This window comes from Oerskovia sp. NPDC060338, assembly GCF_042726295.1.
Taxonomy (GTDB): Bacteria; Actinomycetota; Actinomycetes; order Actinomycetales; family Cellulomonadaceae; genus Oerskovia; species Oerskovia merdavium.
In genome coordinates, this window is record NZ_JBHXCQ010000013.1 from 54,774 (window position 1) to 112,444 (window position 57,671).

Here is a 57,671-nt window from a genome sequence, read left to right on the forward strand (position 1 = left end):
TCGTCGTGGGCGGGGGCGCGTCCGCGACGCAGTTCCTGCTCCAGATCGCGCCGCACGCGGCCTCGACCACGTGGGTCACACGGCGCGAGCCCGTGTGGGTCGGCGGACCGTTCGACGAGAACCGGGGGCGCGACGCTGTCGCGCTCGTCGACGAGCGCACGCGCGCGGGCCTCGCCCCGGAGAGCGTCGTGTCCGTCACGGGCCTGCCGCTCACGCCGGTCTACGAGGCGGGGATCGCCTCGGGCGTCCTGCGTCGCCTGCCCATGTTCTCGCGCGTCGTGCCCGACGGCGTCGCGTGGGACGAGGGGGTCCGTCCCGACGGCGTGACGCACCAGGGCGCCGACGTGATCCTGTGGGCCACGGGCTTCCGGGCCGCGCTCGACCACCTCGGGCCGCTGGGGTTGCGCGGGCCGGGCGGCGGGATCGTCATGGACGGGCCGACCGTGGTCGCCGACCCGCGCGTCCAGCTCGTCGGGTACGGGCCGAGCGCGTCGACGATCGGGGCGAACCGCGCCGGCCGCGAGGCGGTGCGGGCCGTCCTACGGGTGCTCGAGGGTGCCTCGCCTCGCGACGGGGCGGTGCCGCACGACCGTGCCCGGCCGGTGGTGCCGGGACGGGCCTGAGCCCTGCGCCGATACGCTGCCCGGGTGACTCCTGATCCTCTTCCCGGACCTGACGGCCTCCCCGTCGACCGCATCCAGCGGCGGACCGTCTCGGTCCTGGCCGCGAGCCAGGTCTTCGGCGGGATCGGGGTCGCGACCGGGATCTCGGTGAGCTCTCTGATCGCGTCCGAGCTGTCCGGCTCCGACGCGATCGCCGGGCTGGCGCAGACGACGGCCGTGGTCGGCGCCGCGCTCGTCGCCCTGCCGCTCTCGCGCCTGGCCGAGCGCCACGGCCGACGCCGGTCGCTCACGACGGGCTACGTCGTCGCCCTCCTGGGGGCCGCCCTCGCGGCGACCGCGACCCTGCTCCAGACCTGGCCGCTGCTGCTCGCCGGGATGCTGCTGTTCGGGGCGGGCTCGGCGACGGGTCTCGCCTCGCGCTTCACCGCGACCGACCTGGCCCGGCCCGAGCGGCGGGCCACCGACCTGTCCGTGGTGATCTGGGCGACGACGATCGGTTCGGTGCTCGGCCCCAACCTCGCCGGGGCGACCGAGAAGCTCGGTCTCCTGCCCGGCCCGGCCGGGGAGCACGGCGCGCACGGCACGTCGGCCGCACCCCTCCTCGTCGCAGCCCTGGCGTTCGCCGCGGCCGCCGCGTCCGTCTGGGTCCTGCTCCGTCCCGACCCGCTGCACGTGGCGGCCGCGCGAGCAGCGGCCGGATCCGCCGAGACCGCCGAGTCGCGGCCCGGGACGAGCGGGACCGGTGCGGGCGCTGCCGAGGAGGCTGCGCCGTCGGGCGGCGAGGACGCACCTCCCGAGGCGGACGTGGTCGCCGCTCCGACCCCCGCGCGCCCCGGCTTCCGCGCGGGCCTCGCGGCCGGGTGGGCCGTGATCCGCGCGTCGGCGACCGCGCAGCTCGCGCTCGCGGCGATCGTCGTGAGCCACCTCGTGATGGTCGGGCTCATGTCCATGACCCCGGTGCACATGGGGCACGGCGGTGCGAGCCTCCAGGTCATCGGGATCGTCATCAGCGCGCACATCGCGGGCATGTACGTGCTCAGCCCCGTGATCGGGTGGGCTGCCGACCGGGTGGGGCACGCGCGCGTCCTCGCGGTGGGCGGGGTGGTCCTGCTGGCGTCGGCCGTGGTCGTCGCGGGCGCGCCCAGCGACGACTCGGGACGGCTCACGGTCGGGCTCGTGCTGCTGGGCGTGGGCTGGTCGTGCGGGCTCGTCGCGGGCTCGGCGCTGCTCATCGACGCGACGCCGGCCGGGGACCGCACCCAGGTGCAGGGGCTCTCGGACTTCGCGATGAACCTCGGCGGCGCGCTCGGCGGGGTGCTCGCGGGGATCGTCATCGCGGTCTCGTCGTACGGCGCGCTCGCGTGGGGTGCCGCGGCGCTGCTCGTCGCGTACCTCGTGCTGGTCGCGGGACGGCTGCTGCGCGCGCCGCGCATCGCGGTCTGAGGCGCTGCGCAGCTTCCGCGCCCGGCGCGTCCGTGCCCGTGGGGGCTCGGCAGGCGTCTGGGCGTGGCAGGGAGGTGCTCGGGGCGCCCTTGCCCCTGGCAGGAGCCGTCAGCGCGCGCCGAGCTGCTTGTAGAAGATCGTCGTCGACACCAGTGCGCCGCCCGCGACCTTGGCGAACCCCGGGACGGCGCCGACCTCGGACCAGCCCCACCGGCGGTACAGCGACTCGGCGAGGCTGCCCGTCTCGGTGTCGAGCGTCAGGAGCGAGAGCCGCTCGGCCTTCGCGAAGCGCTCGATCGTGGCCATGAGTCCCGGGGCGAACTTGTTGCCGCGCGCCTGACGGTGGACCAGGAGCTTGACGACCTCGGCGCGGTGCGTGCCGTTGGCCTTGGACGTCAGGGCGAGCGACGCGGTCGCGACGATCCGACCCGAGTCGTCGCGCCCGACCCACGTGCGGTGGTCCGGGTCTGCGAGGAACGCCGACCACCACGCGGTCGCCTGCTCCTTGGTCGGCGCCTTGACCCAGCCGACGCTCGCGCCGCCCTGGACGCAGTCGATCAGCACGTCGGCGAGGCACGACAGGTCGGCCGTCCGGGCGGCGAGGCTGTCGAGGAGCGAGAGGCCGGCCGCGGGGGCTGCCGCGGGGCCCGGCCTGCCGGACGCGCCCGGGCGGCCCGACCGGACGGCGGTCCCGCCGCGGGCGTTCGAGGAGACGAGTGCGCCACCACCGGGCGCGGGGAAGGTGAGAGGTTCGATCCGCATGGCCGTCACGGTAGCCACGGAGCGTTTCGGCCCCGTGAACGGCAGGGACTGTCCCTGTGTCCGGACGACCGTGAGTCCGAGGTCACTCCGGACCTGACGGCTCGTCGCCGCGCGCGGCGCGCACCGCGCGGGAAGACTGGGGCTCAACCTTCAGGAGGTCCCGTGTTCCTCAGCCTGCTCGCCGCCATCACCGCCGCGATCGGTTACGGCGTCAGCACCGTCATGCAGGCCGTCGCGGCCCGCCGCGCCCAGGGGCTCGCGGTGGTGCGGCAACCCCTCGTGATCCTCGCGTTCACGGTCGACCTCGTCGCGTGGCTCTTCTCGCTCGTCGCGCTCGACCACCTGCCGCTCTTCGTGGTCCAGGCCGTGCTCGCGAGCTCGCTCGTCGTGACGGTCCTGCTCGCCAAGGTGTTCCTCTCGGTGCCCATGCGGCGGATCGACGTCGCCGCGATGGCGGCCATCGTGGCCGCGCTCGTGGTGCTCGGGATCGCGGGCGGGGAGCAGCCCGCGCCCGTGCCGCCCGACTGGTTCACGCCCGTGCTCATCGGGGTGGCCGCGGGGCTCGCGGTGATCGCGCTGATCTTCTACAAGGCCGGGACACCCGTGCTGCTCGCCGTGATCGGGGCCCTCGGGTACTCCGGGGCGGCCGTCGCGGCTCGAGGCGCGCACGCCTCGGGGGACATCTGGGACACGATCTTCCAGCCGCTCGCGATCGCGATCGTGCTGTTCGGGGTCGTCGGGGCGCTCGCGTACCTGCGCTCGCTCGAGCGCGGCAAGGTCGGGACGAACGCCGCGATCCTCTCGGTGATCGAGGTCGTCGTCCCCGGGGCCGTGGGCATCGCGGTGCTCGGCGACACGATCCGCTCGGGCTGGGACCCCGCGGTCGCCGTCGCGGCGCTCGTCGCGCTCGCGGGCTGCGTGGTCCTCGCGACGAGCCCCGCGAACGAGGCGGCCGAGTCCGGGGAGGCGAGCGACGGCGTCGGGCCGTCGAAGGACGCGGCGGCAGAGCCCGCGTAGGTCGCTCTCGTCGAGGCCGGCGGGGCGCCGCGGCCCGACGGCGGTGCGCGCCACGTGCGGTGGCGTCACCCGGGGTGCGGCGGGGCCCCGGTCCCGGTGTGCCCGGCGCGCCGACCAGCTCGGCGCGCCGGGCCGGGCTCAGTCCTCCGAGCCTGCCGGCTTCGCGAGCCCCGACGCGATGAGCGTCATGACGGACGAGTCCGCGAGCGTCGTCGCGTCCCCGACCGTGCGGTTCTCCGCGACGTCGCGCAGCAGGCGGCGCATGATCTTGCCCGAGCGCGTCTTGGGCAGCTCGGGGACCACGAGGATCTTGCGGGGCTTGGCGATGGGCCCGATCTCCTTGGCCACGTGGTTGCGCAGCTCGAGCTCGACGGCCGCGGCGCCCTCCGGGTCCGCCGCACGGGCGGCGTGCTCGCCGCGCAGGATGACGAACGCGACGACCGCCTGGCCCGTGAGCTCGTCCGTGGCGCCCACGACCGCGGCCTCGGCGACGAGCGGGTTCGAGACGAGCGCGGACTCGATCTCCGTGGTCGACAAACGGTGGCCCGAGACGTTCATGACGTCGTCGACGCGGCCGAGCAGCCAGATGTCGCCGTCCTCGTCTTTCTTGGCGCCGTCGCCCGCGAAGTAGATGCCCGGGAAGCGGGACCAGTAGGTGTCCTTGAAGCGCTCGAGGTCTCCCCAGATACCCCGCAGCATGGACGGCCACGGCTCGGACAGGACCAGGTAGCCGCCGCCCCCGTTCGGGACCGGCTGAGCGTTGTCGTCCACCACGTCGGCGACGATGCCCGGCAGCGGGACCTGGGCCGAGCCCGGCTTGGTCGCGGTGACGCCCGGCAGCGGCGAGATCATGATGGCGCCCGTCTCCGTCTGCCACCAGGTGTCGACGATCGGCGCCTGGTCGCCACCGATGACGCGGCGGTACCACATCCACGCCTCGGGGTTGATGGACTCGCCGACCGAGCCCAGGACGCGCAGGCTCGTGAGGTCGAACTTGTTCGGGATCTCCTCGCCCCACTTCATGCAGGCGCGGATCGCGGTGGGTGCGGTGTAGAAGATCGAGACCTTGTACTTCTCGATGATCTCCCACCAGCGGCCCTGGTGCGGGGAGTCGGGCGTGCCCTCGTAGATGACCTGGGTCGCGCCGTTGAGCAGCGGGCCGTAGGTCACGTAGGAGTGGCCCGTGACCCAGCCGATGTCCGCGGTGCACCAGTAGACGTCGGACTCGGCCTTGAGGTCGAACACGTTCTTGTGCGTGTACGCGGCCTGCGTCAGGTAGCCGCCGGTCGTGTGCAGGATCCCCTTGGGCTTCCCGGTGGTGCCGGACGTGTAGAGGATGAACAGCGGGTGCTCGGCCTCGACCCACACGGGCGTGTGCTGGACGTCGGCCGCCTCGAGGGCGTCGTGCCACCAGACGTCGCGTCCCTGCGTCCATTCGACGTCCTGCTCGGTGCGGCGCACCACCAGGACGTGCTCGACCGTGGTGGGCTCGGCGCCGTCCTTGGCTGCGAGGGCCTCGTCGACCGCGGGCTTGAGGGCCGACGCGGACCCGCGGCGGTAGCCGCCGTCCGCGGTGATGACGACCTTGGCCTCGGCGTCGGCGATGCGGCTGCGCAGCGCGTCGGCCGAGAACCCGCCGAACACCACGGAGTGCGGGGCCCCGATGCGGGCGCAGGCCAGCATGGCGACGACGGCCTCGACGATCATGGGCAGGTAGATGACGACGCGGTCGCCCGTGGTCACGCCGAGCGCGTTCAACGCGTTGGCCGCGCGCGAGACCTCGCGCTGCAGGTCCGCGTACGTGACGGTGCGCGTGTCGCCGGGCTCGCCCTCGAAGTGGATCGCGACGCGGTCGCCGTTGCCGGCCTCGACGTGGCGGTCCACCGCGTTGTAGGCGGCGTTGAGCGTGCCGTCGCCGAACCAGCGCGCGACGGGCGCGTTCGACCAGTCGAGGGTCTCGGTGAAGGGCGTCCTCCACGACACGAGCTCGGTGGCCTGACGTGCCCAGAACGCGAGACGGTCGGCCTTGGCCTCCTCGTACAGCGCCGGCCGGGCGTTGGCCTGGGCGGCGAACTCGGGGCTCGGCGGGAAGCTGCGCTCCTCGTGGAGGAGGTTCTCCAGTCCCGTGGACTCGGGCTGCCCGTCGACCTGGTTCTCGGTGGCGGTCACATTCTCAGGCACTCTTACCTCCGGTGCGCATCGACTCTGGTGCGGGGGCTCATGACGTGAGATCCCCTCGGCCTGCGAGCGGCGCGGAGGGGTGCGAGACACGTCGAGCGACGGGGCCTGTCCTGCCCCGACTGGGCGAGTCTAGACCCGATCGGGTGACCGGCGTCACTGCTTCTCGAAATGGGCGAGGGTGCTGACAAAAGGGTGAGCGGCGTCGTCCGGCCCGGGTTCCTCATGCGACAACGTCGCAGGAGTGCCACGATGGCCGGAACCCGAACTACTGACCAGGTGAGCACCCTGTGCTCGCTGCGAAAGGAACGTCGTGGCGCGATCTCGAGCAGTACGTCCTGTTCTCCCGGTGATCGCCCTGACCGGCGTCCTGGTCCTCACGGCCTGCACCACACCGGGCGGGAGCGTCGACGGCGCGAGCGCCGCGGGGGCCGACGGCACCGACGGCATAGTGCTCGCCGACGGCTACGAGCTGGGCGGGTACAACCCCGTCGCAGGCTTCGGGGCCGCAGGCGAGGCCAAGATGTACGACGGCCTGGTCCGCCTCACGGGAGGCGAGGGGATGCCCGGGTTCGAGCCCGCGCTGGCCGCGGAGCTCCCCACGGCCAACGAGGACGCGACCGTCTGGACCGTGAAGATCCGCCCCGACGTGACGTTCTCCGACGGCAGCACGTTCGGCGCCGAGGACGTGGTCGCGACGTACGAGGCGATCCTCGACCCGGCGTCCGCGTCCGAGGCCCGGTCGTCGTTCGACATGATCGAGGAGGTCGTCCAGACCGGCGACGACACGGTCGAGTTCCACCTCGCGTACCCCTACGCGCCGCTCCTGACGAAGATGCTCATCGGCGTCGTGCCCTCGGAGTCCGTCGCGACGCCGGGCCTCGCGGCCGAGTCCACGCTCAACACCGCACCGATCGGGACCGGGCCGTACACGCTCGTCGACCTGTCCCCGGACCGCGCGGTCCTCGAGGCCAACGAGGACTACTGGGACGGAGCACCCGAGGTCAAGAAGCTCACGCTCCTGTACGTGCCCGACGACAACACGCGCGCGCAGCGCATGGCCTCGGGCGAGATCGACGGCACCAACCTGCCGCCGCTGCTCGCCAACACGTTCGAGGGCAAGGACGGTGTGACCGTCACGGCGCACACCTCGGCCGACTGGCGCGGCCTCTCGCTCCCCACCGACAACCCCGTCGCCGGCGACCCCGCGGTCCGCATGGCCCTCAACCTGGCCGCGAACCGGCAGTCGATGATCGACAACGTCCTGGGCGGGCACGGACGCGTCGCGGCGACCCCTATCCCCGAGGTCTACGGCGACGCCTACGAGCCCGGCGCGATCTTCACCTACGACCCCGCCGGGGCCGAGCAGATCCTCACGGACGCGGGCTGGATCGAGGGAGCGGACGGGATCCGGGTCAAGGACGGGCAGCGCGCGCAGATCGCGCTCATGTACAACTCGGTCGACACGGTCCGCCGGGACCTCGCGCAGGCCTTCGCGTCCGACGCGCTCGCGGTGGGCGTCGAGGTGAACCTCGAGGCGCTGTCCTGGGACCGGATCGACCCGCGCATCAACACCGACTCGACGCTCCTGGGCGGCGGCGACGAGCCGTTCGACCCGGACACGCAGGCGTACGGCGCCCTGAGCTCGGTGTTCGTCCAGCCCGACGTCGGCAGCATCTACGACAACCCGAGCGACTACCAGGACGCGACGGTCGACGCGGCGCTCGAGGTCGGGCGACGCAGCCTCGACCAGGCCGAGCGCGACGCGGCCTACCGCAAGGTCCAGGACGCGTACATCGACGACCCGGGCTACGTGTACCTCGTGTTCCTCGACCACACGTACGTCTCCAAGGACGCGGGCTGGACCATGTCGGGCCCCGTGCTCGAGCCGCACGCGCACGGCGTGACGTGGGGACCGTGGTGGTCGCTGCAGTCCTGGACGCGGGACTGATGACCACGGTCCAGGCGGGGCGCGAGGAGCACCCGGCCGGTACCGGTCAGGACGCGGGGCAGGCAGGCGCGGTGCCCGACGACGCCCCCCGCCCCTCGGAGGGCGAGGTGCCCTCGGTGCAGGACCTGCGCCGGGGGCGCCACCGCGACATCTGGGCCATGGTGGGGCGCCGCCTGTTCTTCATCGTGCCGGTCACGGCGGCCGTCTCGGCGGGACTGTTCGCGGCGGCCAAGTACTCGCCGTTCGACCCCTTGGTCGGGTACCTCGGCACCCGGTACATGACCACGAGCGACGCCGACAAGGCGATCATCTCGGAGCAGCTCGGGTTCGACCGGCCCTGGTACTCGACGTACTGGGGATGGGTGCAGGACCTGTTCGGCGGGGACCTGGGGCTGTCTCGGTCGTTCAACCAGCCCGTGGCCCAGGTCATCGGCGAGCGGCTGCCGTGGACGCTGCTCCTCGCGGGCACCGCGCTCGCGCTCGCGGTCGTGGTCGCGCTCGCGCTGGGGATCGCGGCGGGCGTGCGCAGCGGCGGGATCCTGGACCGGGGAGTCACGGCGCTGTGCGTCGTGGTGCAGGGGCTGCCGCCGTTCGTCATGTCGCTCGCGGCGATCGCGGTGTTCGCGCTCGCGCTGGGGTGGTTGCCCGCGGCCGGGCTCACGGACGGGGGAGCGGACCCCACGGTCGGGGGCGTGCTGCGGCACCTGGTCCTCCCGGTCGTGGTCCTCGCGATCTCTCAGGTGCCGTGGCTGCTGCTCGCGGTGCGCGAGTCGGTCGTGACGTCGAAGGGCGAGGACTTCGTGGCCGGCGCGGTCTCGCGCGGCATCCCGACGCCGACCATCACGCGCCGCCACATCGTGCCGACCTCTCTCGCGCCGTTCGTCAACATCGTCGGGGTGCGCCTGCCCGAGCTGGTCGTGGGAGCCGTCCTGGTCGAAGAGGTCTTCAGCTGGCCCGGCGTCGCGGGAGCGATCGTCACGTCGGCCCGCGACCTCGACATGGCGCTCCTGGCGTTCCTGACGATCGGGACGACGGTCGTGGTCATGGTCGGCTCGCTCCTCGCGGACGTCGTCGTGGCCCTGATGGACCCCCGGGTGAGCCCCGATGGCTAGGCGCAACCTGGTGATCGCAGGCTCGGTCCTCGCGGTCGTGGTGCTCTACGCGGTCCTGGTCCCGTGGCTCGCGGGCGTCGACGACCGCGTCACGGACTTCGCGCAGGCCCGCCAGGCGCCGTCGGCGGACCACCTGTTCGGCACCGACTCCGCGGGACGCGACCTGTTCGTGCGCATCGCGTCGGGCATCCGGACCTCGCTCGTCGTGGCGCTCCTGTGCGCGCTGCTCGCGACCGTGATCGGGGTCGTGGTCGGTACCGCCGCGGGGTTCTGGGGCGGGTGGCCGGACCGGATCATCATGCGCAGCACCGACGCGGTCAACGCGCTGCCGCACCTGCTGCTCGGGATCGTGATCGTCGCGATGTTCCGCGGCAGCCTCCTCGCGATCGTCCTGTCGATCGCCCTGACGCACTGGACGCAGGTCGCGCGCATCATCCGCTCGGAGATCCTCAGCCTGCGCCAGCGCCCGTACATCGACGCGGCCGTCCTCGCGGGCGCGAGCCGCTGGCAGGTCGCGGTGCGCCACCTGGTCCCCGCGACCGCGCCGCAGGCCATGATCGCCGTGGTCCTGCTCCTGCCGCACGCGGTGTGGCACGAGTCGACGCTGTCCTTCCTGGGCTTCGGGCTGCCTCCGCACGAGCCGAGCCTCGGCACGCTCCTCGAGGAGGCGCGCAGCTCGCTGCTCCTGGGCGGCTGGTGGACGCTCGTCTTCCCCGCGGCCGTGCTCGTGATCGTCACGCTCGCCGTGGCGTTCGCGGGACAGGCCCTGCGCAAGGTCATCACCCCACCCCAACCCTCGGAGCTGAGACTGTGAGCCTGCGCGTCGAGCACCTGACCGTGCGCCTGCCCCTGCCGAACGGGTCGGTCGTGCACGCCGCGAGCGACGTGAGCCTCGACGTCCCGCGGGGCACGATCACGGCCCTCGTGGGCGAGTCGGGCTGCGGCAAGTCGATCCTCGCCTCGGCCGTCATGGACCAGCTCCCGGCAGGGGCGCGCCGGAGCGGTTCGATCACGGTCACGACCCCGCAGGGCGCTCTCGACGTGTTCGCCGGAGAGCCCTTCCGGGGTCTGCACGCCGCGCTCGTCCCGCAGTCCGCGGCCACGCACCTCACGCCCGTGCGCACCGCGCGCTCCCAGCTCGACGAGACGATCACGACGCTCGGCTCCCCGCGCACGAGCGACGAGCTGGCCGTGCGCGTGGGCCTCGACCCGTCGGCACTGGACTGCTACCCGCACGAGCTCTCGGGCGGGATGGCCCAGCGGGTGGCCGTCGCGGGGGCGCTCGCGGGCGACCCCTCGGTGATCGTCGCGGACGAGCCCACGGCGAGCCTCGACCGGGCCCTGACGGACAGGGTCCTGGGGCTGCTGCGCGAGTGCGCCGACGACGGTGCGGCGGTCCTGCTCATCACGCACGACCTCGCGTCCCTGGTCCGCACGGGCGTGGCCGACCGGCTCGCCGTCATGTACGCCTCACGCCTCATGGAGACCGGCCCGGCGGCCGAGGTGTTCGACGACCCCTGGCACGACTACACGCGCGACCTCCTGGGCGCGCTGCCCTCGCGCGGGCTGCACCCGCTGCCGGGCTCGCCGCCGCAGCTCACCGACCTGCCCGACGACTGCGTGTACTTCCTGCGCCGCCCCGAGACGCGGCAGTCGGGAGGCCCGACAGCCCTGGTCCGGGTCGGCGACCGTTCCTACCGCACGTTGCGCGAGGTGGCCTGATGAGCCTCGAGGCGCGTGGTGTCGTGGCGGGATACCGCCGCAAGCCCCCGGTCCTGACCGACGTCTCGATCAGCGTCCCGGCGGGCACGATCGTGGGACTCTCCGGGCCCTCGGGCACGGGCAAGACCACGCTCGCCCGTGTCCTGGCGCTGCTCGACGCACCACGCGCCGGGGCCGTGACCATCGACGACCAGGTCGCGACGGGCACGCGGTTCGCGGTCCAGGGGGACCTGCGCGGATCGGTCGCGATGCTCTTCCAGTCGCCGCGAGCCTCGACCGACCCTCGCCTGACGCTGCGCTCGATCATCGCCCAGCCCGCCGAGGTCGCCCGTCGCCCGGTCGACGTCGAGGGGGTCGCGGCGCGCGTCGGCCTGACCCCCGACCTGCTCACGCGCAGGCCTTACCAGGTCTCCGACGGGCAGCTCCAGCGGGCCTGCCTGGCTCGGGCGCTCGCGCAGGAGCCGCGGTACCTGATCTGCGACGAGGCGACCGCGATGCTCGACGCCGCGACGACCGCCACGCTCGTGCGCCTCGTCGAGGCCGAGGCCGCCGCGCAGGGCGTGGGGGTCCTGCTCATCAGCCACGACGAGGAGCTGCTCGCCGCGTGCTGCTCGCAGGTCAGCGCGCTCGCGGACCTGCGGCGGGCGCCGGCCCAGCACTGAGCGGTCCCCGCCCGGGCGGGGCGACCGGGGGAGAGGCACCCTGCCCGACGACGGTGCGCGGCGCCGTCGGGCACGTCGCCCCGACGAGAGGTCCAGCCGGGCCAGGCGTCGGTCAGACGAGCGACGCGGCGGCCTCCTCCGCGTGTGCCGCGGCCTCGACCGCCGCCGCGACGACCGTCGTGACCTCGGGGTTGAACACGCTCGGCACGATGTAGGTCGGGTTGAGCTGGTCCTCGTGGATCGTCGAGGCGAGCGCCCGGGCCGCCGCGAGCAGCATGGTGTCGGTGATCTTGTGCGACTGCGCGTCGAGCAGACCGCGGAACACCCCCGGGAACGCGAGCACGTTGTTGATCTGGTTCGCGAAGTCGCTGCGGCCCGTGCCGACGATCGCGGCGTGCTGCGCGGCGTCGACCGGGTCCACCTCGGGCTCGGGGTTGGCCATGGCGAACACGATCGAGTCGGGTGCCATGGTCGCGATGTCGTCGCCCGTGAGGATGCCCGGCGCGGAGACGCCGATGAAGACGTCGGCCCCCGCGAGGGCCTCGACGAGCGTCCCGCTCACGCGCCGCGGGTTGGTGCTGATCGCCGTCCAGGCGAGCGCGGGCGACAGTCCGGGCCGGTCGGGGTGGATCACGCCGTCGACGTCGGCGACCACGACGTCGTGCGCGCCCGCGGCCAGGAGCAGCTTGAGGACCGCCGTCCCCGCGGCCCCCGCCCCCGACAGCACGATCCGCACCTCGGCCAGGTCCTTGCCCACGACCTTGAGCGCGTTCGTCAGGGCCGCGAGCGCGACGATCGCGGTGCCGTGCTGGTCGTCGTGGAACACCGGGATGCTCAGCTCGGCGCGCAGGCGGCGCTCGATCTCGAAGCAGCGCGGCGCCGAGATGTCCTCGAGGTTGATGCCCGCGAACACCGGCGCGATGGCCTTGACCGTGCGCACGATCTCGTCGACGTCCTGCGTGTCCAGGGCGATGGGGAACGCGTCGATGTCCGCGAACCGCTTGAAGAGGGCGGCCTTGCCCTCCATGACGGGCAGCGACGCGAGCGGGCCGATGTCGCCCAGCCCCAGGACCGCCGACCCGTCCGTGACGACCGCGATCGTGTTGCGCTTGATCGTCAGGCGCCGTGCGTCCTCGGGGTGCGCGGCGATGGCCTCGCAGACCCGCGCGACGCCCGGCGTGTAGATCATCGACAGGTCGTCACGGTTGCGGATGGGGACCTTGGACTCGATCTGGAGCTTGCCGCCCAGGTGCAGCAGGAACGTGCGGTCCGAGACCCGGTCCACCGTCACGCCGTGCAGGGTGCGCAGCGCCGCGACGATCTCCGCGGCGTGCGACTCGCCGCGCGTCGCGACCGTGACGTCCACGGTGATGCGCTCGTGCCCCGAGGCCGTGACGTCGAGGGCCGAGACGATCCCGCCCGACTGCTCGATCGCCGTCGTGAGCTCGCTGACCGCGGTGGGCCTGGCCTCGACCTGGAGGCGGACGGTGATGGACGAGGAAACGCTCGGCGCTGAGGTCATGTGGTCAGCGTATTCGCCTGTCGTGCGCAGCTGGTGCACCGAGCAGGTGAGCGGCGGACCCGGCGTGGCGGTGGCGCCGGAAGAGGCCCCGGGCACGGGAACGGCGCCCCCGGAGGGGCGCCGTGCTCGCCAGCGGGACGGGGGTTAACAAGCGTGCTGCGAGGGTAGGTGCTGCAACGGGGCGAGCCCGGTCAGCCAGTCCTATGCGTGGACTTCTCGCGCGTGGGTTCCGCCCGTCCCTGATGCTGTTGTTCCTCAGTGATACGCCGCTCCGGGACGCCGCGCAAGGGGTGGCGGGGAGAACGGGAGAACCTCCACCGGGTGTTCGATCCCGAGCCGGGAGGAGCCGGACAACGGGGACCCCGCGGGTTCGAACAGTCCACGTTCCGGCCCGCTCGTGCGGACCGCCGGGAGAGCCCGGGGCATCGCTACCCGGCACGCCCCGAGCGCTTGCGCACCGCGCGCCACACGAGCCAGCCGACGACCGCGACTGCCACGGCCCCGCCGACCACGACCGCGCCCCGAGGCGGCGCGAGCTGGGTGCGCAGCGTGACGGGGCGTACGAAGGTGAGCGTGCCCCAGCCGCTCTCGCCCGCGAGGCGGCGCAGCGTCCGGTCGGGGTTGACCGCGAACCCGTGGCCGACCTCCGCGAGCATGGGAGCGTCGGTGATCGAGTCCGAGTAGGCGTAGGACGCGTCGAGGTCGTAGCCGTGGGTCTCTGCCAGCTCGCGGATCGCGAGGGCCTTGTTCTCGCCGTACGCGTAGAAGTCGATCTCGCCCGTGTAGCGGCCGTCGACGATCTCCATGCGCGTCGCGACGTAGTGGTCCGCGCCGAGCACCGCGGCGATGGGCTCGACGACCTCGGAGCCCGAGGCCGAGACGATCACGACGTCGTGCCCCCGGTCGTGGTGGCTCACGATGAGCTCGACGGCCTCGGCGTAGACGACCGGGTCGATGTACTCGTGCAGCGTCTCCTCGACGATCTGCGAGACCACGCGCACGTCCCAGCCCGTCACGAGCGAGCTGAGGTGTGCGCGCATGCGCTCGGTCTGGTCCGCGTCCGCGCCGCCGACCATGTAGAGGAAGTGCGCGTACGCGCTGCGCAGCACGTCGCCGCGGCTGATGAGCCCGCCCGCGTAGAACGGCTTGGAGAACGCGGCGGTCGACGAGGTCGCGATGATCGTCTTGTCCAGGTCGAAGAACGCGGCGACCTTGCGCGGGCGCGTCTCGCGGGCGCCTGGACGGGGAGGCGCGAGGGGCGCGCTGCGCGGACCGGTCTGCGGTGAGTCCTGGGGCTGGGTCACCCGGTGAGCCTAACCGGCGAGCGCACGAGATGTCCCGGTTCGGCAGCGTCGTCGTGCCGCGGGTGCCGTGCGGTCCCGGGGAGGTCGTCGCACGACGGGATGTCGTCCTGCCGCCCGCGCGGTACGTTCGGCCGGACGGACCGTGGCCCAGCCCCGTGGGAGGCACGCATGATCACGCTCGACGAGCTCCGCGCCATCACGATCTTCGAGCCCCTTCCCCCCGAGCCGCTCGAGTTCCTCGTCGGGGCGGTCGAGGACATCCGGCTCCTGCCGGGCGAGTACTTCGCGCACGAGGGCGACGAGCGCGCGTTCTTCGTCGTGATCGAGGGGCGTGCGGAGATCACCAAGATGATCAACGGCGACGAACGCGTGATCGGGGTCCGCACCCCGGGCATGTTCTTCGGCGAGGTGCCCATGACGCTCAGCACGAGCTTCCCGGCGAGCGGGCGCGCGACCGAGGCCACGCGCATCATGAAGCTCGACGCGACGGTCTTCTACGGTCTCGCGGCCATGGCGCCGGCGGTCCCGGCCCACGTCGCGACCCTGGCGCGCAGCTACCTCGACGCGCTCCAGGCGCACGCCTCGGAGAAGCCCGTGGCCGAGGCGCACGTGATCGGGCCCCGGCTCGACGCGGGCGTCCGGGACCTGGCGACGTTCCTCACGCGCAACCACGTGCCGTTCGACCGGGTCGTGGTCGAGGCGCCGGCCGAGGTCGCGGCGAGGGTCGCGCCCGCGCACCCGGTCCTCGAGCTGCGAGACGGGTCGCGGCTCGTCGCGCCGACCATGCGTGAGGTCGCGCACGCGGTCGGCCTGGCAGTGGAGCCCACCGCAACGGACTACGACGTCGTGATCCTCGGCGGGGGGCCCGCGGGGCTGACCGCGGCGGTCAACGCTGCGGCCGAGGGCCTGCGCACGCTCGTCGTCGAGAGCCTCGCGCCGGGCGGCCAGGCAGGGACCTCGACGCGGATCGAGAACTACACGGGGTTCCCCTACGGCATCTCGGGGGACGACCTCGCGAGCCGCGCGCTGACCCAGGCGCAGCGGTTGGGCGCCGAGATCGTCGTGACGCGCACGGTCGAGTCGATCGACCCGGGATCGCACCGGGTCGTGCTCGACGGCGAGGACGCGCTCGGGGCGCAGGTCGTGATCGTCGCGACCGGGGTCGAGTGGCGAACGCTCGCGCTGGAGGCCGTGGACCGCTACCTCGGCAACGGCCTGTACTACGGGGCCGCGCGCAGCGACGCGGCCCTCGCCCAGGGGCAGGACGTCTGCATCGTCGGCGCGGGGAACTCGGCAGGGCAGGCGGCGATCTTCTTCTCGCGCCACGCCCGGTCCGTCACGATGCTCGTGCGCGGCGAGTCGCTCGCTGCCAGCATGTCGCGCTACCTGATCGACCAGATCGCCGCCAACCCCGGGATCCAGGTCGAGACCCGGGCCCAGATCGTCGACCTGCACGGTGACGAGGGACTCGAGCACGTCGACGTGCTCGACGCGCGGACGGGGGAGACCGCTCGCCGTGCGCTCCCGGTCGTGTTCGTGATGATCGGCGCGGACGCCGTGACGGGCTGGCTGCCCGCGGAGGTCGCGCGCGACTCGCACGGGTTCGTGCTCACGGGGGCCGAGGCCGCGGCCGCGCCGCAGTGGACCGCCGAGCGCCGGCCGTTCGCCCTGGAGACGAGCGCCCCGGGGGTCTTCGCGATCGGCGACGTGCGCTCCGGGTCGGTCAAGCGCGTCGCGGCCGGGGTGGGCGAGGGCGGGATGGCGATCGCGTACGCGCACCAGTACCTCGCACTGGCTCACTGACGTCGGGCTCGTCCACAGGGGCACGGCGGGCGCGGTCGTCCACAGGCCCGACGGCGCAGCCCCCGCCCTCGGTCGTCTCGCCCCAGGATGAGGGTCGGCCCGTGCGGACGGGCCGGTGCGGAGGAGGTCCGCGGCCCGCTCGTCGAGCCCACGGCTGCCCCGCGCCTCACGACGAGAGGGGGAGCCGTGGGACGGGAAGAGGCCGACGTGGTGGGGGTCGTCGGGGCGTGCGGCGGGGCCGGGGCGAGCACCGTGGCAGCAGCGCTCGCGGACGGGTTGCAGCGGGCCGGGCGACGACCGGTCCTCGTGGACCTCGCGACCACGGGCGCAGGGATCGACGTGCTCCTCGGGATCGACCATCGGGACGGCCCGCGCTGGGCGGACCTCCGCGACGCCCGGGGCGAGGTGGACGGCCGAGCGCTCGTGGAGCTGCTGCCGACCTGGTCCACCGTGCCGGTCCTCAGCGCCCACCGCGCCGACCCGGTGGCCCGCGACCCGGGCGTGGTCGTCGACGTGTGCTCGGCGCTCGCGGACGCGTGCGACGTCCTGGTGCTCGACCTGCCGCGCGCGGCGCTCGCTGCGGGGGCGGTCGCGTCCGCGCCGACCGCGGCCGGGGCCGGGGCGGGAGCCGGGCCCTGCGAGAGGGGAGACGCCGACCACGCTGCGCTCGTCGGGGCGTGCGACACGCTGTTCCTCGTGACCCCGCTCGAGGTGCCCGCGGTCGCGGGAGCCGTCGCGGCCGTCACGCTCGCGCGCCGCACCGGAGCCGACCGGTCGATGCGCCTGGTCGCACGGCGACCCGCGCCCGGGCGGCTGGACCCGTGGGAGGTGAGCGACGTCGTCGGGCTCCCGCTCGCGTGCGTCGCCGGATGGGACCGGACCCTCGCGGCGCGCGTCGACCGCGGGCAGGGCCCACCCGTCGGAGCACGTCGCCCCCTGGGACGCGCAGGACGCGAGCTCGCGGCGCTCGTCACCGCCCGGACGGTCACCCGAAGCCCGGTCCTTGCGTGAGCCCGATCGACGACGGGCTCCTGGCCGAGGTGCGTGGCCGGCTCGTCGGGGGCACCACGGCCGACGACTCCGAGCTCCGGGCGGCGCTGCGCGGCACCGGGCGCGTGCTCGGCAGCGACGCCCTGACCGACCTGACCCGGCGCGCACGTGCCGAGCTGTACGGGGCCGGACCGCTCCAACCCTTGCTCGAGGACCCTGACGTCACCGACGTCCTGGTCAACTCGCCCGCCGAGGTCTGGGTCGACCGCGGGGCAGGCCTCGAACGTGCGCCCGTGCACCTCGGGAGCGTGGCCCAGGTCCGGGCGCTCGCGGTCCGGCTCGCTGCCGCGGGCGGGCAGCGGCTCGACGACGCGAGCCCGCTCGTGGACGCGCGGCTGCCCGACGGCACCAGGCTGCACGCAGCGATCGCTCCCGTGTGCGAGTCAGGGGCCGTGATCTCGCTGCGCGTGCTGCGCTCGCGGGCCTTCACGCTCGACGAGCTCGTGGACTCGGGCGGGCTGCCCGCCCCGTGGGGCCCGGTGCTGCGGCGCCTCGTCGCGGCGCGCGCCAACATGCTCGTCTCGGGCGGCACGGGGACGGGCAAGACGACGCTGCTCGCCGCGCTGCTGTCCCTCGTGCCGGGGCACGAGCGCGTCGTGTGCGTCGAGGAGGCGCGCGAGCTCGTGCCCGACCATCCGCACGTCGTCCCCCTGACCGCGCGGCGCCCCAACGTCGAGGGCGCGGGGGCCGTCGACCTGGCGGACCTGGTCCGCAACGCCCTGCGCATGCGCCCGGACCGGATCGTCCTGGGCGAGTGCCGTGGTGCCGAGGTCCGCGAGGTCCTCATGGCCCTCAACACGGGTCACGACGGCGGGCTCGCCACGATCCACGCAAACTCCGCGTCGGTCGTCCCCGCGCGGCTCGAGGCGCTCGCGGCGTTGGCGGGGATGACGCGCGAGGCCGTGGCCGCCCAGGCAGCGGGGGCGCTCGACGTGGTGCTGCACCTGCGCCGGTCCGGGCGGGTCCGGTACCTGGCGGAGATCGGTGCCGTGCGGCGCGACGTCCGGGGTGAGCTCGTGGTCGAGCCCGTCGCGACCTGGGACGGCGTGCGGGAACCGGTCGCAGCCGAGGGATGGGACGCGTTCGCCGACCGGTGGAGCGGGGTGTGAGCGGCGATCTGGCGATCGCGGTCACGGTCGGGTGCGCAGTCTGGGTGGCCGTGGCTCCTGCGGGTCGGCGAGCCGCGGAGGTGACGGCCGGTCGTGGGGTGCGGCCGGCGGGGTGGCGAGGGGGCTCCGGGGTGGTCGCGCGGGCTCTCGGTCGACGTCCGGTCGCCGGGCGTTCGGTGCGCGTGCTCGTCTCGCACGTCGCGTCATTGGTGCGCTCGGGGAGCGCGCCCGGCCACGCGTGGGCGACCGCGGCCGGCGTGCGGGTGGACCCCCGGGGTGTCCCCGAGACCGCCGACCTGCTCGTTGTCGTGGGCGCTCACGGCTCGGACGAGGCGTCGGGGCAGGTCGCGGCGGTGGTCGCGGCGAGCCGGTTGGCGGCCGACGTGGGGGCACCCCTCGGGGCGGTCCTCGAGTCGATCGCCCAGGCGCTGTCCGCGGAGTCGGAAGCGCGGGCCGACCGGGAGGCGTCGCTCGCCGGCCCTCAGGCGACGGCGCGCGTGCTGCTGTGGCTCCCGGCGGTCGGGGCGCTGCTCGGCGTGGTGCTGGGGGTCGATCCTGTGGCGACCGCGCTGGGTGGCGGGGTGGGATCTGCTGGGCTGCTGGCGGGCGGGGTGCTGCTCCTGGTGGGTCGCCGGTGGTCAGGTCGACTGGTCGCGAGGGCCAGGGCGGCGGGGGCGCCGCCGTGAGCGTCGACTGGCCGCTCGCGGTGGCGTTGTCGTGCGGATTCCTGGTCGCGGCGAGCCCGTGGTGCGTCGCCCGGGCGGGAGTGCGGGCTCGGCTCGGTGACCTCGTGGCCGTCACGGCGGCTCCCGGCCGGACGCCGGGGTCGGGCGGGCCGGTCGAGATCGGTGTCCTGCTCGAGCTGCTCGCGGCTGCGGTCCGCGCGGGGACGAGCGTCCCGCGTGCGCTCGAGGCGGTGGGCCAGGCGGTCGGAGGGCCCGACGGCGTCGCCCTCCACCGCGCCGGGGCGGCGGTCGTGCTCGGGGCCGGGTGGGCCGAGGCGTGGTCCGGGGCGCCGACGCGGCTGGACGTGGTGCGTTCGGCGCTGGCACCGGCATGGGAGCAGGGAGCCGCTCCGGGGGAGTCGTTGCGCGTGGCGGGCGAGCAGCTCCGGCGAGACCAGCAGGCGGCCGCACGGCAGGCCGCAGCGAGGCTCGCGGTGCACCTGGTCCTGCCGCTGGGGGTGTGCTTCCTGCCGGCGTTCGTCCTCATCGGGCTGCTGCCCGTGCTGCTGTCGTTGGGCGGTGGGGTGCTCGGTGGTGGGTGAGGGGTGGCTGGTGCTGGTGCTGGCCGAGCTCGACGGCGGGGAACGGATGTCGGGTGATGGTGCGGACGGTCGTGCCGAGGTGAGCGGCAGGGGCGGTGACTGATCGCAGCCCGGCGCGCGGCGAGCCGAGGACGCGGGACTGGCGGCGTGGTGAGCGAGGCTGGGCCGGCGGCGTGGTAGCTCGAGGGTGGGCGTCAGCGGCGCCCACGCTGAGAGCCGTCGTCGAGGAGGTCGTCGACTGGACAGCCGAACGCTGCGGCGATGGTGCCGAGGTCGTCGACCGACCAGGCGACCTTGCCCGTGAAGCGCTGCGAGATCGCGCTGCGCGACCGGCCGAGCAGCTCGGCGAGGTCCTCCTGGCTGATGTCGCGCCGTGCGGACTCGAGCCGGATCGCGCCGGCAGCGACCCGGCTGAGCGGTACCCCGTACCCGGAGGGCAGGGGGAGATCGTCGAGCGGCCACGAATGGCCTTCCGGGATCGTGTGGGCGAGTGGTCGGGGGAGCATGTGTGCCTCGCAGGAGTGTGTGGGAATCGGGAGTCGTGTTCGATGAGCGGGCCGTGGTTTCGCTGAGCGAACAGCGCTCGCCACAACACTTGGGGACTCGCCAGACGTTCCTGGACTGCTCGCCGCGGAGTCCTGAACTCGTGGAGTCTCTGAGGCAGCCAGCCACGTGGACGAGGTTCAGCGATGCTGCTGATCGGATGCCATTGATTCATGCTGGCCGGTCGGCGGGCTATGGGTCAGGCTTTCCACAGGTCCACAGGTCCACAGGTCCACAGGTCCACAGGTCCACAGGTCCACAGGTCCACAGGTCCACAGGTCCACAGGTCCAGTCCGTCCGAGCTAGCCGACCAAATCCTCACGGACCTCCGCGAGCCGCCGCGTCAGATGCTCTCGCTCGGCCGCGTTCCCGCACCGGCCGATCGCCTCCTCGAACGACGCCACGGCCTCGGCAGGTCGGCCCGCACGCGCCAGCAGCTCGGCACGGGTCGCGGGCAGCCGATGGTTGGTCCGGAGCGCCTCGTCGATCCCCTCGAAGTCGTCGATCAGCGCGAGCCCGGCGGTCGGCCCCTCGGCCTCCGCGACCGCGACCGACCTGGCGAGCCGGACCATGGGCGAGCCCGTGGCCGTCTCCAGCTCGGCGTACAGGTCGGCGATCCCGCCCCAGTCCGTGTCGGTAGCGCGTCCCGCGACAGCGTGTGCGGCGGCGATCGACGCCTGGAGGCGGTACTCGTGCGCGAGGCCAGTGACGCCGTCGGGCACGGAGGCCAGCAGCGCGAGACCCGACGCGATCTCGCCGCGGTGCCACCGCGACCTGTCCTGGTCCGCCAGCAGCACCAGGGCCCCCTCGACGGAGACGCGTGCGTCACGCCGCGAGTGCTGGAGCACCATGAGGGCGAGCAGCGCCCGCACCACGGAGCGCCCCGGCAGGAGCTCGTCGAGCAGGCGTGCCAACCGGATCGCCTCGCCCGCCAGGGCCACCCGCAGCACGTCGGGCCCCGTGCCCGGCGCGTACCCCGCGGTGAAGGTCAGGTACAGGACCGAGGCGACGTCGTCGAGCCGGTCGTCCAGGCGCTCGGGCGCCGGCACCTCGAACGGGATGCCCGCCGCCACCAGACGCTTCTTCGCACGCGTCAGACGAGCCGCCATGGTCGCGTCCTGGACCAGGAAGAGCCGCGCGATGTCCGGCACGGGCAGGCCTGCGACGAACCGCAGCGTCAACGCCGCACGCGACTCGACCGACAACGCCGGGTGGCAGCACGAGAAGACGAGCCGTAGCCGGTCGTCGGGCAGGTGCGCGCCGTCGTCGACCATGCCCGGCGTGCCGTCCGCCGCCTCGGCCGCGGACTGCGCCTCCATGATCATGAGCGGCACTTTCTGGGCCGCGACCGCCTCGGCGCGCAGACGGTCGAGGACGCGCCGCCCGGCCGCGGTGCGCAGCCAGGCGGCAGGGGAGTCCGGCACGCCGTCGACGGGCCACGTCCTCGCTGCGGCCGCGAACGCGTCCGCGAGCGCGTCCTCCGCGAGGTCCGGACGGCGGTAGCGCGCGACGAGCATCGCGAGCAACCGCGCCCAGTGGTCGCGCCACGCCGAGGCGAGCGCGTCGCCGGCGAGAGTCACGGGCGCGCGACCGACGACGATGTCACAGGCCGTCCACGTCCACGACCGGACGCAGCTCGACCGTGTACTGCGGCAGGAGGGCGACGGCCTCGATCGCGGTGTCGATGCTCGGCAGCACGGCGACGTAGAAGCCCCCGAGCTGCTCGGCGAGCTCGGCGAACGGCCCCTCGGTCACGACCACCGCACCCTCGCGGCTGTGGACCGTCGTGGCCGCGGCGACCGTGCTCAGCGCCTCCGCGGCCACGATGCTCCCGTGGTTCCTGAGGAACGCGGCGAACTCGTCGTGCTGGGCCATGTACCGCGAACGTTCCTCCGCGGAGGCATCGGCCCAGACCTGCTCGTCCCCGTACAGCAGGAACATGACCTTCATGGCTCAGGCCTCCGCCCGTGCGCCGGCGGTCGCGGCGGCGTCGTCGACCCCGCCGTGATCCACCGTGGGGCGGATCTCGTACGTGCAGCCGTCGCCCGCGAAGACCTCGTCGATGATCGTCACGAGGCCCGGCAGGTCGTCGCTCACGACCAGGTAGATGCCGCCGATCTGCTCGGCCAGCTCGGTGAACGGGCCCTCGGTCGTCCCGACCCCCGGGCGGACGAGGGTCGCCGTCCCGGCCGCCTCGAGCTCGACACCGCCCGAGATCCGGTGACCCTCCGCCTCGACACGGCGCGAGAACTCCTCGTGCTGGGCCATGATCTCCTCGGCCAGGTCCGGGCGCATGGCGGGCGTGCCGTCTTCCGGGGCGTGGATGAGGACTGCGTACTCGGTGCTCATGATTCCTCCAGGTGGTGCGGATGGATGGTCCTTCATCACGATGACGCGCGACCACCGACGGAATCGACAGCCCCTCGCGACCAGTTTCGCGGGTGGTCGCGGCGGGCGCGAGAGACCGCGGGGCACGGGCGTGCGCAGCACCGGTCACAAGCTGACCTGTACTGGTCGCACGATGGCGGCATGAGCTCAGCGACAAGTCCCGGTACCCGATGGAGAGAAACCCCGATGCCCGACCTCAGCGACTTCCCCGAACCCACCCTCGTTCCTGTCAACGGTGTGGAGCTCGAGGTCTTCGAAGCCGGCCGGCACAACGCAGGACGGCCCGTCGTGCTGTGCCACGGCTGGCCGGAGCATGCCTCTTCCTGGCGCCACCAGGTGCCCGCCCTCGTCGCGGCGGGCTATCACGTCATCGTCCCGAACCAGCGAGGTTACGGCGGCTCGTCCCGCCCGGCCGACGTGACGGCGTACGACATCGAACACCTGTCGGGCGATCTCGTCGCGCTTCTCGACCACTACGGGTACGACGACGCCACGTTCGTCGGTCACGACTGGGGTGCGTTCGTCGTCTGGGGGCTGACGCTGCTGCACCCGCACCGCGTCAACAGGGTGATCAACCTGAGCCTGCCGTACCAGGAGCGCGGAGAGCGTCCCTGGGTCGAGCTCATGGAAGAGGTGCTGGGCGGCGACTTCTACTTCGTCCACTTCAACCGACAGCCAGGCGTCGCGGACGCCGTGCTCGACGAGAACACCTCCCAGTTCCTCCGCAACCTGTACCGGAAGAACGAGCCCCCCAGAGCACCAGAGCCCGGCATGGCGATGATGAACCTCGCCCGGGCGCAGACGCCGCTCGGCGAGCCCGTCATGAGCGAGAGCGAGCTGGCCGTCCTCGTGTCCGCGTTCGAGTCGACCGGTTTCACAGGAAGCATCAACTGGTACCGGAACCTGGACCGCAACTGGCGTCTCCTGGCGGGCGTGGACCCGATCATCCGGCAGCCGACGCTCATGATCTACGGCGACCGGGACCAGGTCGCGCGGTCCGAGAGACTGGCAGAGTTCGTCCCCCAGGTGGACGTGGTCACCCTGGACTGTGGTCATTGGATCCAGCAAGAGCTGCCGGAGGAGACCAACCGAGCGATCCTCACCTGGTTGGCGCAGCAGGAGGCCGTCGGAGGGTCATGACCCCGCCTCGCGGGAGCGCCTGGCCTCTGCGAGCGGGCTGTCCACAGGATCTCCCGCGGGGTGCCGCTCCACAGCGGCGACCCTCGGCCCAGCGCGCGAGGGCCGCCGTTCGCCACAGTGGGCGGCACGGCCCGCGACAGGCGGGCCACGAGAGCCAGGAGGCACCCATGAAGGCCATGCACCGAGCGAGAGCGACGGGAGCGGGGCTGCTCGTCCGCGTCCGCGGTGACGATCCGGAGTCCGGTCTCGCGACCGCCGAGTACGCGGTGGCGACCATCGCCGCCGTCGGGTTCGCGGGCCTGCTGATCGCGATCCTCAAGAGCGGCGAGGTGCGCGAGATGCTGCTCGGCATCATCCAGCGCGCCCTGTCGATCGGGTGAGCGTGACGGCCATCAGCACGTGGGCGCCGCGGTCGGCGACCTCGCGGCAGGGGACGTGGGGTCGGTCGCGGCGTCGGCAGGGGCGGGGACGGAGGTCACCGGACCGTGAGCGCGGCACCGTGACCGCCGAGCTCGCCCTGGCGCTGCCCGCGGTCGTCCTCGTGCTGGTGGCCGTCCTCACGCTCGCCGCAGCGGCGAACGCGCAGCTCCAGGCCGCCGACGCCGCTCGCGCCGCTGCACGGGCCGTCGCGATCGGCGAGGACGACGCGGTGGTGCGCGCCGTCGTCGTGCAGGTGGCCGGGGCCGACGCCACGGTCACCGTCTCGCGCGGCGACCCGTGGGTCGAGGTGCGGGTCGCCAAGCCGGTGGTCGGCGGCTGGTTGTCGAGCTCGCCGCTCCAGGCACGCGGGGCCGCGGTCGCGTGGAACGAGCCGTGAGGCCCGGCGACCGGGGTTCGGGGACCGTGCTCGCACTCGGTCTGATCGCGGTCGCGCTCGTCCTGGGGCTCGCGCTCGCGGCCCTGTCGTCCGCGCAGGGCGCGCGGGGACAGGCTCAGACGGCAGCGGACCTCGCGGCCGTCGCCGGGGCGACCGCCCTCCAGGGGGGTTGGGACGCGTGCCCGACGGCGCGCGAGACCGCGGAGCGCAACGGCGCCGTGGTCGTGGCGTGCGTCGAGCAGGGCGACGGGGTGGTCAGGGTCGACGTCACGCGCGAGGCGACGGGATGGGCCGGGGCGCTGGGGACGGCGCGGGCCGCGGCACGGGCGGGACCGGCGTCGGCACGGTGACTCGTCGGGGGGCGGGGGGCCGGGGCCCGGGCCACGGTCACGCAGGCGCGTACGCGAGCACCGCGTCGAGCAGCCGGACCGCCGCGGCCTTGTCGAGCGGGTTGTTGAAGTTGCCGCACTTGGGCGACTGCACGCACGCTGGGCAACCGTCCGTGCATGGGCAGCGCGAGATCGCGGCCCGGGTCGCGCGCAGCCACGTCGCCCCCAGGTGGAAGCCCCGCTCGGCGAAGCCCGCGCCGCCCGGGTAGGCGTCGTACACGAACACGGTCGCCCGCTCGGTGTCGACGTGCATCGCGGTCGACACCCCGCCCAGGTCCCAGCGGTCGCACGTCGCGAGCAGCGGCAGGAGACCGATCGACGCGTGCTCGGCCGCGTGGAGCGCTCCCGGCGCCGTCTCGGCGTCGATGCCCGCGGCCTCGAGGACCTCGGCCGGGACGGTCCACCACACGGCGGTCGTCGGGAGCGTGTGCTCGGGCAGGTCGAGCGGTTCGACACCCAGGATCTGCAGGTCCGGCAGGCGTCGGCGCTGGAAGCTCACGACCTGGCTCGTGACCTCGACAGGTCCGAACCCCCAGCCGATCGGCCCCCACCAGCGCTGGATCGCAGGGTGCGCGGCGTCGTTCGGTGCCGAGCCCTGCGGGACGGACGGCTCGTCGCCCGGGGCGGGCTCCGCCGTCGGGCCGTCGTCCGACGGGGCTGCCTCCGCCGGCGGGCTGTCGTCCGACGGAGCCGAACCGACCGAGGCCTGGGCCTCGCCCCGGCCCTCGTCGCGGATCCCGTGGATCGCGATCTCCGTGACGGATCGCGACCACGTCCCGAAGTCGACGTCCCGGCGTGCGACGAGCGCGACGCCGTCGCGCAGGTCGAGGGTCTCCACGACGTAGCTCACGCCCTGGTGCACGTAGACCGCGCCGTCGTGGACCGACCCGTCGGCCGAGGCCGCGTCGACCGTGCCGAGCAGGCGGCCCGTGCCGGACTCGACCACGCGCACGGGCGAGCCGCCCGAGCCGCGCAGGTCCGTCATCGCGGCGGCGGACTGGGCGTGTGTCCAGTACCACCCGGACGCCCGACGGCGCAGCGCACCCCGCGCGACGAGCACGCCCAGGAGCTCGGTCACCGCGGCGGGGTCGCCGAACACGGCGAGGTCCGACTGTCGCAGCGGGACCTCGGCGGCCGCCGCGCACAGGTGCGGCGCGAGGACGTACGGGTTGGCGGGGTCGAACACTGTGGCCTCGAGCGGGGCCGCGAAGATCGCCTCGGGGTGGTGCACGAGGTAGGTGTCGAGCGGGTCCTCGCGCGCGACGAACGCGACCAGGCCGTCGGCTCCTGCCCGCCCCGCGCGGCCCGCCTGCTGCCAGACCGACATGCGCGTGCCCGGCCAGCCCGCGATGAGGACCGCGTCGAGGCCCGAGATGTCGACGCCCAGCTCGAGCGCGTTGGTCGTCGCGAGGCCCCGGATCGCGCCGCTGCGCAGCGCCTGCTCGAGCGCTCGGCGCTCCTCGGGCAGGTACCCGCCGCGGTACGCCGCGACGCGGCGCGCGAGCTGGGGCGAGACGACGCGCAGGTGGTCCTGGGTCTGGGTCGCGACGGCCTCGGCCCCGCGGCGAGACCGGGTGAAGGCGAGCGTGCGAGCGCCCGCGGCCGTGAGGTCGGCCAGGAGGTCCGCGGCCTCGGCGGTCGCGGACCGGCGCGGGCGCTCGGGCGGGTCGCCGGGGGTCGCGGGCTCGTCGGGGTCGCTCGTCAGGCCCAGCTCGTCGTGGGCCGTGGGGTCGATCAGCAGGGCCTCGGCGAGTGCCGCGTCGGCCGCCGGGTCGTCCGCCGCCGCGGCGCGGGCCTGCGCGGCCTCGTAACCCAGGACCTCCGGGGGCTGCCAGAGCGCGAACGTCTTGCGCCCCGCGGGGCTCGTGTCGGTGTCGACCGTGACGATCTGCTCGGGCGGGACCCCGATGAGCCGGCCGGCGCTCGCCGCGGGGTCGGCCGTGGTGGCCGAGGCGACGACGAAGGTGAGGCGGTTCCGGGGCGTGCCGGCCGGAGCGGACGACCCGGCTGGTGGCGCCGGCGCGTAGTGCGCCTGGAGCCGGGCGAGCCGCCGCAGCACGAGCGCCACGTGCGCCCCGAACACGCCCCGGTAGGAGTGCCCCTCGTCGACGACGACGTAGCGCAGGTTCCGCAGGAACCGCGCCCAGCGGCGGTGGTTGGGCATGAGCGCGAAGTGCAGGAAGTCGGGATTGGTCAGCACGACGTCGGCGTACTCCTGGACCCACTTGCGCTCCTCGAACGAGGTGTCGCCGTCGCACGTCGAGACCTTGACGTCGTTCGCGCGCGACGCGTCGAGCAGGCGCTGGAGACCGTTGACCTGGTCGGCCGCGAGGGCCTTGGTCGGGCTCAGGTAGAGGACCGTGCCGCGCGACCGGGTGCTCTCGATCCGGCCGGGGGCCAGCGTCTCGGCCGCGCGGTCGGCGCGCACCGCGGTGAGCGCGGGCAGCCAGAACGCGAGCGACTTGCCCGAGCCGGTCGAGGTCGCGAGCGCGACGTGCCGGCCCGACCAGGCGGCCTCGGCCGCCTCGACCTGGTGCGCCCACGGTCGCTCGACGCCCATCGAGCGGTAGCCCGCCACGAGCGAGGCGTCGGCCCAGCCGGGCCAGTCGGCGTGCTGACCGGGGCGCCCGGGCAGGTGCTTGACGTGCGTCAGCCGGTCGGCGCGGCGGCCGCCTGCGAGCAGGACGTCGAGCAGGGCGCCGGGACGGTCGGGCACGGTCGGCAGACCCGTGCTGGTGCGGTCGCGAGCGTCCGGGTCGCCGGTGGGCGAGGAGCCGCGCGACGGGCTGGTCGACGCGGCGTCCGGTTCCGGGGTTCGCGACGGGCTGGGCACGTCTTCGAGTCTCCCACCTGGGGCGTGCCGGGCCGAACCGTCGAGCGGACGCTGCCCCCGGGATCGCGAGGTAGAACGTCCTGCGCGAGGTAGTACGCGAGGGGTTCTACCTCGCGCAGGACGTTCTACCTCGGCGACAGGCAGGGCCGCGGCGCGCGTCCGCTGCCCTCAGCCCGCGAACACCTGCCCGATCGCCCGCGACAGGTAGTACGGGTCCGCGACGGCCGTGAGCTCGCGCGCCGAGTGCATCGAGAGGATCGGCGCGCCCACGTCGACCGTCCGGATCCCGAGCCGGGTCGCGGTGAGCGGCCCGATCGTCGACCCGCACGGCACGGTGTTCTCCGAGACGAACTCCTGGCTCGGCACGCCCGCCGCGGCGCAGGCGGCGGCCCAGGCTGCCGCGCCGTGGGCGTCGGTCGCGTACCGCTGATTGGCGTTGATCTTGAGGATGGGGCCGCCGCCGGCCAGCGGCCGGTTGGCCGGGTCGTGGCGCTCGGGGTAGTTGGGGTGGACCGAGTGGCCGACGTCGCTCGACACGCACAGCGACCCCGCGAGCGCACGGTGCCGGTCCTCCTCGTTCGCTCCGAACCCGGCGCTGATGCGCGAGAGCACGTCGGCGAGGAAGGGGCCGCTGGCCCCCGAGCGGGTCTCGCTGCCGATCTCCTCGTGGTCGAACGCCGCGAGCACGGCGACGGGCGTCTCGTGCCGCCCCCGGTGACCGGCCCCGGTGGACGCCCCGGGCGCCCCCGCCGCCACCTCGAGCAGCGCCGTGAGCCCGGCGTGCACCGACAGCAGGTTGTCGAGCCGCCCCGAGGCGAGCAGCTCCTCGTGCGCCCCGAAGATCCGCGGGGCCTGGGTGTCGGCCACGACCAGGTCGTACCCGCCGACGTCCGCGGCCCGCACGCCCGCGTGCTCGGCGAGGAGCGCGAGCAGGTCCGCGTCGGGGGCGCCGAGCGCGCCGAGACCCCACACCGGCTGGGTGTGGCGCTGCTTGTCGAGCGTCAGACCGTCGTTGGCGCCGCGGTCGAGGTGGATCGCGAGCTGCGGGATGCGCAGCAGGGGTCCGGTGCGGACCAGGTGGCTGCGGCCGTCGATCGTCACGAGGCGCCCGGCGAGCTCGAGCTCGCGGTCGAGCCACGAGTTGAGCAGGGGGCCGCCGTACACCTCGACGCCCGCCTGCCACCAGCCCTCGCGGCCCGTGGTGGGCTTGGGCTTGAGCTTGAAGCCGGGCGAGTCGGTGTGCGCGCCGAGGATCGCGAAGGGGGTCGTGGCGCTGGCCCCCGCGGGCGTCGCCCACGCGATGACGGCACCGTCGCGCACGACGACGTAGCGCCCCTCCGCGCCCGCGAGCGGCCAGGCGTCGGCCTCGTCGAGCAGCGTGAAGCCCGCCTCGACCGCGCGGCGGACGACCTCGTGGGCCGCGTGGAACGACGAGGGCGAGGCCTCGACGAACCGGGCGAGGTCCTCGGCGTGGGCGCGGGCCTGCGGGGACGGACCCCGCGGGGTGGCGACCACGGGAGTGGCGGGGCGGGCGGGGACGGGGGCTGCGGCGTCGGGCACGTGTCCATTATCCGCCCGCACGTCCCTCTCACCGGGTAGTAGCGTGAGCCCACCATGACCCCAGCAGAGATCGTGCTCACCCTCCGCGCCGCGGGCTGCGTGTTCGCCGAGGACGAGGCGGACCTGCTCGTCGCCGCGGCGACCTCTCCTGCGGAGCTCGACGACATGGTCGCGCGCCGGGTCTCGGGGCTCCCGCTCGAGCAGGTCCTCGGCTGGGCCGAGTTCTGCGGCCTGCGCATCCTCGTGGAGCCCACGGTGTTCGTGCCTCGCAGGCGTTCGGAGCTCCTCGCAGGTTCGGCCCGGGACCTCACGGCCGAGCACGCGACGGTCGTGGACCTGTGCTGCGGCACGGGCGCGCTCGGCGCGGTGCTGCGCGCAGCCCGTCCCGGCATCGACCTGCACGTCGCGGACATCGACCCCGCGGCCGTTCGGTGCGCGCGCCGGAACCTTCACGGACAAGTTCACGAGGGCGACTTGTACGACGCGCTGCCCGAAGAGCTGCGAGGAACGGTCGACGTGCTCGTCGTCAACGCCCCGTACGTCCCGACCGACGCGATCGAGACCATGCCCCCCGAGGCCAGGCTCCACGAGGCCCGGGTCGCGCTCGACGGTGGTGCCGACGGGCTCGACGTGCACCGACGGGTCGCCGCCGACGCCGCGGCCTGGCTCGCCCCGGGCGGCCACCTGCTCATCGAGACGAGCGAGCGCCAGGCCCCCGTCGCGGTCGGGCTCTTCGAGCAGGCCGGGCTGGTCGCCCGGACGGTGACCGACGACGACCTCGGCGCGACCGTGGTGGTCGGCACGTACCCCGGGTAGCGGTCGACCGGCCCGGCCCGGCCCGGCCTGCACGTCCCGGCCCGCGCAGGTCCGAGGACCACGTCCGGGGCCGGCCCGCGCAGGGCCGGCCCGTGAGGCCCGCCCCGTAGACTCGGGGGAATGCAGTGCCCCCACTTCGACGCCCACGAGTGCCGTTCGTGCACCCTCATGGGGCAGGGCTACGCCGCGCAGCTCGCCGACAAGCAGCGGCACGCGGGCGAGCTCCTCGCGGCGCACGGGGGACTGCGGTGGGACCGCCCGTTCCCGAGCCAGGAGTCCGGCTTCCGCAACAAGGCCAAGATGGTCGTGGGCGGCACGGTCGAGCACCCGACGCTCGGCATCCTCGACGCGGGCGGGCGCGGCGTCGACCTCCAGGACTGCGGCCTGTACCCGGCGGACCTCCAGGCCGTCTTCCCCGTCCTCGCAGCGTTCGTCACGCGCGCCGCCCTCACGCCGTACGACGTGACGACGCGACGCGGTGAGCTCAAGAACGTGCTGGTCACGCAGTCGCCCGACGGCGAGCTCATGGTGCGCTTCGTGCTGCGCTCGCAGGAGCCGGTCTCGCGGCTGCGCAAGCACCTGCCGAGCCTGCTCGACGCGCTGCCGCAGGCGCGTGTGGTGTCGGCCAACATCCTGCCCGAGCACAAGGCCGCGCTCGAGGGGGACCAGGAGATCCTGCTCACCGAGGCCGACACCCTGACCATGCGCGTCAACGGCATCGAGATGCACCTGCGTCAGCAGAGCTTCTTCCAGACGAACACGGAGGTCGCCGCTGCGCTGTACCGGCAGGGGCGCGAGTGGGTCGACGAGGCCGCGCCAGCGAGCGTGTGGGACCTGTACTGCGGGGTCGGCGGGTTCGCGCTGCACTGTGCGGCGCCGGGGCGCGAGGTGGTCGGGATCGAGTCGAGCCGCGAGGCGATCGTGAGTGCCGAGCGCAGCGCCGAGCAGGCAGGGTTCGACGACCTGACGTTCCGGGCGGGGGACGCGACCGCGTTCGCTCTCGCGGCCGAGCGGGTCCCTGACCTGGTGATCGTGAACCCGCCGCGGCGCGGGATCGGCGCGGAGCTCGCGGGGTGGCTCGAGACCTCGACCGTGCGGCAGGTCGTCTACTCGAGCTGCAACGCCGAGTCACTGGCCCGCGATCTCGCGGCCATGCCGTCGCTGCGCCCGGTGCGTGGCCGGGTGCTCGACATGTTCCCGCAGACCTCGCACTACGAGGTCATGGTCCTGCTCGAGCGCGCCTGAGCGCCCGAGGCCCTCAGCGGTCCCGGGCCGTGAGCCGCTCGGCCGCGTCGAGAGCCGCCGCGGCGAGCGCGGCTCGCAGCCCTGCGACGTCGACGGGGGTCCCGTCGGGGGTCCGGTCGGGGACGCCGACGAGCAGGTCCGCCGCGACGGGCGGTTCGGGGACGTCGGGCGGGGGAGGCAGCTCGCCGAGGACCCGCAGACCCGACGGCGCCGCTCCCGTCCTGGCGCCCCTCGCCGAGATCCCCTGCAACGCGTCGAGCACCTGCTCGCGCGACCGGCCGCGCAGGAGGAACAGCACGAACGGGTCGGCGTCGAGCAGCCAGCCCGCCTGGTAGCTGAGCGCTGCGGCGTGCAGGCAGGGCAGGTCCCAGGTGGGGCAGTCGCACTCAGGCTCGAGGTCTCCGATCCCGGGGAGCAGCGTGACGTCGGCGTCGAGGGCCGCAGCGACGACGTCGCGTGGCATCTCTCCGGCGAGCAGGGCCGCGAGGCGTCCTGACCGTGAGGCGAGGGCTTCGAGGAACCTGTCCCACTCGTCGTCGGTCAGGGGCTCGAGCGACACGACCGTGTGGTACATCTCCCCGTCGTCGTCTTGTACGCGGGCTTGGACTGCGCCAGGGCTGACCGTGATCGGACCGACCCGGCCTGTCCGCGCGTAGGCGCGCCCCTTCTTGAGCGGACCCGCGTCGAGCGCGAACTCCTCCATCGCGCGCACCCACGAGCGTGCCCACCAGGACTGTCCGCGCCGTACGGCGCCCTTGGTCGCCGTACCGGTCGGCGGGAAGGCCGGGAAGCCCACGGCGCTCATGAGTGCCCCCTCTCTCCTGCAGAGGGAGATCGCTCGTCGCCGGCGGTGCCGGGCAGGTCGCTCGCGGGGAAACGCTCACCCTCGGACGCCCGCAGCGACACGAGCTCGGCCAGGTCGTCCGTGCTGAGCTCGGAGATCGCGCCCTCGACCCCACCCGGTGCCAGGACCGCGTCGGCGAGCTCGCGCTTGGACTCGATCATGCGGGCGATGTGCTCCTCGATGGTTCCCTCGCTCGTCAGCCGGTGCACCTGGACGGGCCGGGTCTGACCGATCCGGTACGCCCGGTCGGTGGCCTGCTCCTCGACGGCCGGGTTCCACCAGCGGTCGTAGTGGATGACGTGGTCGGCCCGCGTGAGGTTGAGCCCGGTGCCTGCGGCCTTGAGCGAGAGCAGGAACACGGGCGGCATCTCCGTGGTGCTCTGGAACCGGGCGACCATCTGCTCGCGCTGGGCCACGGGCGTCCCACCGTGCAGCAGCATGGTCGGGACGCCGCGACGCGCGAGGTAGGACTCGAGGAGCCGGGCCATCGCGACGTACTGCGTGAACACGAGGATCGCGCCCTCCTCGGCCCGGACGGTCGCCACGAGCTCGGTGAACGCGTCGAGCTTGCCCGATCGTCCGGAGAGCCGGGGCTCGTCCTCGTGCAGGTACTGGGCCGGATGGTTGCAGATCTGCTTGAGGTGCGTGAGCAGGCCGCCGATCATGGCGCGGCGCCCCATGCCCTCGGCGCGGTCGATCTCGTCGAGCGCCGACCGCACGGCGCCCTCGTAGAGCCCCACCTGCTCGGCCGTGAGGGGCACGACCTGGTCGGTCACGGTCTTGGGCGGCAGCTCGGGCGCGATCCCCGGGTCGGACTTGCGTCGTCGGAGCAGGAAGGGGCGGACCAGACGGGACAGCTTCTCGGCCAGCACGGGGTCGCGGGTCTGCTCGATCGGGTCGGCCCACCGGCGCCGGAACTGCCCGCGCGAGCCCAGCAGGCCGGGGTTGAGCCAGTCCATGACGGCCCACAGCTCGGTGAGGTTGTTCTCGACGGGGGTCCCGGACAGGGCTACGCGCGCCTCGGCGGGGATCGTCCGCAGGGCCTTCGCGGTGCTCGAGCCCGGGTTCTTGACGTGCTGGGCCTCGTCCGCGACGACGAGCCCCCAGCCGTGCGCCGCGAGCACGGGGGCGGCCTGGGACGAGTCCGACAGGACGGTCCCGTAGGTCGTCAGCACGAACCCGTCGGCGACCCCGCGCAGGTCGCGCGACGCGCCGTGGAAGCGCCGCACCGCGACGCCCGGTGCGAACCGGCGGATCTCCTGCTCCCAGTTGCCCAGGAGCGAGGCCGGGCACACGACCAGGGTGGGTCCGGTGCCCGCGCGCTCCCCGGTGGGACCTGCGGCGTCGTCGGGCCGGGTGCGAGCGCGGTGCAGGTGCAGCGCGATGAGCGTGACGGTCTTTCCCAGGCCCATGTCGTCCGCGAGGCACGCGCCCAGGCCCAGCCCTGTCAGGCGTGCGAGCCAGCGCAGGCCGTCGAGCTGGTAGTCGCGCAGCGTCGCGCGGAGCCCCGGGGGGACGACGACGTCGCGCGCCGGGGCAGGGTCCTCGAGCTCGGCGCGCAGGCGGTCGAGCCAGGGCGTCCGGGTCACGGCGAGGTCCTGGTCGCCCACGCGGGCGACCCCGGTGAGCGCGGCCGCGACGGCGTCTAGCGCGGAGACGGGCTGGGGCGTGCGTCGCGTCGCGGCCGTGGCTGCGGCCGGGTCCGCGAGGACCCAGCGCCCCCGCAGCCGCACGACGGCGGAGCGCCCCTCCGCGTGGACGCGCGCCAGGTGCTCGCGCTCGGCCGCGGTGAGCCGTACACCGTCGAGCGTGAGCTCGTGCGTGAGAGTCATGGGCGACGACGGGACGGAACGCTGACGGCTGAGGCCGGACGATCCGAGCAGAGCGGGCAGGGCCCGGCGCTCACCGGCCGGGTCGTCACCGGGGACCTCGGTCGGGGAGAAGACCGCGACCGACCGGACATGACCTGCGAGGCCTGCGGGCCACTCGACCGCGATCCCGGTCGCGGCCAGCGACGCGGAGCCCTCGGCGAGGAGCTCGCGGACGTCGGCCGGGGCGAGCACGAGCGCGCGGGGGACGGGTTGGTCGAGCAGCTCGTCGAGCGGAGGCCAGGCCGTCGCTCCCGCGCGCAGCCGGACCAGGACGTCGCCGACCTCTTCCTGCGCCTCGCGCGCTCCAGTGCCCGTCCGGGCCGAGGCCCAGAGCTCGTCAGCGGTGCGGGACCCGGCGGGGCCGCGGACGACCACGGTCGCGCGCCAGTCGCACGTGGCCAGGTCCTCGTGACGGTCGTCTTCGGCAGGCAGCGGGGCGTCCTCAGCGGCCCGTGGACCGGCGGTGCGGAGCACGAGCGGCTCGAGCCGCAGGCTCACGGCCACGCGGGGGTCGAGGAGGGCCGTGGCATCGTGCACCCAGGCCACCAGCTGGTCGGGGACGGGGGCCGCGTCGGCGGCGACCCGCCGGCCGTCGACCGCGTCGGCGGCGAGCGCCTCGGCGGCACCCGGGCTCGCGCCGGCTCCCGGCCTCGCGACCAGGCCGCGCGCCACCCCGCGAGGTGCTCCGACGCTCGCCCCGACCTCCCGGACCAGGGTGTCGGCCACGGCATCCATGGCGCCCCGGACCAGGGAAGTCCGGGTGCCCGTGCCGCTCGTCGCGCCCGGTCCTCGCCCGTCGGACGGCATGGCCTCGGCGAGCGCGTCCAGACGGTCGAGCGAGGGGCCGTCGAGCGGGCCGACCCGCCACCCCACCGAGGGCGGCGCACCGTCGGCCTCGGCCGGTCTCGCCGCTCCGGCCGAGGCAGCCGGCCCGCCGGTGCCCGTCGACCTCCCGGTGTCCTCCCGGACCACGGGAACCAGGCGCCCAGCCGCGACATGGCTCAGTGCCTCGGCGCACACCGCGCCCCAGAACACCTCGTCGGGTGACGCGTCGCCCGACGCCCACGCGTCGAGCAGGTCGTCGACCGTTCCCCGGTCCCAGTGCTCGGGCGAGGCGAGAGCGGCGGCGTCGGCGCCCCGTCGTGGCGCGGTCGGTCCCGTCGAGAGGGGGGCTGCTGGGGTCACGAGGCCTTCCTGGTACGCCGTCCGTCGACGTTTCCCGAGCCGATCAACGTACGATGTACGCAGATCATTCCCGACAGTTCGGGTGAACGTCGGGCACTCCTCGATGATCCCTGACCCCGACCGAGGAGGCAGCCCGTGCCGACCCCCACGCCCAGCCCAGCTCCCCCCGCGCCGCGCGACCCCGCGCGGACCCTCGCCCTTCTCTGGGGCCTGCACGCCGACCGTGGCGCGCGGGGCCCCCAGCAGTCCCGGACGCCCGACGACGTGGCACGTGCCGCCGTCGGGCTCGCGGACGAGGACGGGGCTCTCACTGGGCTCTCGATGCGCAAGGTCGCGGCCGCGCTGGGCATCGGCACCATGTCGCTCTACACCTACGTGCAGAACAAGGACGACCTCGTGGACCTGGTGGTCGACCGTGCCTACGGCGAGCTCTATCCCCAGGGGCGTGCGACGGGGACGACGTGGCATGACCGGCTGCGATCGGTGGCCCGCGCGAACTGGGACCTGTTCGCGGCCCACCCGTGGCTCCTCGACGTCGACCTCGCGCGCCCCGTCCTGGGACCGGGCGAGACCCGCAAGTACGACGTCGAGCTCCGAGCGATCGAGGGAGTCGGACTCGACGACGTCGCGATGGACGCGACCGTGACGCTCGTCGTGGGCCAGGCGACCACCGCTGCACGCCGCGCTCGTGCGGCCCGCGCCGCGCACGAGGCGAGCGGCCAGACCGACGACGAGTGGTGGGCCGCGAACGCCCCGCTGCTCGAACGGATCAGCGCGATGAGCACGTTCACGGTCGCGGGACGCGTCGGGGCGACGGTCGGCGAGGCGCAGCAGTCGGCGTACTCGCCCGAGGCCGAGCTCGACTTCGGGATCGAGCGCATCGTCGCGGGCGTCGAGGCACTCGTCGCATGAGCTCGAAGCCCTCACCCGATGGGTCGCGCGCGGGCCGTCCGGGCGCTCGGCTGGTCTCGGCTGCGCAGGTTCTGCTCGCCCTCGCCGGGATCCTCTACCTGGGGGTCGTCGTCGAGGCGGCGGCGGGCTGGCCCCTCGACCCCGCGCGGTCGTACCTGTCCGAGCTCGCGGCGCTCGACCAGGCCACCTCACCCCTCTTCCGGTCCACCGACGTGGCATCGGGAGCCTTGGTGCTCGTGGGCCTCGCCCTCCTGGGGACGGCGTACGTGCGCGCCCGCCGGGCGGGCGCGCCGGCCGCGACCCTCGGGCAGAAGGTGACGTTCTGGGCGTTCGTCGCGTTCGGCCTCGCGACCGTGGCGGACGCCCTGCTGCCGCTCGACTGCGCGCTCTCGGTGGGCGACTGCGCGGCACGCGAGGCGGCCGGGGAGCTCAGCCTCGCTCACGAGGCGCACACCTTCTCGAGCGTGGCCTCGGGAGTCAGCTCGTTCGTCGCGAGCGCGGGGGTCGTGTGGCTCGCGCGTGCCCGACGGCGCACCCTCCTCGGCTTCTCGGCGCGCCTCGCGGGCGCGCTGGGACCGTTCCTGGGGGTCGTGACCGGCACGATCGGCCTGTTCGGCAGCCCGCTACCTGTCGGGACCGGGATCGTGCAGCGCGTCCAGGTCGTCGCCTTCTCCGTGGTGCTCGTGCTGGCCGTGCAGGTCCTGACGCTGCGCCGGCCGCGCCGGCGCGCACCGGAGACAGATGTTCCCCAGGACGGCACAGCGCGCTCCCCGGTGGCGCACAGCGAGCCGTGATGGACTGTGCCGCATGGCTTCGGCGATCATCGCACTGGCACCCACGACCTGGGTCGTCCTCCCGGGTCTCCTGCTCGCCCCCTCGGACATGGAGCCCGTCGCCCGCGTGGTGCGTGAGCAGTACCCGGACGCGACGGTCCTGGTGCTCGACTCCTGGGACACCGCCGTCACGGCCCCGGTCGGGGAGGTCCGTGCCCAGCTCGGGCTGGTCGAGGCCCAGGCGCCGGGCAGCGTCGGGCTCGTGGGGCACAGCGTGGGTGGCCTGGCCGCGATCGAGTGGGCGCTGACCCACCCCGAGGAGGTCGGCGCCGTGCTGCTGCTCGACCCCACGACCCCGTTCCTCCCGCGGCGTCCCGAGCGTCCGGCCCCCGTGGGACTGACGCTCCTCGCGGAACGGGTCGTCCACACGAGCGGCCTGCTGCTCTCTCGCTGCCCCGCGGTGACGAGGTGGGGGCCCGCGCTGCGTCGTCGGGCCTGGTACGACGCGACGCACCGCCCCGACCCGCTGCCCGACGACGAGGCCGTCCGCCGTTACGGCACGCCCGAGGCGTGGCGCCTGCTCACCGGGCAGTACGAGCAGAGCTGGGCGCAGGCAGAACGGGTCACCGAGCTCTTCGCGCGTGACGCGGGCGCGCTGCAGAGGCTCGCCGTGCGCCCGGTCCAGCTCGTCGGCTGGGGGCGGCGTGGCCAGGGGGCGTTCCTGCGCGAGGAGCGTGAGCTCGGCGCTCGGCTGGGCGCGAAGGTCTACGGCCTGCGCGGCGAGGGGCACATGTTCCCGCTCACCCGTCCCGACGTCGTCGCGCAGGTCCTGCGCGGAGAGGTTCCCGACGGGGCCGTGGCCCCCACGGTGGAGGCGGCGTTCGCCTGAGTGCCGGCTACCAGCCGGACGCGTACTCGAAGTGCCACGGCTCGGGCTTGGAACCGTTGGTCCGGGCCCAGGCCGGGTTGTCCCAGCCGTAGAGCGGGGCGTTGGCGCGCAGCCACTTGTACTGGGCCGAGCCGGGGTTCGACGCGGGAGAGGTCAGGTCGATCGCCAGGCCCCAGCCGTGGTTGGACGTGCCGGGCACTGCCGCGAGGCCGGGCTTGGCCGCGCGGGTCGCGACCTGGCTGGCGTAGGAGCGGTACGAGTCGGTCAGGCCGATCGGCTCGCCGAAGCGCTGCTGGTAGGCCGCGGACAGCTCCTCGAGCATCGCCGCCGCGTCGCAACGCAGCATGTGGCTGCGAGCGAACGAGAGCGTCGTCAGGGCGGAAGCCGGGATCTTGCCGTTCGCGTAGTTCGTGGACCCGCACTGGGCGAGCAGGTTCGCCGCGCGCACGCGGCGCTCGGCCGCGAGCTCGCCGGGGGTCGCCGGAGCCGGCGTGACGCCGGAAGCGCCCGTCTCGCCGAAGTCCTGGAGCAGGACCGCGACCCGGTTCGCCGCGCGGGCGACGTCCTCGCTGGTCGCCGGGGCGGCGGCCTCGGTGTCGACCTCTGCGGCGGTCTCCGTCGTCAGGGCTGTGCGCTCGCTCGAACGCGAGGCACGGTCCGTGCCCTGGGCGCGCTCGGCGATCAGGGACTCGGTGAGCGCGGCCAGCTCGGCCTTCGCGTCAGCGAGGTCCTGCGGGCTCGTGGCCCGGTCTGCGGCGGGGCCGTCGGCGCGGGTGAGGAGGTCCTGCGCCTGGCTGAGGAGCTGCTCCTCGGCGTCGACCTCTTGCTGGGCGAGCTCGGTCGTGGTGTCGCCGGCCTCGTCGTCCGCGAGGTCCGTCCGCATGCCGCCAGGGGCGAAGTCCCCCGAGGCCGTGCTGGGAAGCACCAGAGGGACGCACGCCAGGGCACCCACGAAGGCTGCGCCCGTCGCCGCGCGGGCCACGAACTTGGAGCCGAACAGAGGTCCGCGCGTCGGTGCTGCCGTGGCAACGACCGGGGTGGGACCCGTAGCCGGTCCGCCGGTCTTGCGCTCACGTCGTGTGAGAGGGGCGAAGGGGTGCTCGACCGTCGCCGCGTCGTACGACGCGGGTTCGACGACCGGGCTCTGCGGGCCCGCGACGACGGGCGTGGGGGTCGAGCGCAGAGGGGTCGGGGCGGGTACCAGGACGACCGGGATCTCACCTGAGGGTGTCTGCAGCGGCGCGACGGGCTCGGTGGCACGCTGGATGCCCGTGGGCGGGAAGGGCGAGACGCGGGGAGCCGCGGGCTGGGCTGCGACCGGAGCCTCGACGGGGGCCATGGCGCGGGCCGCGGCGGCCGGGGAGACGGCCGGGCTGGCAGGGGACGGGCGGGCGGGGGCTGGTGCCTGGTGCGAGCCGGCGAAGTGGGCCGGGACGGAGAGCGACGGCTCGACGGGGGCCGGAGGAGCGGCGACCTGGGGCACCGCGAACGTCGCAGGACGGGGCGCGGTGTGGCGGTGCTCGACGTGCAGCGAGTCCGTGTGGGCGCGTCCCTCGAGGCCTGCTGCGGCGAGCTCGCGTGCTCGGAGCTCGGCCTGACGTTGACGCCGCGTGGGGGTCGGCGCGGCGCCGTGCGGGCGCTGCTGGACCGGTGCGGACGTTTCCACCTGAGGTGACTCCTGTGCTCTGGACGGCCTCGCGGGGGAGGACGCTGCTGACTGCCGTGGTGCGGGAGCCAGTGGTCGTTGCCGTCCGTGCTGCGCCCGATCGTCGCCTACGTTACCCGTTCGTTATCGCTCTGTGTGACGCCATCCACACCCCACGACGATCTCTCCGCACGGTGGTGCGGAAAACTCGTGCGGAGCATCCCTCGGCGGCACGTCGGACTGGCCAGGACCGGTCCGATACGCGAAGGTTGGCCGGATGCCGACGGGCGGCACGGGAGCGAGGACGACGATGCTGTACCTGTTCGCCGTGGTGTTCGGTGCGGGCACGGGGGTGGTCCTCGACCATCTCAAGAAGCAGCGCTCGCCCGAGGGTCGCGTCGCTGTCCCCATGACCGCCCTCGTGCTGGCTTTCGCGGCCGGAGGCGGGGCCTTCGCCGCTGCGGGCCCGGGGGAGCCCTTCCTCGTCGGGGTGGCCCTGGTCTCGATGGCGCTCGGGATGGTGCTCGCTTCGAGGCGCCGTCGGGCGTGACGTCCCAGGGACGCTGGACCGGGATCGGTCGGGCTCGCCGTCGATCTACCCCACCGATCTCGGTCCCGCCCCCGACGAGCTCTTGCTCAGCCGCGGCCCGACGGCCGCACGAACGGGAACGCGAGCGTCTCGCGGATGCTCGCACCGATGAGCATCATGTAGACGCGGTCGACCCCGATCCCGAGCCCGCCCGTGGGCGGCATCGCGAACTCCAGGGCGGACAGGAACTCCTCGTCGACCTCCATGGCCTCGGGGTCGCCCGCTGCGGCCAGCAGGGACTGCTGCGTGAGGCGTTCGCGCTGGTCCACAGGGTCGATGAGCTCCGAGTACGCGGTGCCCAGCTCGGCGCCGAACGCCACGAGGTCCCACCGCTCGGCGAGCCGCGGGTCGCGGCGGTGCGTGCGGGTCAGCGGCGAGGTCTCGAGGGGAAAGTCCGTGTAGAACGTGGGCTCGACGGTCTGCCCTTCGACGAACGCGTCGTACAGCTCGGTGACGATCGCGCCGTGCGTCATGGTCGGGGTCCAGTGGACGCCCTTCTCCTCGCAGATCGCCTGGAGCGTCTCGAGGGGGGTGTCTGGCGTGACCTCCTGGCCCACCGCCCGGGACACGGCCCCGTGCACGGTGTGGACGGGCCACTCGCCGTCGAGCCGGACCACGGTCCCGTCGGCCCGGCGTGAGACCGGCTCGCCGTGCACCGCGATCGCGGCCTCGATGATGAGGTCCCGGGTGAGGACGCGCATCGACGTGTAGTCGCCGTACGCCTGGTAGGCCTCGAGCGACGTGAACTCGGGGTTGTGGGTCGCGTCGGCGCCCTCGTTGCGGAAGTTGCGGCCCAGCTCGAACACCTTGCCGACCCCGCCGATCGCGAGCCGCTTGAGGAACAGCTCGGGCGCGATGCGCAGGTACAGGTCCACGTCGTAGGCGTTGATGTGCGTCGTGAAGGGGCGGGCGTTCGCGCCACCGTGCACGCGCTGCAGGATCGGGGTCTCGACCTCGATGAACTCGCGCGCCGCGAGCGAGTCGCGCAGCGACTTCACGGCCGCGCTGCGGCCCCGCAGGACCTGGGCCGTGCGGGTGTCGAGGGCGAGCTCCATGTGCTTGAGCCGGACCTTTGCCTCGGCGTCGGCGAGCCCCCGGTGCTTGTCGGGGGGCGAGGTCAGGGCCTTGGAGGCCATGCACCAGGCGGTGCCGTGGATCGAGAGCTCGCCGCGCCGGCTGCGGGTCAGGTCGCCCGTGACGCTCACCTGGTCGCCCAGGTCGACGGCCCGACGCCACAGCGCGAGGTCCGGGCCCGGCCGGTCCGCGGTGAACATGACCTGGATCTCGTCGGTGCCCTCGCGCAGGTCGGCGAAGATCACGCCGCCGTGGTCGCGCAGCCGCACCACGCGCCCGACGACGGACAGGTCGCCCGCGGAGGGCACGTCGCCGGGAGAGGTGCTCGCCCCCGCGGGTGCGCCGACGTCGGGCACGCGGGCGCCCAGGCGCACGGCCTCGCCGATCGAGACCGTCCGGGGGACCGAGACCGGGTAGGGCTCCATGCCCGCGGTCCGCAGGACGCCGAGCTTGGCGTGCCGCGTGGCCTGCTGCTCGGTCAGGCGGCGCGTGGGCGCCGAGACCGTGAGCAGCGCGGTCTCCTGGGCGCGCACGGCCTCGGCGAAGGCCGCGGAGACCTCGGGCCGGTGCAGGTCGGGGGACCGGTCGCGGCGGTGGAGGAGGTTCGGGGTGTTCGGCAGGAAGCCCTCGGCCTGGCCGACCGCGAAGATGACCTGCGTGAGCTGTCCCGCGTTCTGGTAGCAGAGCAGGCGCGGCTTCCAGTCCGGCAGGTACTTCTCGTTCGACTTGTAGAGCGAGTCGAGCTGCCAGAACCGCGACGCGATCAGCAGCACGCGCCGGTTGAAGCGCTGGACCGGGGTCGCCCCGATGCGGGCGCCCTGCTCGAACGACCCGCGGAACATCGCGAAGTTCATCGAGATGCGGTCGATCCCCATGCCGCGGCCCGCGGCCACGAGCTCGGTGACCATGAACTCGGTGACGCCGCTGACGGCCTGCGGGTGGCGGCGCATGACGTCGAGCGACAGGCCGCGGCGTCCCCACGGCACGAAAGACAGCAGGCCGCGGGGGTTCCCGTCGGCGTCGTGCGCCGAGACGATCATCTCGCGCGGGTCCGCGGGATCTCCGAGGCGGCTCAACGACATCGAGAAGCCGCGCTCCTCGCCGTGGCGCCACTCGTCGGCCACGGCGACCAGCTTCGCGAGCTCGTCGGGGGCGATCTCCGACTGGCGGCGGACCAGGACGCGGTAGCCCTCGCGCTCCGGGCGCGCGACCGCGTGCCGGACGGACCGCATGGCCGGGCCGTCGAGGTTGAAGGTGCGCGTGTTGATGATGGCCTCGTCGCCCAGCGCGATCGGGTGCAGGTCCACCGCCTGGAAGGCCTTGGCACCGAGCTCGCTCGTCGACAGCACCGCGGGGACCCAGCCGAACCGGCGGGCGTGCGCGCGCCACTGCTCGATCGCGTCGGGCCAGCTCGCCTTGTCACCGATCGGGTCGCCCGCCGCGAGGCACACTCCCGAGATGACCCGGTAGGAGATCGCCGCCCGCTGGTCCTGCGAGAAGACCGCGCTGCGGTCCCAGCGGGTCGCGAAGTACTCGAGCGAGTCGTCGCTCGGGTGCTCGAGCAGGAGCTTGCGCACCGCGAGCTCGTCCGCGGCCTCGACCTTGGCATCGTGCGGGGCGGAGCGCATGAACACCGCGATCGCCAGGACCAGCGCCAGGGCCGAGATGAGGCCTGCGAGCAGGGCGAGCCATGCGGGGCCCATGCCGTCGGCGTGCAGCGGGTAGTCGCTGGGCGCGAGGCCCGTCGCGACCGACAGGCTCCAGTTCACCCGGTTGCGGATCCCGTGCAGCGTGTTCGGGACGACCTCCAGGAGGAGGAGGGTGACGAACGCGGAGAGCGCGACACCGATGACGAGCACGAGGATCGCCCGCCACCAGGCCCCCTTGCTGACCTTCGCCGGGAACGCCGAGCGGGCCGCGATCAGCAGGATCACGGCTGCGACCGCCACGATCCAGGACGCGACCTCGATGGGAGTCAGGACCAGGCCGTCCGACCGCAGGGCCTGCTTGTCGTCGTCGAACACCCACAGGAGGCCGACGGCGAGCCCCAGCACCGCGACTGGGAGCTGCCACAGGAGGACCACGAACCACAGGGCCGCACGCTGCCTGCGCAGGAGACCGCTCGCGATCACCCCGACCAGGACCACCGAGAACACGCTCGGGAAGGTGGGGAGGTTCAGCACCGCGAGCCAGTCGCTCACGGTCCGCACGAAGCCCGGGGCGAACAGGAGCAGGATCAGCGCGAGCACGAGCCAGAACGCGACGGCCTGCACGATCCGGCCCGTCCAGGACGCGACCGCCTCCGCCCAGGGGGGAGCAGACGTGCGAGAGAGTGAGGTCGAGCGGGGCATGCGTGCTCCTTGAGGACGGCGGTGCACCCATTCAAGCGCAGGAGCTCTGGTTGCGAGAGGTGGAGCGCGGCGCGGCCGCGCTCGCCACCAGAGGATCCCTCCGAGCGAGTGGGGCCGGGGAGCGACGAAATTCCTCAGCCCCACCAGCTGCTGCAGATGCCGACGATCGCGTCGTCACCACGGGTGGACGAGGCACCGACAGTGGCCCCTATGTGATCGTCACGGGGATGGGAGCGGTGATGAGCCCCCAGCTGTAGAACCATGGTGGCCTCAGCGAGGAGGAGTCGTTGACTGCTCCCCAGGTGCCATCCTGGAGACGGAGCGCGGAAGAGGCCGGAGAGTCCGAGTCCGGCGGCTCCCAGCACGAGGAAGCCGGCGGAGCCGAGAGCGGCCGCGCGCTGGCGGCGGGACCTCTTGACGAGGCGGTGCACCTGGATGGCGCCGGCCGTTCCGTAGGATGCGGACCCGGCTGCGCTCGCGGCGATGTCGGAGAAGGCGGCGTCCAGGTGCAGCGGGGGCAGGTGCTTGTCGGTCATCGGGCTCCTCCCAGGGGAGTGACGTCGAGGTTGTCGGACGGGGGTGTCGATGGGACCGAGGTGCGATGCGAGCTTGCGGTTGGCGTCGCTGAGGTAGCGCTTGACCGCGCCCTCGCTGAGCGACCGGTGGTCGGCGACCTGGCGGACGGTGAGGTCGGAGTAGAAGCGCAGGACCACGCATGCGCGTTCCCGGTGGGAGAGCGTCAGGAGCGCCTTCTGCACGTCGAGGCGGGCGTCGGTCGCGGACGGGGTGTCCGGGCCGCCGGTTTCGCCGAACAGGTGGCGGATGCCTTCCCAGTGGCGTCGGCGGCGGAAGCCGTCGAGATAGCTCGTGAGGATCGCCTTGCGGACACAGCTCTCGGCAAGCTGAAAGTCCGGTCTTCTTCGTGCTCCTGGACACGACCCTGGGGCCCGCTCCCGGAAGTGAGAGCGGGCCCCGGGCCGTGGGTGTCGATGTCAGCCCCAGTACCCCAAGCAGGCCGCGTTGATGGCGTCACCCGCGGGGTCGCCGGCCCGGTTTGCGGCGACGTAGCCCACCATCGCCCACCAGACGCGTGGTGACTCGATCCACTGTGCCCGGATCTCCGCGTACTCCTGTGACGCGCCGGCCGGAACCGGATGGTCGATGAGATAGGTGAGATCGGTGTCCATCGCGGGCAGGAGGGTGCCTGCTGCGCGCAGGTGAGCGTCGAAGGCCTGGCAGACCTCCTCGTCTTTCGTGGCAGGAGCCGTGCCGGGTGTCCCCCCGTCGACTACCTGAAGGGTGAACGACTGCCCGGCCTGCGAATCGTCGAGCGTGACGTCGTAGGTTCCCATGAGACGGCCGAACGAGTAGCTGCTCCTGAGGTCGTCGGAGAAGAGTGCGCCGCCCCGTACGGTCATTGACCAGCCGTCGTCGCTGATGGTCCGGGGGCGCGCTCCGGTGTCCGCGAGGGCTGACACGACGACCTGGTGGCTCTGGTCGGGCCCGTTGACCACGGTGACGACGTCCTCGTCCGATGCGGTGACGAAGAAGAGGTCGAGAGCGGCCGGTGCTCCGGTACTGGCTGCCTGGCGAAGGGCCTCGAAGACCGCCGACGTGTCCGCCCCGAGCACGTCCCGGACCTCCACCGGGTCGGGCTTCGGCGTGATCGTCAGAGGTACGGGGTCGGCGACGAGCCACCCGTCGAACAGCGCCCCGGTCGTCTCCTCGCCCCAGGTCCCGTCCGCTCGGAGGGCCGAGTAGCCCGTGAGCGGGAACCGGTGCAGCGCGAACACCTCGTAGTCACCCGCCGGGAGCGGCGACGGCTGCGTGGTGGTCGGGTCGCACGACGCGGACGAAGCGAGCTCGAGCTCCCAGGTCGCCGAGGAGCCTGGGGCAGGCGTGGCCTCACCCGTGGTCTCGGCAGCAGGGAGCGGCGAGCTGACGATGACCCCGCCCTGGGTGACGATGTACGCGCCCGTGGCCGAGTCGGCGTACCGGAGGCGCGCGTCGCCGTCGAACCGCAGGAGGACCGGTGCGGTCACGGAGCCGGCTGTCTGCGCCGTGAGGGCGGGCACCCCGACGCTCAGGTGGGCGGGCAGGTCGTCGCCCGTCGGGATCGGGGCAGGCTGCTGGCACGCGAGAGCCGTGGCGTCGATCCCTGCAGGGAAGGTCGGCGATGCGGGCGTCTGCGTCGGGATCGCCGAGGGGGACGGGGACTCGGCCGGAGCGACGGGCGTGGGTCGGACTCCCTGCGGGAGCGTGATCGCCGCGACGCCCAGCGCCCCGGCGACGCACAGCGTGGTCGCCCCCAGGGCGACCTTCTTCGCTGCCCGACGGCGGCGCGTGCGTCCGCGGACGACGTCCAGGTGGGTGTCGAGCCCCGGGAGGGACGCGTCGTCGACCAGGTCGCGCAGGGCGCTGCGCAGCTCGTCGTCGTGGTTCGAGGGGCCGATGTGGGTGGCGTTCACTGGGTGTTCCTCCCGTTCGTCGCTGCGGGGGTCGGCAGGTCCTGTGCCGGTGTGGTGGGTGGCTTCGCGCGGGACGGCGAGGCCGGTTCCGTCGTCCGTTCCGCCTTCCGGGCCGGGCCGGGCCGGGCCGGTGTCGTGGCGTCGACCGGCAGCGCCGGCACGGCCGGGGCAGCTGCTCCCAGCGTCTGCTGCATGACGGTCATCGCATCGGAAAGGTGCCGCTTGACGGTCCCCTCGGCGCACCCGAGCTCCTCGGCGATGCGGGGGACGGTCAGGTCCTCGTAGTACCGGAGCACGACGCACGCGCGCTGGCGCGGCGTCAGCCCCGCGAGCGCCTTGGCCGTGTCGGCGCGGGCCGACGCAGGTGCCTCCGGGCCGGGGACGGACTCCCGCTGCCCGACGAGGTGCCGCAGCCCGAGCCAGCTCCGTCGACGGCGGTAGCCGTCGAGGTAGAGCGTGAGGATCGCCCGTCGCACGTACCCCTCGAGGTGTGCGACGGGGCGCTCGGCCTCGCTGCGGGGGGCGTCGTCGAGCGTGAAGAGCCTCGTCCCGCCCGAGGGCGACGTCGGCGCGGGCTGTCGGGACGCCGTCGGGCCCCTTCCACGAAGCCGTGAGAACACCTTGACGAGTGCGTCCTGCACCACGTCCTCCGCATCGCGCCTGTTCCCGCAGAGCAGGTAGGCGTACCCCGTGAGCGCTTGCCCGCGCTGTGCTGTCAGCGCGGCGAGCTCGTCGTCCCAGGTGGCCACCGATCCCCCTTCGTCCTGTACCTGACCACCCGTGGTGGGTGGTGTCACTGATCATGACGGGCGACCGTGCCGGATCGTTGGGGTGCTCGCTCGTGAAGACCTGCACGACGTCGCGTGACGTGCGCCACACATGGCTAGACTCGGGCGCATCCTCCGGGGGTGCCGGAGGTCAGCCGGTGACCCCGGTCCAGCAGTCGTCAAGGAGGACGGATGCTCACGCTCAGCTCCACCAGTCTCACGATCGTCGCGGTGATCGGGGCCATCGGGCTCGCCGCGCTGGTCTTCGCCTTCGTGCTCAGACGTCAGGTCCTCGCGGCGCCCGAGGGGACCGCGAAGATGCAGGACATCGCGCAAGCGATCCAGGAAGGGGCCTCGGCCTACCTCAACCGGCAGTTCCGCACGCTCGCGCTGTTCGCCGTGATCGTGTTCGGTCTCCTGTTCCTGCTGCCGGGGGACGCCGGCATCAAGGTAGGGCGTTCGGTCGCGTTCCTCGTGGGCGCCGGTTTCTCGGCGTGCATCGGGTACCTGGGGATGTGGCTCGCGGTGCGCGCGAACGTGCGCGTCGCGTCGGCCGCGACCAGACCCGGCGGCCGTGCCGAGGGGGCCCGCGTGGCCTTCCGCACCGGAGGCGTGGTGGGGATGTCCGTCGTGGGTTTAGGGCTGCTCGGTGCGGCAGGGGTCGTCCTGCTGTACCGAGGGGACGCGCCGGCTGTGCTCGAGGGGTTCGGGTTCGGGGCTGCTCTGCTCGCGATGTTCATGCGCGTGGGCGGCGGGATCTTCACCAAGGCGGCGGACGTCGGTGCCGACCTGGTGGGCAAGGTCGAGCAGGGGATCCCCGAGGATGACCCGCGCAACGCGGCGACCATCGCGGACAACGTGGGCGACAACGTGGGCGACTGCGCGGGCATGGCCGCCGACCTGTTCGAGTCCTACGCCGTCATGCTCGTCGCGGCCCTCATCCTGGGCAAGGCCGCGATGGGTGAGCAGGGGCTCGTCTTCCCGCTGATCGTCACGGCGATCGGCGCGTTCGTCGCGGTGCTGGGCGTGTTCATCACGCGTATCCGCGGCGAGGAGAACGGCCTGCGGGCCATCTACCGCGGGTTCTACCTCTCGGCGCTGCTCGGCGCGGTCCTGGCCGGGGTCGCGGCGTTCGCGTACCTCCCGTCGTCGTTCTCCGAGCTGTCGGGCACCGCGGACCTGGGCGACGTCACGAGCGACCCGCGCGTGGTCGCGGCGCTCGCGGTCCTCATCGGCGTGGTCCTGGCGGGCATCATCCTGTGGGTCACGGGCTACTTCACGGGCACGACGTCGAAGCCCACCCTCCACGTCGCCGCCACCTCGCGCACGGGGGCGGCCACGGTCGTCCTGTCCGGCATCGGGGTCGGGTTCGAGTCCGCGGTCTACACCGCGGGCATCATCGCGGCTGCCATCTGCGGCGTCTTCCTCATCGCGGGCGGCTCGGTCTGGCTCTCGCTGTTCCTCATCGCGCTCGCAGGCTGCGGGCTCCTGACGACCGTGGGCGTGATCGTCGCGATGGACACGTTCGGTCCGGTGTCCGACAACGCGCAGGGCATCTACGAGATGTCCGTGGGCGAGGCGGGCGACGGCGACCCGGAGGCCGCGCAGATCCTCACCGACCTCGACGCCGTGGGCAACACGACCAAGGCCATCACCAAGGGCATCGCGATCGCGACCGCGGTCCTCGCGGCGACCGCGCTGTTCGGGTCCTACGCGGACGCGGTGGGCGGGGCGCTCGCGGACATCACGAACCCGGCCGGTGGGCTCGTGGTCTCGATGCTCGACTACTCGATCATCTCGCCCATCACCCTGGTCGGCGTGATCCTCGGGGCGGCGACCGTCTTCCTGTTCTCGGGCCTCGCGATCGACGCCGTGACCCGCGCGGCCGGTGCGATCGTCTACGAGGTGCGCCGCCAGTTCCGCGAGCACCCCGGGATCATGACGTACGACGAGCGCCCCGAGTACGGCAAGGTCGTCGACATCTGCACGCGCGACTCGTTGCGCGAGCTCGCGACGCCCGGCCTGCTGGCAGCGTTCGCGCCCATCGCGGTGGGCTTCGGCCTGGGGGTGGGCCCGCTCGCGGGCTTCCTCGCGGGGGCCATCGGCGCGGGCGTGCTCATGGCGGTCTTCCTGGCGAACTCCGGGGGCGCGTGGGACAACGCGAAGAAGATCGTCGAGGACGGCGCGTACGGCGGCAAGGGGTCCCCGGCGCACGAGGCGACCGTCGTCGGCGACACCGTGGGCGACCCGTTCAAGGACACGGCCGGTCCGGCGATCAACCCGCTGCTCAAGGTCATGAACCTGGTCTCGGTGCTCATCGCCCCCGCTGTCGTGCTCCTGAGCGTCCCCGAGGACGCCAACCACACCCTGCGCATCGGCATCGCGGTGGTCGCGGCGGGCATCGCGTTCGGGGCGGTCATCCTGTCGAGGCTGCGCGCGGCGCGCGTCGACCGCGATCAGATGTCCGAGGAGCCGCAGGCGGTGCGCACGAGCTGAGGCTCGTCCGCCGACCAGCCGTCAGGAGCGGGCAGGGCGATCGCCCTGCCCGCTCCCTCAGCCCAGCACCGGCCAGGTCGTACCCACCACGAACGCCGCGACCACGACGACGAGCGACGTCGCGAGCAGCGCGACGTCGCCCGCCCCGAACGCCAGGTGCGCGAGGCGGATGCGTCGGCCGGCGTCGTCACGCCGCTCGGTCGTGAAGCCCTTGGTCTCGAGGGCCTCGACCGTCGTCCGTGTCCGCTTGGCCGTGTTGAGCATGAGCGGGTAGAACGACTCGACGACGATGAGCGAGACCCGCCGTGCGGTGCGCCAGCCGAGCAGGCCGTGCCGGGTCGCGCGTGGTCCGCGCAGACGATGGCCGTCGACGATCGTGTGGAACTCGTCGATCAGCAGCGGCAGCATCCGGTAGCCGTAGCTGACCCCGAACCCCAGCATCGCGGGAGCGTGCAGCGCGAGGAGGGCGTCGGAGAGCTTCTCGGGGTCGAGGGAGACGAACGCGGCCATGCTCACGAGCGAGACCGTGCCGAGCTTGAGCGTGATGACCGCGAGCCCCTGGATCGCGGTCGCGTCGCCCTGGAGGAACCAGACGAGCGCCAGCAGGTAGAGGCACTGCCCCGCGATCCCGAGCGCGAACACCCCGAGCAGGAGGGGCCCGATCCTTGCCGCGAGGGCGGTGCCCGCCGCGATCACGAACAGGATCGCGAGCACCGTGAGGTCGTACGTGAACCACGGTGCCAGCCCGCACAGCGCATACCAGAAGAGCACCGCGCGCGGGTCGCGCCGGGCGAGGAACCCGCCGCGCGTCGCGTAGGCGACACGCATGAGCTCGAGCTTGATCCACTCGAGCGACAGTCGTTCGCTGTCGGCCCGGCGGAGTCGCGAGGACCGCCCGCGCCCGGCACCGGTCGGAGGGGGAGCGTCGGTGCGTGGTGCCGGGCGCGGCGGGACCTGCGCGGACAGCGTGGTCGTGCCGCCGGTGGTGCTGCTCACGAGAGCCTCCCGTTGGTGCGTAGGGTCGCGTCGGGGGTCGTGGTCCGCAGGGACAGCCGGGCCACGAGCTCGGGCACCGACAGCGGGGCGGGCTCCAGCCCGAGGGCCGCCCCGAGCTGGACGACCTGTGGTGGGACGAGGCGGGCCTGGCGCAGGAGGTCCTGGCGCGAGAAGAGGGTCCGGGGGTCGGTGTCGGCGATGACCTGCCCCTGGTCGAGGACGATCACCCGGTCCGCCCACTCGGCGACCAGGTGCATGTCGTGGGTCGCGATCACGGTGCACCGGATGTGCGCCGCGAGGGCCGCGAGCATGTCGATCACGTCGTCGCGGCTGCGCAGGTCGAGGCTCGACGTGGGTTCGTCGAGCAGCAGCAGGCGGGGCCGCATCGCGAGCCCGACGGCGAGGGTCGCCCGCCGTTGCTGGCCGCCGGACAGCAGCCGCCCGTCACGGTCGGCGAGGGAGGTCAGGTCGACGCGGTCGAGGACCTCGGTCACGAGCGACGCCGTGCCCGGCACCCGACGTCCGGCGGGGTGCATCGCGACGTCTGCCCGGACCGAGTCCTTGAGGAACATCTCCTCGGGGCGCTGGCACAGGTAGCAGACCGTGTCGGCGAGCTCAGCGGCCGAGACGGTCCGGGTGTCGGTCCCGTCGACGCTCACGCTCCCTGCGTCCGGGACGTCGAGCCCGGACAGGAGCTTGAGGAGGGTCGACTTCCCGGCACCGTTCGAACCCACGAGCGCCACGCGCTCGCCCTCGTGCAGGTCGAGGTCGAGCCCGTCGATCACGACCGAGCGGGGACCGGCGAGCGTGCGGTAGGCGCGGGTGACCCGCTCGACGCGGGCGATGACGGGGCCGCGGTGCGGGGCCGTCGCTCCCGGAGCGCCGGTGCCCTCGCCCGGAGCGTCCGCCGCCTGGTCGTCTGCCACGGAGCTGTCCGCTGCCGTGCCCCGGTCCGGACCCGACCCCGACGGCGTCGCCGGGGCCGGGGCCGGGGCCGGATCGGCGAGCTGCCGGTCCCGCAGCCACTCGATCGCCGCGGGGACGGTCGAGGGCACGGGGCCGTGCGGCTCGAAGGCCCGGGCGACCGCGGTGACCTGCGGGACCGGGATGTTCGCGGCCTCGAGGTCCTCGGTCCGGGCCAGGGCCTCGGCCACGGGCAGGTGCCAGCGGGGGAGCCCGTCGGCCATGAGGACCACCGACCGGGCGTAGCGGGCCACGAACTCGGCGTGGTGCTCGACCACGACGATCGTGATGCCGAGCTCCCGGTTGAGCCGCGACAGGTGCTCGTAGATCTCCTGGGCGCGGTGCGGGTCCACCTCGGCCACGGGCTCGTCGACCACGAGCACCGAGGGGGTCAGCGCGATCGCACCGGCGATGGCCGTGAGGTGCTGCTGGCCTCCCGAGAGCTGCCAGGTGAACCGGTCGGCCAGCGAGGTGATGTCGAGGGTCTCGAGCGCGGTCGTCGTCCGCTCCCGCCAGTCGGCCAGGCCGAAGTTGACGGGGGCGAACGAGACGTCGTCGCGCACCGTGGGGCGCACGAGCTGGTTGCCGAAGTCCTGGAAGACGTATCCGACGCCGTGCGAGAGCTCGGCGACCCCCACCTCGGCCGTGTCCTGGCCCAGGACGTGGACCGAGCCCTCGAGGTCGCCCGACCAGAAGTGCGGGACCAGGCCGTTGAACGTCTTGCACAGCGTCGTCTTGCCGGACCCGTTGCCGCCGACCACGGCGACGAAGTCGCCCGCCTCGATCCGCAGGTCGACCCCGCGCAGCGTGTCCTCCTCGGCGCCCGGGTAGCGGAACGTGAGCCCGCGGACCTCGATCGCCATGGCCGGCGCGGGCATCAGACCTCGCCTCGGTCCGCTGCGTGCTGCTGCGAGGCCGAGGTGAGCGGCGCACCTGCGTCGCGTCGCCGTCGGGCTCGCAGGACCGCGACCAGCACGCACGCCCCGGCGACCGCCAGCGCGGCCACCGTGAGGGCCACCCAGAGGTAGGCCGTGCCGTACTCGTCGACGAAGTCGGGCTGGAACGCGCCGAGAGTCATGAGGCCGCCCTCGCGGCCCACGAACTCCTCCCACTGCGAGACCACGCCGATCGCCACGGCCCCGAGCAGCGCCAGGACACCGATGAGCCAGAACGGCGTGCCGCGCGGCCCGACGAGCCGCGGCGGGTTCTGGGGGGCGCGCGGACGCAGGCCCATGAGCGGCTCGATCTTCCCGTAGAGGCGCGGCGCGAGCCACATGGCCGGCAGGGCACCGAACAGGACACCCGTGATGAGCAGCGCCATGACGAGCTCGATCGACTCGGACACCAGCACCGCCTGGAACAACCCGTTCGACTCCTCGAGCGTCTCCGGGTCGATCCCGATCCCGACCTTGGCGAGGTCGATGAGCCCCGAGGAGACCTTGTCGATCGAGACCAGGGCGAGCGCCGCGGCGAAGAGCTGACGACGGTTGCGCGGGTCGCGCACGATGCAGCCCGCGACGTAGATGCCCAGCAGGAGCTGGAGGAAGCCCTCGAGCTCGCCCAGACCGCCGAAGTCGCCGAGCAGCATGTCGGAGAAGACCATCTCGCCGAGCGGTGCGCCGATCGCGACCCACAGCGGGCAGAACAGGGCGGCGAGGACCACCGGGATGAACGCGAAGTACGCGACCTCGAGCTCGAACGGACCGACCTCGATGCTCGGCACGATCCCGGTGACGATGTCGGAGACCCCGAACAACGTCATCGACAGCACGAGGATCATGAGCTTCTGGGAGCTGCTGATGCCGTCCGGGTCGTGCAGGCGGCGGCGCAGGGCGCTCACGGGCGCGGCCGGCCTCCGGGCGGACGACGGGGGCGGGGACTGACGGGCCGGGGCGGTGGAGCTCGCGGAGCCGTTCATGGTGTGCCTTCCTGGGGCGGTAGGTGCTGCGGTGGGTGACGGGTGGTGCGTGAGGGGAAGGGCGTGGGCTGCCGGTCAGCCGTCGTGCCGCCGCGGGGGCGTCGGCGACGGCCGTGACGCGGGGGCCCAGAGCGCCAGGAGGTCTCCGACCTCGGCGATCACGTGGTCGGGCCGGAGGGCGCCGTCGGCCGAGTCGAGGGTCGCGTCGCTGCTCGACCCACCGCGCACGAGCACGACGGTCCCGACGCCCGCGCCGCGCGCGGCCAGGACGTCACGGTGGGGCTTGTCCCCGACGAACCACGCGGACCGGGGGTCGGCGCCGAGCGCGGTCAGGGCCGTGCGGGCCGTGACCGGGTCGGGCTTGCGGTAGCCGAGCTCGTCCGAGTAGACGTGCACGCCCACGAGGTGGTCGATCCCGAACGCCTCGAGCTCCTCGCGGACCGCTCGTCCGCAGACCGTGTTGGACACGATCGCGACGGGGACCCCGCCGGCGCGCGCGGCCTCGAGCACGTCGCGCACCCCCGGGCGCAGGGTCGGCAGGCTCTTGGAGCGCGCGTACTCGAGGATCAGCGCGTACGCCTCGGCGCGCAGCCAGTCCTCGATCCCGTCCCCGAGGTGGGCAAGGGCCGGGCCGACCAGCTCGACCCAGAAGGTCGTCGCGTCGATCTCCTCGACGTCCTCGACGAGCCCGGCCGCGGGGTCCGCGGGAGTGCCCGCGGCGGGTGCCCCCTCGTGCCGGTCCTTCCAGGCGCGGTGGCGCACGCGCGCGCCGGCCACGGCCTCGACCGCCTCCTCGGGCGAGAGTGCGTACCCCGCGACGGCGAGCCGCTGCGAGAGGTGCCGGCCGAACGCGAGGCGCGCCGCGTCGTCGGGCACCGAGGTCACGACGACGCCGCCGTGGTCCAGCAGGAGGGCCGACGGGCGTCCCGCGGGCGCGTCGGCCGCCTCCGTCGTCGCGCCGACCGCCGCCTCCGCCGCGGCGCCCGGCGCCGCGCCCGGCGTCCCCGCAGGGCGGGTCGACGCGCGCAGCAGGTCCGCGATCCCCTCGGGGGTGTCGAGCACGGCATCGGCCGTGTCGGTCACGGGGTAGGGCGGGACGTCGCTGTGGTGGCGCGTGAGGATCACGGCCCCGACGTCGGCGCGGCGTCCGGCGACCACGTCGCGGTCGAGCGTGTCGCCCACGTACCAGGTCCGCTCGGGGGTCGTGCCGAGAGCGCGCGCGGCCATCGCGATGATGCCCGGGTGGGGCTTGCGGAGGCCGACCTCGTCCGAGTAGACCTGCACGCCGAACGCCTCGTCGAGGCCGTGCGCGGCCAGCAGCGTGCGGTGCGCGCGGCCCGAGTGCGCGTTGGACACGATCCCGACCGTGACGCCGAGCTCGGCCGCGGTCGCGAGCAGCTCGGGGATCCCGGGGCGCACGGTGTGCTCGCTCAGGGTCGCGGTCAGACGGGCCAGCAGCGTGCCCGCGCTGCCTGCGAGGACCTCTCGCGCGGCCAGGGGCAGGGGCGAGGCGAGGAAGTCGTGCCAGATCGTCCGGTGGTCCAGCTCGAGCGGCGCGAGGCGCCGGCTCGACGCGTTCTTCCAGTCCTTGAGAGCCTTGACGCCGCCGCGCAGGACGGGCTCGAGGGTCTCGGGCGACCAGCGGTGGCCTGCGCGGCCGAGCACCTCGCTGAGGTGGGTCGCGAGCTCGCCGTAGCCCTCGGGGCGCTTGGTCGTCTGGAAGATCACGCCGCCGAAGTCGAGGAGCAGCGCGTCGGGGCGCGCGCCCAGGCCGGGCGGCGTGCGGCGGGCTGCGACACGGGGCGCGACGCTCGCGAGCGTGAGGATCGCGCCGTCGTCGGCCGGGTCGGTGGCGCCGGGGAGCGGCGCGGGGCGGGTGAGGTCGGTCGTGGTCACAGTGGGACCGTAGGTACGGGAAGCGACGGCCCGGCGTCCGCCCGGTGTCCGGGAGGCGAACCACGCCCGAACTTCTGGAACGTTCCAGTTCCGAGCCGACGAGAGGGGACAATGGACCGGTGAACCCCCGCCCGACCCTCCTCGACGTCGCCGCTCACGCAGGCGTCTCCAAGTCGCTCGTCTCGCTCGCCCTGCGCGGCGACCCGGGCGTCAGCGAGCGCACCCGCGAACGCATCCGGCGCGCGGCCGACGACCTCGGCTACCGCTCCAACGCCCTCGCGCGAAGCCTCAAGCAGGGCCGCACGATGCTCATCGGGGCCGTCCTGTCGAGCCTCGACAACCCGTACCACACCGAGATCGTCACGGGTGTGGAAGAGGCCGCGGGCACCGCAGGCTTCTCGGTGCTGCTCGTCCACGGGTCGCGCGACCGCGGGCACCTCGCGCGCCACCTCGACACGCTGCTGGGCCTCAACGTCGACGGGCTCGTCGTCATCAGCTCCTGGCTCGAGGAGGAGCACCTGCGTGCCGCCGCCCGCCGCGCACCCGTCGTCATGGTCGGGCGCCCGCTCGGCGCGGTCGACGGCGTCGACACCGTGACCAACGACGACGCCCGGGGCGCGGCGCTCGCGGTCGACCACCTCGTGGGCCTCGGGCGCTCGCGGATCGCGCACGTGAGCGCGAGCGCCCGCCCCGCCGGCCTCGCGCGCCGAGCGGGCTACGAGGCGGCCATGCGTCGCCACGGCCTGGCCGAGGCGATCCGGGTCGTCGGCCCCGACGCGCCGGTCGCGGACCTCGTCGCGGACGGCTACCAGGGCGTGTTCGCGCGCAACGACGTCGAGGCGTTCGACGTCGTGGACCACGCGCACGACCAGGGCCTGCGCGTTCCCGAGGACCTCGCGGTCGTCGGCTACGACGACTCGGCGCTCGCCCGGCGGGCCCGGCCCCGCCTCACGAGCGTCCACCAGCCGCGCGGGCGCATGGGGGCGCTCGCGGTCGAGCTGCTGCTCGAACGGCTGGGCGGTCGGGGCGAGGACCGGCACGAGGTGCTCGCCCCGCGCCTCGTGGTGCGCGGGTCGACGGTCGCGCCGCCTCCGGCGTGACGGCGTCCTGACCGGGGAGGCGGCCCCCGAGGGCGTGCTGCGCCCCGCCGGCGGACGGGCGGCCGGGGCCCCGACCTCGACATCTACGTGAAACGTGAAGTACCTAGTATCCTGCCGAGCGGTCCAACGGCGGGCCAGGTACAGGCCGGTCCCACCCGGCCCTGCGGAGGCGAACATGTTGCGAGGCGTTCCAGGACGCGTGGACAGGGCCGGCAACGGCACGGCGCTCAAGGTCGGCGGGATCGCGGGCGGGATCGTCGGCTACCTGTTCTTCGTCGAGTTCACGAGCGGCATCCTCCAGGGCTTCTACACGCCGCTGCTGACCGACATCGCCCGGCACCTGAACATCCACGACGCCGACGTCAACTGGTTCGAGGCGGCCCAGCTGCTGCTCTCGGCCATGGTCGTGCCGGTCTTCGCCAAGCTCGGCGACATCCACGGCTACCGCCGGATGCTGCTCGTCACGACGGCTCTGACGGCCGCGGCCTCGTGGGCCGTGGCGTTCTCGCCGACCTTCTGGGTGTTCCTCGTGGCGTGGTCGCTCCAGGGGTTCTACGTGGTGTGGCTGCCGCTCCAGGTCGCGCTCGTCTACGCGCGCTCGCGCGGCCGTGCGGACGGCCCGTCGCTGACCCGCCGGGCGACCGGCGTGATCGTGGCCGCGCTCCAGGCGGGAGCGATCGTCGGGGCGCTGGCCGGCGGGCAGGCGGGCGCGCTGGCCCAGGACCGCCTCTGGCTGGCCCTGAGCATCCCCGCCATGGCCGTGACGGCCGTGTTCTTCGTGGTGTGGTTCCGCATCCCCGAGTCGCCCGAGAAGGGCGAGGGCACGCTCGACCGCGGCGGCGTGGTCCTGCTGAGCCTGACCCTGCTGCTCGTCAGCGCGGGGCTCACGTTCATGCGCACCAACGGCCTCGGCACGTGGTGGGCCTGGGGGCTCGTCGTGGTCGGGGTCGCGTCGCTGTGGCCACTGGGGCGCTACGAGCTGCGCCAGGCCGACCCGCTCGTCGACCTGCGGGTCCTGCGCCGACCGACCATGTGGCCCATCATGGTCACCGCGGCCCTGTTCGGGGTCAGCATCCTGGGTGCCCAGGGGCCGCTGTCGACGTTCGCGCGCACCGACCCGGAGGTCTACGGCTACGGCCTGGGCGCGTCGTCCATGACGGTCTCGCTGCTCGTGGGCGGGTACGTGGTCTCATGCCTGCTGGGGGCGCTCGCGTTCTCGCGCATCACCCGGCTGCTCACGCCCCGGCGCACGCTCATCCTCGCGGCCTCGCTCGTCGCGGTCGGCTACCTGCTGTTCCTGCCGTTCCACGAGACCACCGCGAACCTCCTGACGAACATGGTCGTCGCGGGGCTCGGGTCGGGAGCGCTCGTGGCGGCGCTCCCCGCGGCGGCCGCGGCCGCCGCACCCGTGGGGCGCACGGCCGTCGCGACCGGCCTGACGAACACGACCAAGACCATCGGCGGCACGTTCGCGTCGTGCGTGTTCGCGCTGGCCCTGATCTCGGGCACGCACGCGACGCTCGACGGCTCCGAGGCCACGGCCGGGTCCCTCAGCGGCTACATGATCGTCTGGACGACCTGCGGGGTCACGGCGGTCGTGGCGGCCGTGGTGCTCGCGTTCGTCCCGCGGCTCGCTTTCGCGGACGCCGAGGCGGCGCCCGTCGAGCCCCTCGTCCCC

Annotated in this window: 47 protein-coding genes and 1 pseudogene (2 of these 48 cut by a window edge); 26 read left to right on the forward strand and 22 right to left on the reverse strand. The window is 73.8% G+C overall.

Translation table 11 applies throughout. From position 1 onward, the window contains the following. Positions 1–623, forward strand: the final stretch of a protein-coding gene (locus ACFWGN_RS16425) for an NAD(P)-binding domain-containing protein (RefSeq protein ID WP_377618280.1). 643 nt of this gene lie to the left of the window's left edge; the window shows 623 of its 1,266 coding nt (coding positions 644–1,266); its start codon lies beyond the left edge, outside the window; its stop codon occupies positions 621–623. Between the two features lie 24 nt (positions 624–647). After that, positions 648–2,066 (forward strand): MFS transporter, encoded by a 1,419-nt coding sequence (locus tag ACFWGN_RS16430; protein WP_377618282.1) that lies wholly within the window; start codon positions 648–650, stop codon positions 2,064–2,066. Between the two features lie 108 nt (positions 2,067–2,174). Here the strand turns inward: ACFWGN_RS16430 and ACFWGN_RS16435 are convergent, their stop codons facing one another. Next, complete coding sequence (locus tag ACFWGN_RS16435) at positions 2,175–2,828, reverse strand: GNAT family N-acetyltransferase (protein WP_377618284.1); 654 nt, start codon at positions 2,826–2,828, stop codon at positions 2,175–2,177. A gap of 162 nt (positions 2,829–2,990) precedes the next feature. Here ACFWGN_RS16435 and ACFWGN_RS16440 point away from each other — a divergent pair, with 162 nt between their 5' ends. Then, complete coding sequence (locus tag ACFWGN_RS16440; protein ID WP_377618286.1) at positions 2,991–3,845, forward strand: hypothetical protein; 855 nt, start codon at positions 2,991–2,993, stop codon at positions 3,843–3,845. A 138-nt stretch (positions 3,846–3,983) separates the two neighbouring features. On the opposite strand, the gene acs is transcribed toward ACFWGN_RS16440, so the two are convergent. Then, positions 3,984–6,014: an acetate--CoA ligase gene (gene acs / locus ACFWGN_RS16445; protein WP_377618287.1), complete on the reverse strand. Its 2,031-nt coding sequence runs from the start codon at positions 6,012–6,014 to the stop codon at positions 3,984–3,986. A 358-nt stretch (positions 6,015–6,372) separates the two neighbouring features. Between acs and ACFWGN_RS16450 the strand changes: the two genes are divergently transcribed. From ACFWGN_RS16450 to ACFWGN_RS16470, 5 genes are read left to right on the forward strand one after another with little or no spacing between them, the layout of a single operon-like run. Then, on the forward strand, positions 6,373–7,974 hold the full coding sequence (locus ACFWGN_RS16450) for an ABC transporter substrate-binding protein (protein WP_377618289.1): 1,602 nt from the start codon (positions 6,373–6,375) through the stop codon (positions 7,972–7,974). Continuing rightward, positions 7,941–9,086, forward strand: a complete 1,146-nt coding sequence (locus tag ACFWGN_RS16455) for an ABC transporter permease (RefSeq protein WP_377618291.1) — start codon at positions 7,941–7,943, stop codon at positions 9,084–9,086. Before ACFWGN_RS16450 ends, ACFWGN_RS16455 begins: the two co-directional genes overlap by 34 nt. After that, entirely contained in the window at positions 9,079–9,900 is an 822-nt protein-coding gene (locus tag ACFWGN_RS16460; protein WP_377618292.1) for an ABC transporter permease, read from the forward strand. The genes ACFWGN_RS16455 and ACFWGN_RS16460 overlap by 8 nt, the downstream gene beginning before the upstream one ends. Beyond that, entirely contained in the window at positions 9,897–10,808 is a 912-nt protein-coding gene (locus tag ACFWGN_RS16465; protein ID WP_377618294.1) for an ATP-binding cassette domain-containing protein, read from the forward strand. Before ACFWGN_RS16460 ends, ACFWGN_RS16465 begins: the two co-directional genes overlap by 4 nt. Then, positions 10,808–11,470 (forward strand): ABC transporter ATP-binding protein, encoded by a 663-nt coding sequence (locus ACFWGN_RS16470; RefSeq protein WP_377618295.1) that lies wholly within the window; start codon positions 10,808–10,810, stop codon positions 11,468–11,470. Before ACFWGN_RS16465 ends, ACFWGN_RS16470 begins: the two co-directional genes overlap by 1 nt. A gap of 112 nt (positions 11,471–11,582) precedes the next feature. Here ACFWGN_RS16470 and ACFWGN_RS16475 read toward each other — a convergent pair whose 3' ends face one another. Both ACFWGN_RS16475 and ACFWGN_RS16480 read right to left on the reverse strand, forming a co-directional pair. Beyond that, positions 11,583–12,992, reverse strand: a complete 1,410-nt coding sequence (locus ACFWGN_RS16475) for an NAD-dependent malic enzyme (protein WP_377618297.1) — start codon at positions 12,990–12,992, stop codon at positions 11,583–11,585. Between the two features lie 428 nt (positions 12,993–13,420). Next, a complete protein-coding gene (locus tag ACFWGN_RS16480) occupies positions 13,421–14,296 on the reverse strand; it encodes an HAD family phosphatase (protein ID WP_191800708.1) in 876 nt (291 codons plus the stop codon). A 168-nt stretch (positions 14,297–14,464) separates the two neighbouring features. On the opposite strand from ACFWGN_RS16480, the gene ACFWGN_RS16485 reads away from it, so the two are divergent. The 5 genes from ACFWGN_RS16485 to ACFWGN_RS16505 all read left to right on the forward strand — a co-directional run bounded on the left by ACFWGN_RS16485 (position 14,465) and on the right by ACFWGN_RS16505 (position 19,525). Next, on the forward strand, positions 14,465–16,099 hold the full coding sequence (locus ACFWGN_RS16485; protein WP_377618299.1) for an FAD-dependent oxidoreductase: 1,635 nt from the start codon (positions 14,465–14,467) through the stop codon (positions 16,097–16,099). Positions 16,100–16,285: 186 nt separating this feature from the next. Continuing rightward, entirely contained in the window at positions 16,286–17,110 is an 825-nt protein-coding gene (gene ssd / locus ACFWGN_RS16490; protein ID WP_377618300.1) for a septum site-determining protein Ssd, read from the forward strand. Then, the gene (locus tag ACFWGN_RS16495) at positions 17,107–18,258 is read left to right on the forward strand and encodes a TadA family conjugal transfer-associated ATPase (protein ID WP_377618301.1); all 1,152 of its coding nucleotides are present in this window, start codon (positions 17,107–17,109) and stop codon (positions 18,256–18,258) included. Before ssd ends, ACFWGN_RS16495 begins: the two co-directional genes overlap by 4 nt. Next, a complete protein-coding gene (locus tag ACFWGN_RS16500; protein ID WP_377618303.1) occupies positions 18,255–18,944 on the forward strand; it encodes a hypothetical protein in 690 nt (229 codons plus the stop codon). The genes ACFWGN_RS16495 and ACFWGN_RS16500 overlap by 4 nt, the downstream gene beginning before the upstream one ends. Beyond that, positions 18,941–19,525, forward strand: coding sequence for a type II secretion system F family protein (locus ACFWGN_RS16505; protein WP_377618305.1), 585 nt, complete (start codon positions 18,941–18,943; stop codon positions 19,523–19,525). The genes ACFWGN_RS16500 and ACFWGN_RS16505 overlap by 4 nt, the downstream gene beginning before the upstream one ends. Positions 19,526–19,719: 194 nt before the next feature. Here ACFWGN_RS16505 and ACFWGN_RS16510 read toward each other — a convergent pair whose 3' ends face one another. The 4 genes from ACFWGN_RS16510 to ACFWGN_RS16525 all read right to left on the reverse strand — a co-directional run bounded on the left by ACFWGN_RS16510 (position 19,720) and on the right by ACFWGN_RS16525 (position 22,417). Then, positions 19,720–20,031: a helix-turn-helix transcriptional regulator gene (locus tag ACFWGN_RS16510; protein WP_377618307.1), complete on the reverse strand. Its 312-nt coding sequence runs from the start codon at positions 20,029–20,031 to the stop codon at positions 19,720–19,722. A gap of 339 nt (positions 20,032–20,370) precedes the next feature. Then, entirely contained in the window at positions 20,371–21,648 is a 1,278-nt protein-coding gene (locus ACFWGN_RS16515) for an RNA polymerase sigma factor (RefSeq protein ID WP_377618309.1), read from the reverse strand. Positions 21,649–21,670: 22 nt separating this feature from the next. Continuing rightward, complete coding sequence (locus ACFWGN_RS16520) at positions 21,671–22,018, reverse strand: YciI family protein (protein ID WP_377618311.1); 348 nt, start codon at positions 22,016–22,018, stop codon at positions 21,671–21,673. 3 nt (positions 22,019–22,021) lie between these two features. Next, positions 22,022–22,417, reverse strand: coding sequence for a YciI family protein (locus ACFWGN_RS16525; RefSeq protein ID WP_191800720.1), 396 nt, complete (start codon positions 22,415–22,417; stop codon positions 22,022–22,024). Positions 22,418–22,642: 225 nt separating this feature from the next. Here ACFWGN_RS16525 and ACFWGN_RS16530 point away from each other — a divergent pair, with 225 nt between their 5' ends. The 4 genes from ACFWGN_RS16530 (at position 22,643) to ACFWGN_RS16545 (ending at position 24,763) form a co-directional block, all read left to right on the forward strand. Further along, entirely contained in the window at positions 22,643–23,596 is a 954-nt protein-coding gene (locus ACFWGN_RS16530) for an alpha/beta fold hydrolase (protein WP_377618312.1), read from the forward strand. Between the two features lie 167 nt (positions 23,597–23,763). After that, on the forward strand, positions 23,764–23,976 hold the full coding sequence (locus ACFWGN_RS16535) for a DUF4244 domain-containing protein (RefSeq protein WP_225219868.1): 213 nt from the start codon (positions 23,764–23,766) through the stop codon (positions 23,974–23,976). A gap of 119 nt (positions 23,977–24,095) precedes the next feature. Continuing rightward, positions 24,096–24,413, forward strand: coding sequence for a TadE family type IV pilus minor pilin (locus tag ACFWGN_RS16540; protein ID WP_377618314.1), 318 nt, complete (start codon positions 24,096–24,098; stop codon positions 24,411–24,413). Beyond that, positions 24,410–24,763, forward strand: coding sequence for an Rv3654c family TadE-like protein (locus tag ACFWGN_RS16545; RefSeq protein WP_377618315.1), 354 nt, complete (start codon positions 24,410–24,412; stop codon positions 24,761–24,763). Before ACFWGN_RS16540 ends, ACFWGN_RS16545 begins: the two co-directional genes overlap by 4 nt. A 37-nt stretch (positions 24,764–24,800) precedes the next feature. On the opposite strand, the gene ACFWGN_RS16550 is transcribed toward ACFWGN_RS16545, so the two are convergent. Both ACFWGN_RS16550 and ACFWGN_RS16555 read right to left on the reverse strand, forming a co-directional pair. Further along, a complete protein-coding gene (locus tag ACFWGN_RS16550; protein WP_377618488.1) occupies positions 24,801–27,518 on the reverse strand; it encodes a DEAD/DEAH box helicase in 2,718 nt (905 codons plus the stop codon). Between the two features lie 285 nt (positions 27,519–27,803). Further along, positions 27,804–29,150, reverse strand: coding sequence for a M18 family aminopeptidase (locus ACFWGN_RS16555; RefSeq protein WP_377618490.1), 1,347 nt, complete (start codon positions 29,148–29,150; stop codon positions 27,804–27,806). A 99-nt stretch (positions 29,151–29,249) separates the two neighbouring features. Here ACFWGN_RS16555 and ACFWGN_RS16560 point away from each other — a divergent pair, with 99 nt between their 5' ends. Next, entirely contained in the window at positions 29,250–30,011 is a 762-nt protein-coding gene (locus ACFWGN_RS16560) for a putative protein N(5)-glutamine methyltransferase (RefSeq protein ID WP_377618317.1), read from the forward strand. A gap of 120 nt (positions 30,012–30,131) precedes the next feature. Then, on the forward strand, positions 30,132–31,256 hold the full coding sequence (gene rlmC, locus ACFWGN_RS16565) for a 23S rRNA (uracil(747)-C(5))-methyltransferase RlmC (RefSeq protein WP_377618319.1): 1,125 nt from the start codon (positions 30,132–30,134) through the stop codon (positions 31,254–31,256). Positions 31,257–31,269: 13 nt separating this feature from the next. On the opposite strand, the gene ACFWGN_RS16570 is transcribed toward rlmC, so the two are convergent. After that, positions 31,270–32,061: an SWIM zinc finger family protein gene (locus ACFWGN_RS16570; RefSeq protein ID WP_377618321.1), complete on the reverse strand. Its 792-nt coding sequence runs from the start codon at positions 32,059–32,061 to the stop codon at positions 31,270–31,272. Next, the gene (locus ACFWGN_RS16575; protein ID WP_377618322.1) at positions 32,058–35,156 is read right to left on the reverse strand and encodes a DEAD/DEAH box helicase; all 3,099 of its coding nucleotides are present in this window, start codon (positions 35,154–35,156) and stop codon (positions 32,058–32,060) included. The genes ACFWGN_RS16570 and ACFWGN_RS16575 overlap by 4 nt, the downstream gene beginning before the upstream one ends. Before the next feature lie 135 nt (positions 35,157–35,291). On the opposite strand from ACFWGN_RS16575, the gene ACFWGN_RS16580 reads away from it, so the two are divergent. Genes ACFWGN_RS16580 through ACFWGN_RS16590 form a run of 3 tightly spaced genes read left to right on the forward strand, consistent with a single transcriptional unit; the run spans position 35,292 to position 37,730 of the window. After that, positions 35,292–36,068, forward strand: a complete 777-nt coding sequence (locus ACFWGN_RS16580) for a TetR/AcrR family transcriptional regulator (RefSeq protein ID WP_377618323.1) — start codon at positions 35,292–35,294, stop codon at positions 36,066–36,068. After that, positions 36,065–36,862: a DUF998 domain-containing protein gene (locus tag ACFWGN_RS16585; protein ID WP_377618325.1), complete on the forward strand. Its 798-nt coding sequence runs from the start codon at positions 36,065–36,067 to the stop codon at positions 36,860–36,862. Before ACFWGN_RS16580 ends, ACFWGN_RS16585 begins: the two co-directional genes overlap by 4 nt. A 13-nt stretch (positions 36,863–36,875) precedes the next feature. Continuing rightward, positions 36,876–37,730 carry an alpha/beta fold hydrolase gene (locus ACFWGN_RS16590; protein ID WP_377618327.1) on the forward strand — a complete coding sequence of 285 codons (855 nt, stop codon included), beginning with the start codon at positions 36,876–36,878 and terminating at the stop codon, positions 37,728–37,730. Between the two features lie 7 nt (positions 37,731–37,737). On the opposite strand, the gene ACFWGN_RS16595 is transcribed toward ACFWGN_RS16590, so the two are convergent. After that, positions 37,738–39,396: a D-alanyl-D-alanine carboxypeptidase family protein gene (locus ACFWGN_RS16595; RefSeq protein ID WP_377618329.1), complete on the reverse strand. Its 1,659-nt coding sequence runs from the start codon at positions 39,394–39,396 to the stop codon at positions 37,738–37,740. Between the two features lie 289 nt (positions 39,397–39,685). On the opposite strand from ACFWGN_RS16595, the gene ACFWGN_RS16600 reads away from it, so the two are divergent. Then, complete coding sequence (locus ACFWGN_RS16600) at positions 39,686–39,925, forward strand: hypothetical protein (RefSeq protein WP_377618331.1); 240 nt, start codon at positions 39,686–39,688, stop codon at positions 39,923–39,925. An 86-nt stretch (positions 39,926–40,011) separates the two neighbouring features. Here the strand turns inward: ACFWGN_RS16600 and lysX are convergent, their stop codons facing one another. The 5 genes and pseudogenes from lysX to ACFWGN_RS16625 form a co-directional block, all read right to left on the reverse strand. Further along, the gene (lysX, locus tag ACFWGN_RS16605; protein ID WP_377618333.1) at positions 40,012–43,389 is read right to left on the reverse strand and encodes a bifunctional lysylphosphatidylglycerol synthetase/lysine--tRNA ligase LysX; all 3,378 of its coding nucleotides are present in this window, start codon (positions 43,387–43,389) and stop codon (positions 40,012–40,014) included. A gap of 134 nt (positions 43,390–43,523) precedes the next feature. Next, the gene (locus ACFWGN_RS16610; RefSeq protein WP_377618493.1) at positions 43,524–43,925 is read right to left on the reverse strand and encodes a hypothetical protein; all 402 of its coding nucleotides are present in this window, start codon (positions 43,923–43,925) and stop codon (positions 43,524–43,526) included. Between the two features lie 81 nt (positions 43,926–44,006). Next, positions 44,007–44,147, reverse strand: a pseudogene (locus ACFWGN_RS16615) (sigma factor-like helix-turn-helix DNA-binding protein); the annotation flags it as partial. A gap of 234 nt (positions 44,148–44,381) precedes the next feature. Next, positions 44,382–45,857 (reverse strand): hypothetical protein, encoded by a 1,476-nt coding sequence (locus tag ACFWGN_RS16620; RefSeq protein WP_377618334.1) that lies wholly within the window; start codon positions 45,855–45,857, stop codon positions 44,382–44,384. Then, entirely contained in the window at positions 45,854–46,606 is a 753-nt protein-coding gene (locus tag ACFWGN_RS16625) for an RNA polymerase sigma factor (protein ID WP_377618336.1), read from the reverse strand. Before ACFWGN_RS16625 ends, ACFWGN_RS16620 begins: the two co-directional genes overlap by 4 nt. A 210-nt stretch (positions 46,607–46,816) precedes the next feature. Here ACFWGN_RS16625 and ACFWGN_RS16630 point away from each other — a divergent pair, with 210 nt between their 5' ends. Next, entirely contained in the window at positions 46,817–49,120 is a 2,304-nt protein-coding gene (locus ACFWGN_RS16630) for a sodium-translocating pyrophosphatase (protein ID WP_377618338.1), read from the forward strand. Between the two features lie 57 nt (positions 49,121–49,177). Here ACFWGN_RS16630 and ACFWGN_RS16635 read toward each other — a convergent pair whose 3' ends face one another. From ACFWGN_RS16635 to ACFWGN_RS16650, 4 genes are all read right to left on the reverse strand, one after another. Beyond that, positions 49,178–50,116 carry an energy-coupling factor transporter transmembrane component T family protein gene (locus ACFWGN_RS16635; RefSeq protein WP_377618340.1) on the reverse strand — a complete coding sequence of 313 codons (939 nt, stop codon included), beginning with the start codon at positions 50,114–50,116 and terminating at the stop codon, positions 49,178–49,180. Then, positions 50,113–51,957, reverse strand: a complete 1,845-nt coding sequence (locus tag ACFWGN_RS16640; RefSeq protein WP_377618341.1) for an ABC transporter ATP-binding protein — start codon at positions 51,955–51,957, stop codon at positions 50,113–50,115. The genes ACFWGN_RS16635 and ACFWGN_RS16640 overlap by 4 nt, the downstream gene beginning before the upstream one ends. Then, the gene (locus ACFWGN_RS16645; protein WP_377618343.1) at positions 51,957–52,997 is read right to left on the reverse strand and encodes a cell division protein FtsQ; all 1,041 of its coding nucleotides are present in this window, start codon (positions 52,995–52,997) and stop codon (positions 51,957–51,959) included. Before ACFWGN_RS16645 ends, ACFWGN_RS16640 begins: the two co-directional genes overlap by 1 nt. A gap of 75 nt (positions 52,998–53,072) precedes the next feature. Continuing rightward, entirely contained in the window at positions 53,073–54,893 is a 1,821-nt protein-coding gene (locus ACFWGN_RS16650) for an HAD family hydrolase (RefSeq protein WP_377618345.1), read from the reverse strand. Between the two features lie 119 nt (positions 54,894–55,012). Between ACFWGN_RS16650 and ACFWGN_RS16655 the strand changes: the two genes are divergently transcribed. Further along, entirely contained in the window at positions 55,013–55,993 is a 981-nt protein-coding gene (locus tag ACFWGN_RS16655; RefSeq protein WP_377618346.1) for a LacI family DNA-binding transcriptional regulator, read from the forward strand. A gap of 199 nt (positions 55,994–56,192) precedes the next feature. Further along, on the forward strand, positions 56,193–57,671 hold the 5' portion of the coding sequence (locus ACFWGN_RS16660; RefSeq protein WP_377618348.1) for an MFS transporter. Its footprint extends 39 nt past the window's final position; the window shows 1,479 of its 1,518 coding nt (coding positions 1–1,479); its start codon is at positions 56,193–56,195; its stop codon lies off the right edge, out of view.

Excerpts from the sequence above, each read along its gene's own strand:
- ACFWGN_RS16560 (WP_377618317.1), top strand. The coding sequence starts at position 29,250 with ATGACCCCAGCAGAGATCGTGCTCACCCTCCGCGCCGCGGGCTGCGTG.
- lysX (WP_377618333.1), bottom strand. The coding sequence starts at position 43,389 with ATGCCCCGCTCGACCTCACTCTCTCGCACGTCTGCTCCCCCCTGGGCG.
- ACFWGN_RS16570 (WP_377618321.1), bottom strand. The coding sequence starts at position 32,061 with ATGAGCGCCGTGGGCTTCCCGGCCTTCCCGCCGACCGGTACGGCGACC.
- ACFWGN_RS16470 (WP_377618295.1), top strand. The coding sequence starts at position 10,808 with ATGAGCCTCGAGGCGCGTGGTGTCGTGGCGGGATACCGCCGCAAGCCC.
- ACFWGN_RS16510 (WP_377618307.1), bottom strand. The coding sequence starts at position 20,031 with ATGCTCCCCCGACCACTCGCCCACACGATCCCGGAAGGCCATTCGTGG.
- ACFWGN_RS16475 (WP_377618297.1), bottom strand. The coding sequence starts at position 12,992 with ATGACCTCAGCGCCGAGCGTTTCCTCGTCCATCACCGTCCGCCTCCAG.
- ACFWGN_RS16435 (WP_377618284.1), bottom strand. The coding sequence starts at position 2,828 with ATGCGGATCGAACCTCTCACCTTCCCCGCGCCCGGTGGTGGCGCACTC.
- ACFWGN_RS16525 (WP_191800720.1), bottom strand. The coding sequence starts at position 22,417 with ATGAGCACCGAGTACGCAGTCCTCATCCACGCCCCGGAAGACGGCACG.
- ACFWGN_RS16535 (WP_225219868.1), top strand. The coding sequence starts at position 23,764 with ATGAAGGCCATGCACCGAGCGAGAGCGACGGGAGCGGGGCTGCTCGTC.
- rlmC (WP_377618319.1), top strand. The coding sequence starts at position 30,132 with ATGCAGTGCCCCCACTTCGACGCCCACGAGTGCCGTTCGTGCACCCTC.
- ACFWGN_RS16610 (WP_377618493.1), bottom strand. The coding sequence starts at position 43,925 with ATGACCGACAAGCACCTGCCCCCGCTGCACCTGGACGCCGCCTTCTCC.
- ACFWGN_RS16530 (WP_377618312.1), top strand. The coding sequence starts at position 22,643 with ATGCCCGACCTCAGCGACTTCCCCGAACCCACCCTCGTTCCTGTCAAC.
- ACFWGN_RS16460 (WP_377618292.1), top strand. The coding sequence starts at position 9,079 with ATGGCTAGGCGCAACCTGGTGATCGCAGGCTCGGTCCTCGCGGTCGTG.
- ACFWGN_RS16485 (WP_377618299.1), top strand. The coding sequence starts at position 14,465 with ATGATCACGCTCGACGAGCTCCGCGCCATCACGATCTTCGAGCCCCTT.
- ACFWGN_RS16520 (WP_377618311.1), bottom strand. The coding sequence starts at position 22,018 with ATGAAGGTCATGTTCCTGCTGTACGGGGACGAGCAGGTCTGGGCCGAT.
- ACFWGN_RS16640 (WP_377618341.1), bottom strand. The coding sequence starts at position 51,957 with ATGCCCGCGCCGGCCATGGCGATCGAGGTCCGCGGGCTCACGTTCCGC.
- ACFWGN_RS16630 (WP_377618338.1), top strand. The coding sequence starts at position 46,817 with ATGCTCACGCTCAGCTCCACCAGTCTCACGATCGTCGCGGTGATCGGG.
- ACFWGN_RS16585 (WP_377618325.1), top strand. The coding sequence starts at position 36,065 with ATGAGCTCGAAGCCCTCACCCGATGGGTCGCGCGCGGGCCGTCCGGGC.
- ACFWGN_RS16645 (WP_377618343.1), bottom strand. The coding sequence starts at position 52,997 with ATGAACGGCTCCGCGAGCTCCACCGCCCCGGCCCGTCAGTCCCCGCCC.
- ACFWGN_RS16600 (WP_377618331.1), top strand. The coding sequence starts at position 39,686 with ATGCTGTACCTGTTCGCCGTGGTGTTCGGTGCGGGCACGGGGGTGGTC.
- ACFWGN_RS16590 (WP_377618327.1), top strand. The coding sequence starts at position 36,876 with ATGGCTTCGGCGATCATCGCACTGGCACCCACGACCTGGGTCGTCCTC.